At 64.7% G+C, this 56593-nt stretch carries 57 protein-coding genes and 1 pseudogene (2 of these 58 cut by a window edge); 35 read left to right on the plus strand and 23 right to left on the minus strand.

All coding sequences use genetic code 11. The annotated features are described in order from the left end of the window. The 4 genes from E6C76_RS08635 to E6C76_RS08645 form a co-directional block, all read right to left on the minus strand. Positions 1–3072, minus strand: the 5' portion of a protein-coding gene (locus tag E6C76_RS08635; RefSeq protein WP_136347833.1) for a reverse transcriptase domain-containing protein. The gene continues 900 nt to the left of window position 1, outside the view; only the first 3072 of its 3972 coding nucleotides appear in the window; the start codon lies at positions 3070–3072; its stop codon lies beyond the left edge, outside the window. A 260-nt stretch (positions 3073–3332) separates the two neighbouring features. Further along, entirely contained in the window at positions 3333–3554 is a 222-nt protein-coding gene (locus E6C76_RS08640; RefSeq protein WP_456320487.1) for a DUF2274 domain-containing protein, read from the minus strand. Further along, entirely contained in the window at positions 3551–3685 is a 135-nt protein-coding gene (locus E6C76_RS22740) for a hypothetical protein (RefSeq protein ID WP_456320488.1), read from the minus strand. Before E6C76_RS22740 ends, E6C76_RS08640 begins: the two co-directional genes overlap by 4 nt. Before the next feature lie 3 nt (positions 3686–3688). Next, positions 3689–4021 carry a TrbI/VirB10 family protein gene (locus E6C76_RS08645; RefSeq protein ID WP_456320489.1) on the minus strand — a complete coding sequence of 111 codons (333 nt, stop codon included), beginning with the start codon at positions 4019–4021 and terminating at the stop codon, positions 3689–3691. Between the two features lie 235 nt (positions 4022–4256). Here E6C76_RS08645 and E6C76_RS08650 point away from each other — a divergent pair, with 235 nt between their 5' ends. The 6 genes from E6C76_RS08650 to E6C76_RS08675 all read left to right on the plus strand — a co-directional run bounded on the left by E6C76_RS08650 (position 4257) and on the right by E6C76_RS08675 (position 8251). After that, entirely contained in the window at positions 4257–5099 is an 843-nt protein-coding gene (locus tag E6C76_RS08650) for a hypothetical protein (RefSeq protein WP_136347834.1), read from the plus strand. 14 nt (positions 5100–5113) lie between these two features. Then, entirely contained in the window at positions 5114–5800 is a 687-nt protein-coding gene (locus E6C76_RS08655) for a DUF4852 domain-containing protein (RefSeq protein ID WP_136347835.1), read from the plus strand. A 22-nt stretch (positions 5801–5822) separates the two neighbouring features. Beyond that, positions 5823–6263, plus strand: coding sequence for a TM2 domain-containing protein (locus E6C76_RS08660; protein WP_136347836.1), 441 nt, complete (start codon positions 5823–5825; stop codon positions 6261–6263). Between the two features lie 25 nt (positions 6264–6288). Then, on the plus strand, positions 6289–6720 hold the full coding sequence (locus E6C76_RS08665; RefSeq protein ID WP_136347837.1) for a hypothetical protein: 432 nt from the start codon (positions 6289–6291) through the stop codon (positions 6718–6720). A gap of 65 nt (positions 6721–6785) precedes the next feature. After that, a complete protein-coding gene (locus E6C76_RS08670) occupies positions 6786–7568 on the plus strand; it encodes a hypothetical protein (protein ID WP_136347838.1) in 783 nt (260 codons plus the stop codon). Positions 7569–7603: 35 nt separating this feature from the next. Then, positions 7604–8251 carry a hypothetical protein gene (locus tag E6C76_RS08675; RefSeq protein WP_136347839.1) on the plus strand — a complete coding sequence of 216 codons (648 nt, stop codon included), beginning with the start codon at positions 7604–7606 and terminating at the stop codon, positions 8249–8251. Positions 8252–8386: 135 nt separating this feature from the next. Here the strand turns inward: E6C76_RS08675 and E6C76_RS08680 are convergent, their stop codons facing one another. Continuing rightward, the gene (locus E6C76_RS08680; protein ID WP_230976205.1) at positions 8387–8608 is read right to left on the minus strand and encodes a helix-turn-helix domain-containing protein; all 222 of its coding nucleotides are present in this window, start codon (positions 8606–8608) and stop codon (positions 8387–8389) included. Positions 8609–8809: 201 nt separating this feature from the next. Between E6C76_RS08680 and E6C76_RS08685 the strand changes: the two genes are divergently transcribed. The 11 genes and pseudogenes from E6C76_RS08685 to E6C76_RS08740 all read left to right on the plus strand — a co-directional run bounded on the left by E6C76_RS08685 (position 8810) and on the right by E6C76_RS08740 (position 21755). Further along, positions 8810–9709 carry a GIY-YIG nuclease family protein gene (locus E6C76_RS08685; protein ID WP_168734292.1) on the plus strand — a complete coding sequence of 300 codons (900 nt, stop codon included), beginning with the start codon at positions 8810–8812 and terminating at the stop codon, positions 9707–9709. 71 nt (positions 9710–9780) lie between these two features. Continuing rightward, complete coding sequence (locus E6C76_RS08690; protein ID WP_168734293.1) at positions 9781–10830, plus strand: AAA family ATPase; 1050 nt, start codon at positions 9781–9783, stop codon at positions 10828–10830. A gap of 12 nt (positions 10831–10842) precedes the next feature. Next, positions 10843–11457 (plus strand): hypothetical protein, encoded by a 615-nt coding sequence (locus tag E6C76_RS08695; protein WP_136347843.1) that lies wholly within the window; start codon positions 10843–10845, stop codon positions 11455–11457. Between the two features lie 148 nt (positions 11458–11605). Further along, positions 11606–11851 carry an antitoxin gene (locus tag E6C76_RS08700; protein ID WP_136347844.1) on the plus strand — a complete coding sequence of 82 codons (246 nt, stop codon included), beginning with the start codon at positions 11606–11608 and terminating at the stop codon, positions 11849–11851. Further along, positions 11848–12249, plus strand: a complete 402-nt coding sequence (locus tag E6C76_RS08705) for a type II toxin-antitoxin system VapC family toxin (protein WP_136347845.1) — start codon at positions 11848–11850, stop codon at positions 12247–12249. Before E6C76_RS08700 ends, E6C76_RS08705 begins: the two co-directional genes overlap by 4 nt. 419 nt (positions 12250–12668) lie before the next feature. After that, positions 12669–12918, plus strand: a pseudogene (locus E6C76_RS22385) (transposase); the annotation flags it as partial. A 909-nt stretch (positions 12919–13827) separates the two neighbouring features. Then, the gene (gene atzF, locus E6C76_RS08715; protein WP_136347847.1) at positions 13828–15630 is read left to right on the plus strand and encodes an allophanate hydrolase; all 1803 of its coding nucleotides are present in this window, start codon (positions 13828–13830) and stop codon (positions 15628–15630) included. A 70-nt stretch (positions 15631–15700) separates the two neighbouring features. Beyond that, positions 15701–19318 carry an urea carboxylase gene (uca, locus tag E6C76_RS08720; RefSeq protein ID WP_136347848.1) on the plus strand — a complete coding sequence of 1206 codons (3618 nt, stop codon included), beginning with the start codon at positions 15701–15703 and terminating at the stop codon, positions 19316–19318. Between the two features lie 105 nt (positions 19319–19423). Beyond that, positions 19424–19858, plus strand: coding sequence for a nickel-responsive transcriptional regulator NikR (gene nikR, locus E6C76_RS08725; RefSeq protein WP_136347849.1), 435 nt, complete (start codon positions 19424–19426; stop codon positions 19856–19858). Positions 19859–20938: 1080 nt separating this feature from the next. Next, positions 20939–21232 (plus strand): type II toxin-antitoxin system Phd/YefM family antitoxin, encoded by a 294-nt coding sequence (locus E6C76_RS08730; protein ID WP_136347850.1) that lies wholly within the window; start codon positions 20939–20941, stop codon positions 21230–21232. A gap of 139 nt (positions 21233–21371) precedes the next feature. Beyond that, positions 21372–21755: a tyrosine-type recombinase/integrase gene (locus E6C76_RS08740; protein WP_269140163.1), complete on the plus strand. Its 384-nt coding sequence runs from the start codon at positions 21372–21374 to the stop codon at positions 21753–21755. A gap of 209 nt (positions 21756–21964) precedes the next feature. Here E6C76_RS08740 and E6C76_RS08745 read toward each other — a convergent pair whose 3' ends face one another. The 4 genes from E6C76_RS08745 to E6C76_RS22045 form a co-directional block, all read right to left on the minus strand. Further along, on the minus strand, positions 21965–22273 hold the full coding sequence (locus E6C76_RS08745) for a type II toxin-antitoxin system RelE/ParE family toxin (protein WP_136347851.1): 309 nt from the start codon (positions 22271–22273) through the stop codon (positions 21965–21967). 2 nt (positions 22274–22275) lie between these two features. Next, complete coding sequence (locus E6C76_RS08750; protein WP_136347852.1) at positions 22276–22560, minus strand: DUF6290 family protein; 285 nt, start codon at positions 22558–22560, stop codon at positions 22276–22278. Between the two features lie 458 nt (positions 22561–23018). Continuing rightward, the gene (locus E6C76_RS22560) at positions 23019–23144 is read right to left on the minus strand and encodes a hypothetical protein (RefSeq protein ID WP_269140158.1); all 126 of its coding nucleotides are present in this window, start codon (positions 23142–23144) and stop codon (positions 23019–23021) included. Between the two features lie 55 nt (positions 23145–23199). Then, complete coding sequence (locus tag E6C76_RS22045; protein WP_168734294.1) at positions 23200–23361, minus strand: hypothetical protein; 162 nt, start codon at positions 23359–23361, stop codon at positions 23200–23202. Between the two features lie 377 nt (positions 23362–23738). Here E6C76_RS22045 and E6C76_RS08765 point away from each other — a divergent pair, with 377 nt between their 5' ends. Together E6C76_RS08765 and E6C76_RS08770 are read left to right on the plus strand one after the other, a co-directional pair. Next, the gene (locus E6C76_RS08765; RefSeq protein ID WP_136347853.1) at positions 23739–24008 is read left to right on the plus strand and encodes a hypothetical protein; all 270 of its coding nucleotides are present in this window, start codon (positions 23739–23741) and stop codon (positions 24006–24008) included. A gap of 146 nt (positions 24009–24154) precedes the next feature. Further along, positions 24155–25519, plus strand: a complete 1365-nt coding sequence (locus E6C76_RS08770; RefSeq protein WP_230976207.1) for a phospholipase D family protein — start codon at positions 24155–24157, stop codon at positions 25517–25519. Positions 25520–25568: 49 nt separating this feature from the next. Here the strand turns inward: E6C76_RS08770 and E6C76_RS08775 are convergent, their stop codons facing one another. The 4 genes from E6C76_RS08775 to E6C76_RS08790 all read right to left on the minus strand — a co-directional run bounded on the left by E6C76_RS08775 (position 25569) and on the right by E6C76_RS08790 (position 27798). Beyond that, positions 25569–25790, minus strand: coding sequence for a type 2 periplasmic-binding domain-containing protein (locus tag E6C76_RS08775; RefSeq protein ID WP_136347854.1), 222 nt, complete (start codon positions 25788–25790; stop codon positions 25569–25571). A 276-nt stretch (positions 25791–26066) separates the two neighbouring features. Further along, complete coding sequence (locus E6C76_RS08780) at positions 26067–26711, minus strand: O-methyltransferase (protein WP_136347855.1); 645 nt, start codon at positions 26709–26711, stop codon at positions 26067–26069. A gap of 136 nt (positions 26712–26847) precedes the next feature. Next, positions 26848–27117 carry a hypothetical protein gene (locus tag E6C76_RS08785; RefSeq protein ID WP_136347856.1) on the minus strand — a complete coding sequence of 90 codons (270 nt, stop codon included), beginning with the start codon at positions 27115–27117 and terminating at the stop codon, positions 26848–26850. Between the two features lie 36 nt (positions 27118–27153). Continuing rightward, on the minus strand, positions 27154–27798 hold the full coding sequence (locus E6C76_RS08790) for a LysE family translocator (RefSeq protein WP_136347857.1): 645 nt from the start codon (positions 27796–27798) through the stop codon (positions 27154–27156). A gap of 199 nt (positions 27799–27997) precedes the next feature. On the opposite strand from E6C76_RS08790, the gene E6C76_RS08795 reads away from it, so the two are divergent. Then, positions 27998–29914, plus strand: coding sequence for a methyl-accepting chemotaxis protein (locus E6C76_RS08795; protein WP_230976208.1), 1917 nt, complete (start codon positions 27998–28000; stop codon positions 29912–29914). Between the two features lie 204 nt (positions 29915–30118). Here E6C76_RS08795 and E6C76_RS08800 read toward each other — a convergent pair whose 3' ends face one another. The 4 genes from E6C76_RS08800 to E6C76_RS08815 form a co-directional block, all read right to left on the minus strand. Further along, positions 30119–31519 (minus strand): MmgE/PrpD family protein, encoded by a 1401-nt coding sequence (locus tag E6C76_RS08800; protein WP_136347858.1) that lies wholly within the window; start codon positions 31517–31519, stop codon positions 30119–30121. Between the two features lie 80 nt (positions 31520–31599). After that, the gene (locus E6C76_RS08805) at positions 31600–32277 is read right to left on the minus strand and encodes an amino acid ABC transporter permease (protein WP_136347859.1); all 678 of its coding nucleotides are present in this window, start codon (positions 32275–32277) and stop codon (positions 31600–31602) included. Beyond that, positions 32270–33034 carry an amino acid ABC transporter ATP-binding protein gene (locus E6C76_RS08810; protein ID WP_230976229.1) on the minus strand — a complete coding sequence of 255 codons (765 nt, stop codon included), beginning with the start codon at positions 33032–33034 and terminating at the stop codon, positions 32270–32272. Before E6C76_RS08810 ends, E6C76_RS08805 begins: the two co-directional genes overlap by 8 nt. Positions 33035–33066: 32 nt before the next feature. Then, positions 33067–33858: a substrate-binding periplasmic protein gene (locus E6C76_RS08815; RefSeq protein ID WP_136347861.1), complete on the minus strand. Its 792-nt coding sequence runs from the start codon at positions 33856–33858 to the stop codon at positions 33067–33069. A 93-nt stretch (positions 33859–33951) separates the two neighbouring features. On the opposite strand from E6C76_RS08815, the gene E6C76_RS08820 reads away from it, so the two are divergent. Then, positions 33952–34902, plus strand: coding sequence for a LysR family transcriptional regulator (locus E6C76_RS08820; RefSeq protein ID WP_136347862.1), 951 nt, complete (start codon positions 33952–33954; stop codon positions 34900–34902). A 120-nt stretch (positions 34903–35022) separates the two neighbouring features. Beyond that, positions 35023–36294: an MFS transporter gene (locus E6C76_RS08825; RefSeq protein ID WP_230976230.1), complete on the plus strand. Its 1272-nt coding sequence runs from the start codon at positions 35023–35025 to the stop codon at positions 36292–36294. 24 nt (positions 36295–36318) lie between these two features. Here the strand turns inward: E6C76_RS08825 and E6C76_RS08830 are convergent, their stop codons facing one another. Together E6C76_RS08830 and E6C76_RS08835 are read right to left on the minus strand one after the other, a co-directional pair. After that, on the minus strand, positions 36319–36531 hold the full coding sequence (locus E6C76_RS08830; RefSeq protein WP_136347864.1) for a hypothetical protein: 213 nt from the start codon (positions 36529–36531) through the stop codon (positions 36319–36321). Positions 36532–36547: 16 nt separating this feature from the next. Further along, a complete protein-coding gene (locus tag E6C76_RS08835; RefSeq protein ID WP_136347865.1) occupies positions 36548–38164 on the minus strand; it encodes a hemerythrin domain-containing protein in 1617 nt (538 codons plus the stop codon). 371 nt (positions 38165–38535) lie between these two features. Between E6C76_RS08835 and E6C76_RS08840 the strand changes: the two genes are divergently transcribed. Then, complete coding sequence (locus E6C76_RS08840) at positions 38536–38982, plus strand: DoxX family protein (protein WP_136347866.1); 447 nt, start codon at positions 38536–38538, stop codon at positions 38980–38982. 64 nt (positions 38983–39046) lie between these two features. Here the strand turns inward: E6C76_RS08840 and E6C76_RS08845 are convergent, their stop codons facing one another. Next, positions 39047–39358 carry a DnaJ family domain-containing protein gene (locus E6C76_RS08845; RefSeq protein ID WP_136347867.1) on the minus strand — a complete coding sequence of 104 codons (312 nt, stop codon included), beginning with the start codon at positions 39356–39358 and terminating at the stop codon, positions 39047–39049. An 89-nt stretch (positions 39359–39447) separates the two neighbouring features. Between E6C76_RS08845 and E6C76_RS08850 the strand changes: the two genes are divergently transcribed. Then, a complete protein-coding gene (locus E6C76_RS08850) occupies positions 39448–40431 on the plus strand; it encodes a hypothetical protein (RefSeq protein WP_136347868.1) in 984 nt (327 codons plus the stop codon). A 15-nt stretch (positions 40432–40446) separates the two neighbouring features. Here E6C76_RS08850 and E6C76_RS08855 read toward each other — a convergent pair whose 3' ends face one another. After that, positions 40447–40917 (minus strand): winged helix-turn-helix transcriptional regulator, encoded by a 471-nt coding sequence (locus E6C76_RS08855; protein WP_136347869.1) that lies wholly within the window; start codon positions 40915–40917, stop codon positions 40447–40449. A gap of 135 nt (positions 40918–41052) precedes the next feature. Here E6C76_RS08855 and E6C76_RS08860 point away from each other — a divergent pair, with 135 nt between their 5' ends. The 3 genes from E6C76_RS08860 to E6C76_RS08870 all read left to right on the plus strand — a co-directional run bounded on the left by E6C76_RS08860 (position 41053) and on the right by E6C76_RS08870 (position 46787). Further along, entirely contained in the window at positions 41053–42354 is a 1302-nt protein-coding gene (locus E6C76_RS08860) for a D-amino acid dehydrogenase (protein WP_136347870.1), read from the plus strand. A gap of 105 nt (positions 42355–42459) precedes the next feature. After that, complete coding sequence (locus E6C76_RS08865; RefSeq protein ID WP_136347871.1) at positions 42460–43716, plus strand: urea ABC transporter substrate-binding protein; 1257 nt, start codon at positions 42460–42462, stop codon at positions 43714–43716. Beyond that, positions 43713–46787, plus strand: coding sequence for a bifunctional diguanylate cyclase/phosphodiesterase (locus E6C76_RS08870; RefSeq protein WP_211090168.1), 3075 nt, complete (start codon positions 43713–43715; stop codon positions 46785–46787). Before E6C76_RS08865 ends, E6C76_RS08870 begins: the two co-directional genes overlap by 4 nt. Positions 46788–46801: 14 nt before the next feature. On the opposite strand, the gene E6C76_RS08875 is transcribed toward E6C76_RS08870, so the two are convergent. Both E6C76_RS08875 and E6C76_RS08880 read right to left on the minus strand, forming a co-directional pair. Next, positions 46802–47026 carry a hypothetical protein gene (locus E6C76_RS08875; protein ID WP_211090186.1) on the minus strand — a complete coding sequence of 75 codons (225 nt, stop codon included), beginning with the start codon at positions 47024–47026 and terminating at the stop codon, positions 46802–46804. Between the two features lie 5 nt (positions 47027–47031). Then, complete coding sequence (locus E6C76_RS08880; protein ID WP_136347872.1) at positions 47032–47475, minus strand: ProQ/FINO family protein; 444 nt, start codon at positions 47473–47475, stop codon at positions 47032–47034. A gap of 145 nt (positions 47476–47620) precedes the next feature. Here E6C76_RS08880 and E6C76_RS08885 point away from each other — a divergent pair, with 145 nt between their 5' ends. The 8 genes from E6C76_RS08885 to E6C76_RS08920 form a co-directional block, all read left to right on the plus strand. After that, positions 47621–48865, plus strand: coding sequence for an MFS transporter (locus E6C76_RS08885; protein ID WP_230976209.1), 1245 nt, complete (start codon positions 47621–47623; stop codon positions 48863–48865). 397 nt (positions 48866–49262) lie between these two features. Beyond that, the gene (gene infA / locus E6C76_RS08890) at positions 49263–49505 is read left to right on the plus strand and encodes a translation initiation factor IF-1 (protein WP_136347873.1); all 243 of its coding nucleotides are present in this window, start codon (positions 49263–49265) and stop codon (positions 49503–49505) included. Positions 49506–49573: 68 nt separating this feature from the next. Further along, positions 49574–51214 carry an ATP-binding domain-containing protein gene (locus E6C76_RS08895; RefSeq protein ID WP_136347874.1) on the plus strand — a complete coding sequence of 547 codons (1641 nt, stop codon included), beginning with the start codon at positions 49574–49576 and terminating at the stop codon, positions 51212–51214. 32 nt (positions 51215–51246) lie between these two features. Next, a complete protein-coding gene (locus E6C76_RS08900) occupies positions 51247–51717 on the plus strand; it encodes a hypothetical protein (RefSeq protein ID WP_136347875.1) in 471 nt (156 codons plus the stop codon). Positions 51718–51880: 163 nt separating this feature from the next. Next, positions 51881–53479 (plus strand): methyl-accepting chemotaxis protein, encoded by a 1599-nt coding sequence (locus E6C76_RS08905; RefSeq protein ID WP_136347876.1) that lies wholly within the window; start codon positions 51881–51883, stop codon positions 53477–53479. Positions 53480–53619: 140 nt separating this feature from the next. Continuing rightward, positions 53620–54354, plus strand: coding sequence for a sensor histidine kinase (locus E6C76_RS08910; protein WP_136347877.1), 735 nt, complete (start codon positions 53620–53622; stop codon positions 54352–54354). Continuing rightward, positions 54351–54998, plus strand: coding sequence for a response regulator (locus E6C76_RS08915; protein ID WP_136347878.1), 648 nt, complete (start codon positions 54351–54353; stop codon positions 54996–54998). The genes E6C76_RS08910 and E6C76_RS08915 overlap by 4 nt, the downstream gene beginning before the upstream one ends. 137 nt (positions 54999–55135) lie before the next feature. Next, positions 55136–56593, plus strand: partial view of a GGDEF domain-containing protein gene (locus E6C76_RS08920; RefSeq protein WP_136347879.1) — the 5' portion only. 21 nt of this gene lie beyond the right edge of the window; only the first 1458 of its 1479 coding nucleotides appear in the window; its start codon is at positions 55136–55138; the stop codon falls past the right edge of the window.

The following is a 56593-nucleotide window of genomic DNA, read 5'->3' on the forward strand; positions in this document are numbered from 1 at the left end:
ATCATCGACAGGCACCACGTACATCGGTGTCTTGCTTCGGTGGCCAAACAGTCTGCGCTGCGCCACGATGCGCTCTTGAACAAGCGCGAGCAGTTCGGCTGCGGTCCGAACATCGCCCGCTGCCGACGCTGCGTTTGCGCGAAACTCAACTCCTGGCCATTGCAGGAGCGTCGAAAGCAGGCTGGAGAGCCACGGCGACACTGGCCCAGGCTCGTCCAGCAACCCACGTCCGGAGTTCAAAAGGCCGAAACGACGTTTGAACCAGGTGCTGCGCAGGCCACTGTATCGGCCCACCTCCTCAGTGACAAGGTAGCGACGGCTCGTGAAGTCAAACTCTCCGGTAAGGGCCGAGCGCAGGATGCGCCCCAGTCCGTAGAGCCAAGCCTTTTCGGGTGCCACCCAAGGAGGACTGTCATACAGCGGGTTTGTCGCATCGCCTCCTTCAATTGACTCCACATGCAGGAAGCCCGGCTGCTCAGGCATCTCCGATAGTTTTTGCCAATCCTCGCATCGAAGCATGATGTCAACGGCGCTCTTCCCAGCGGATAACTGCTCTTCTACGCCCTGGTAACGAAGTAACGCATCAATCAGCATGAGCAGAGCATTTTCCTGGTCGAAAAGGTTGCTAGGCTCGCTGATGATTTGCAGGAGGGACTGGGCACCCTTCAACTTAGCCTGGGGCCTCCGAGAGTTGCTTGTCCGCTTGCTGGCTTGGACCAACGCGGCTGGCACAAATTGGCGCCAGTTCGCGGCCCGTCGCCCACTCAGCGCTGCCATCAACAAGTCCGGACGACTCAGCGCCACGGATTGCACAACAGCCTCCCGAATCCCTTCGTCATCTGTGCGCCGCAACCCTTCCGACAACCACACACCGAAGCGCCGTACATTCGGCTGCAGCTGCTGCGCCACGATCGCTAAGGGTATGACATCTCTCAGCGCTTCACCCCGCACGGACTCAAACAGGGCCGCGCGTTGCAATGCGGCGTACGTCTGTACCTCGGGAGCAACTTCGACCACCATAGCGAGTGACGCATCACCGATAGAAGCCAGATAGAGGTGGGCCTGCTGGCGGAGATACCAAGGCGATGAAGTCCGTTCGGTCAAGATGCGACGCGCGATTCCGCCGAGGTCCTCGCGGTAACCTTGAATATCAACGCCCTCCGGGTAATCCTCCGGCTCACGGAAGCCAGTCTCCACCGCACCCGCTCGCAAAAGGTCCGCCAGGACATACTCTGCTACGCGCACTTGCCTGCGCTTTGCTGCGTCCAGATCCGCCGCCACGTCGAAAAGCTTGATGCTGAGTGCCTCGGTCACGGGACTCAACAGGCGGGGGTGAGGGAACAGGTCCAAGCCACACCGCAGCAGCAAGACCAGCGCAGGATTCTCGGCCCAGCATTTGATGAGCTTGCGTGCCGTGGATTCGAACTCATGAGACAGCACCACTCCCTGTGTCACGTGGTCACTAATAGTCTCGGACGAGCCAGCCGGACTTTCGAGGTGCGTCATCGCCAACCGATGCCGCATCAACTGGACAATTCGCGTCGCGACGAACCGTTTCACGGTGTCGTCTCTCACGTCAGTGTTGGGCACGGCAACCGTAGCCAATCCCAATCGAGATGGCGCGGGATCGGCGACGCTTTCAATCTGCTCAGATACCCACAACAGCCCATCAAGGCCGCCCGCCGCCTGTGCCAGAGACTCTAGGTCAAAGGTCCCACTCAACTCTGCGTTAAGCATCTCCATCAAAGCCGACACGTGACTCTGCGCCGAGATCGCTCGGTATGAGGTGGTCACGCACTTATCTAACGACAGTTCGAGTGATCTCCGCGCACCGATGCGCTCGCAATGTGCCTTCAGAACTGAGGTCACATAACTTTTGACATGTCCCAACAACGCAGCCTGACCAAGCCCGCCAGCCCCACTCTTGGCCTCGACAACGAGACGCATGTCATCGACATATCTGCAGTAGTCCAGCAGCTTGACGTCGCCGCCGACCATGGCGCCATCGGCTGCAGACTTCTGCATGTCGCGGTCGAAACGAATCAAATAGGCGTTTGCCAGAAAGCCCGAGGCGACGAGTCCTTGGGGCAACCCGAGCTCAAGCTCTTGATGCTCTTCGCCGCGAATCAATGCGGCCTCTTGCTGATCATCAGCGCGCCACTGCCAAGAGAAGATTCGCGCAACTCGCTCCCAGAATTGTGCGTCTGCCGCCACCCAGTCAGGCAACCCGTGTTCCGACTGATGCTCCTCCTCAAAGACTTTCAACTCTGCGAGCAAGGCGTCGCGATCGACATGATCAAAGAACGACTTGATATCCAGAGACACCACGAACAGCTCTCGCCGTGGCCGCAGTTGATGCGCCAAATCCGCACATACACGACGAGGGCGTGCGAGGAAAGCCCGGTAATCTTGGAAGTACTGGCGATATGTTCTGCTGTTTCCCCAGGAAAATTTGGCCCGGGGCCGGACGCCAGCATTAGCTTCCCATGTGCAGTGCAGCCGATTGCCATAGCTCACCACCCCACTGGCGCGCATTGCCCCTATATCTGCGCCCGTCGTATCGCCCTGCGCGGACTCAACAGCTTCCGCCAAGCACATCATTACCGCCGTCGCCAAGGTTTGGTCACGAATAGACAAGTGGGCCAGTGGTCGCAGCTTCAGGCGTGGCTGTTCTTGTTCTGTCTGCACACCAGGATTTTCTCCCAGACTTGGCTCGCTGGGCGTCCAATCGTCAAACGTCGGCTCACTGCCTAGGTCATCGACGTTAAGCTCCAACAACTGTGCGGAAGTAATCGTGGGTGTCGGGCGAAACCACCAATGAGCGTTCTTGGGCGCGGGAACGAGCTGCAAATCCTTCGGTCGGAAATCGGCTTGGCAAACTTCCACTGTCCATTGCTTTAGTTGGTTTTCTAGGTCGATGGTCGAAGCGTCCAACTCCAAGACATCCGCATACCAGTTGTGGCGGCGGATGTAGGTGTGCGACTTCTTCCATGCCTGTGCGAGGACAACCACGTCGCAGAGCTTATCGCCTCTCGGCGGAAGATCTCGATACTCTTCTTTGATGATAGACACTCAACTCCCCCGTTGTTCTTGGTGCGCTCGCGTCCCCCGAACACCTGTCCGCATAGGAAGTCAGGCTAAATCCCAACAGGTTAGGATGAAGCTGCAGCTTGGATTGCAGTGCCTGCGCTGCGCATTAGCCAAATTCAACGCAAAATGTTGCGCGCCACGGCGCTTCTAGGGCGCAACAGATACCGTCATGACGATGCGCTGAACTGGCCGACTCCAGACATTATAAAATTCAGTTTAGGTTTTGTTACTTCCTATCTAGTTTATCTTTTCCTGAACCCTCGATCCCCCGCCATGAAGGCTTCGAGCATGTGTGGGATCAGCGTCGGCGCCTCAACCGCTTCGCCGTAGGTCTGCGCGTGCAGCGCGGCGTAGCGGCCGAGGTCGGTTTTCAGGCTGGCCGGGCAGGCAGGCAGGCAAAGGTCAGCTTCGTGGATTCCATCTTCGGCAGCGGCCCCAGCCGCAGCTTTTTTGGTCGTCGTCATCGTGAAGTCCCCTTGTTGAAGAAAAGCGGCTGGTACGGCCGCAACACCAGATCGCGGTTGACGATGATGCGTACCGGGAAGCTGGGGCGCTGTGTCAAGGTGGGCTGGATGTTGAGATTGCGCCAGGTCACTTCCTAACCGACCTTGGTCACCGTGTCTTGCAGGCTGTCGCGGCCGGCGATGATGACGCGGTCACCGTCCTGCCGGTTCTCCGGTGCGGCCAGCTCGGCACCGATGCCCAGCAGCGTCGTCAGCGCCGCACCGGCAAAGATGCGATCCCAATGCCAATCCACGTCATCCTCCAGGCCGGCATAGCCGGCCGGGTCGGTGCCTGCCAGGTTGTCGAGCGTGAGCGAAGACGTGTCGAGCAGGATGATCCGGTTCCACACCACCTGCACGCGGCTCTGCCCGTAGCTGACCTGGCTGTTGTAGCGCCCGAGGATGCGCGAACCCTGCGGGATCAGCAGGAACTTGCCGGTACCCGCTCCTCACGCAGCCGTGCGGCTGGAACACCGCCCTTGATTGGCACCCTGCGGGTGGGCATCTCGGTATGACCGGCCCCAGTACCCGCAATTTACGGATCACCCCAGGCAATATTGCCCACCATCTACCCCTATGCACCGGTAATCCGACGAATGGGCGCGCCGCCGCCCGCTCCCTACCATCCGTCATGTCCTCCACAGCCTCCGAAAAGGGTTCGACATGCGCGGAAAGATCGTCCATTACAGTGCCGACGCCGGAACCGGCGTGGTCTTCGCCGACGGCCGGCAGTTCGACTTCAGCATCCGTCACTGGCGCCACGAGAGTGCCCCGCAGCTCAATCGCACCGTCGAGCTGACGTTTGACGGCGAGACCCTGACGGCGCTCGCGCCGGTGGGCGAAGACGTGCTGCTGAAGGAGAAGGCCGCCGCGCTGAAGGAGAGGCTGGGCGGCGCCGGCCAACTGATGGGCAGCGCCGGCCAGTTGATCGGCAGCAACGGCGGCGAACTCGGCCGGCGTACGCTGGCGGCCGTGGGCCTGCCGGTGCTCATCGGCTACGCCGTATTCCTCGTCGGCAGTTTATGGTTCCAGCGCCAGATGAGCGCCGTCACGCTGCTGGGCTGGGGTTCCGTGCTGCTCCTGCTGCTCGCCTATGTTTCGCTGCTGGCGCCGGTCTTCCTGCCCGACCGGCGTGCGCCGCTGGCCTGGCTGGCACCGCTGGCCGTGAGCGTGCTGCTGGCGCTCAGCGTGTGGGTGGCCTTCCCGTCGCAAGGCGAGCGGGACCGCTTCGACGCCATGAACACCGGGCTCATCGTCAGCGAGATGAAGGGCCTCGCCGCCGAGTTCTCCCAGGCGGGCCAGGGCGCCAGGAATCTGTTCGGCGACCTGCTGCCCGGCGGCAACCTCTCGCGGTCCACCAACAACATGATCATGCGCGCCTACCCGCAGGAATACGAAGAGGCCGTCACGCGCTTCCTCATCAAGAGCGCGATCGCCGCGCTGCTCACCTTGGGAGCCGCCATCGGCCTGGGGGTCGCCGGCCTGCGCCGCGCACGGCGCGCCTGAACCCGCCGGGCGCCATGCGCTTCCCGCATCCGCGCGTGTGGCTGTGTGCCGCGGCGGCGGCCCTGCTCGCCGCCTGCGGCCCGGCCGATGCCCCGGATGCGCAACGCGCCGCGCCGCCCGCGCGCAGCCAGCCCGACCCGCACACCCCGGCCGGGCAATACCTCGAAATCAGCAACGGACTGCACCTGATGCTGCACTACCACGCCCTGTCACGCGACAACGTCCCGTGGGACAAGCTCGCCGCCGCGGCCGATCCGGCCTTTCTGGCCACGGAGAACCGCTTCGAGCGCCAGGAGTTGCTGCGCAGCCTGCGCCCGCAGCTGGAGGCGCAACTCGCCCAGCACGGCGAGAACCGCTACATCGTCATCCCCATGCAGGTCCAACTGGCGGCCTACGACTTCCACCGCCGGGGCTTCCCCGTACATGGCTTCGCCGCCGACAGCTACCTGCGCTTCGGCCCGCAGGACTACGCGCTGAGCTTTACCAACGGCGCGGAGTTCTCGCTCGTGCCCATCGCCGACGAACAACTGGCGCGCGAAATCGAGAACCTGCGCGCGGCCCGGCCCAGCGAACGCTACCGGGCGCGCGTGCATGCCTACGCCCAGCACACCACCGAGCAGGCCGGGCAGTACACCGTGCGCGCCCAGTTGCTGAAGGTCAGCATTGAGCGGCCGGATGGTTCGGTCTGGTTCACCTACTGATTCCCCCGTCTGGAGTACCCACATGAAAGGCAAGATCCTCGCTTACGACGCTTCCACGCAAACCGGCCTGATCGCGGGCGCAGACGGCCAGCGCTACCCTTTTCCGGCGGGCGAATGGCAGTCCCCCGGCACCCCGCGCACCGGCGGCAGCGTCGATTTCACGCCCCACGACGGCGAGGCCCGCGGCCTCTACGCGGACACGGCTGGCTGCGGTTCGTCGAAGAAGATTCCCGCCGCGCTGCTGGCGCTACTGCTCGGGGTGTTCGGCGTGCACAAGTTCTACCTGGGCTACACCAAGCAGGGGCTGATCATGCTGCTGGTGTTCCTGTTCGGCATCGTGCTGCTGGGCATCCCGTCGATGGTCATCGGGATCATCGCCTTCGTCGAATTCATCCTCTACCTGATCAAGCCGGACGAGGAATTCGAGCAGACCTACGTGATCGGCCGCCGGCCCTGGTTCTGACACCGTGCCTCCGCTCCGGACCTTCATGAAACGCGGCCTGCTGCTGTTCGCCAGCCTGCTGGCACTGGCGTGCTCGCCGCCGCCCGGCACCCCGCCGATCGACGACCCCGCGCTCGCCCGCCAGATCGCCGAACGCTGGATGGCGGACAACATCGACGAGCTGGCCAGCTACATGGCGGCGGAACTGTCCACGGATTTCTCCGCGCTGCTCAGGCCCGTGCTCGCCGCCGCGGTGAAGCACGGCATGCATTACAGCTACCACCCCAGCCGGCTGGATGAAAGAACCTGGCAGGTTCGCGTGGAAGCCTTCAACTCGTTCGACCTGTCCCCGTTCGGCGTATCGAAGGACGTCTCCGCGAAGGCGCGCTTCGACCTCGCCATCGATGCCCAAAGCCATGCCGTGCGCAGCTACAGCTTCAAGCCTTCGGACATGGGCTTCACCTTTACCGCCCGGTAAGCGCCATGCCGGCCCTTTCCCTTGCCTTTCTTCGGAACAGAACCCACCGCCACAAGGAGCATCCGATGTCTGCCACCCGCCTGCTTGCCACCTTCGCCGCCGCCACGCTGCTTGCCGCCTGCTCGGACGGCGGGCGCCCCGACGCGCAACTGACGGTGCCCGACAACCCGACCACCCGCGCCATCGCGGAGAACATCCGCCAGAACGACGAGGCGGCGCAGCAGCGCCAGGAGGCTGCGGAACTGGAACGCAAGCGCCAGGCGGCGCTGCCCGATGCCGATTTATCCACCCCGCTGGAAAGCTACACCCCGCTGCGCTCGGGCGCCCAGTTGATGCAGCTGTACTACGCCGTCTCCGGCCTGCCGGTACCGTGGGAACGGCTGGCCGGAGAAGTCAGCAACGACTATCGCGCGACCAGCGACAGTTTCCAGAAGCAGGACATCCTCCAGGCCCTGCGCCCGCGCCTGGAGAAGGAGATCGCCGACTTCGCCGCCAACCGCTACATCGCCTTTCCGGTGCGTTTCGACGTGCAGCCCTATGACCACGAGCGCGGCGGCTTCCCGATCCACAGCATTGCCGCCGATACCTCCTACGGCTTCGGCGGTTCGAGCAGCCGCTACGCGCTGTCCTTCCTCAATGCGGAAACGTTCCGCTTCGCCCGCATCGAGGATCAGGAACAGGCACGCACCATCGAGGCCGAACGCGCGCAGCGGTACGGCCGCTTCAACGCCACGATCCACGCTTTCGTGCGCGATGCCGTCGACGAGTCCGGCCGCTACATGATCAAGGGCCAGATTGCCAGGATCGTCGTCGAAAGCCAGGACGGCCGCATCCGCTTCGAATATTGAGCCGATTGGCGCACCTACCCATCCAGGCCAGCACGATGAGCGACTTTATCCACGACGGGAAACGCCTGCGTTTCTGGCCGGTGACCGGCGAGGTCATCGGCAGCAGCAAGCACAGCCAGACGCAGGTTTACGGCGGAGGCGGCGGAGGCTACCTCCACCAGGGCACCGGCTACCTCAGCGGCGGCCAGATTTCCAGCAGTTCGGTGACCTGCCATGAGTTCTGGCTGCGCCTGGACGACGGCACCGAAATGCCGGTTTCGCTGCGGGGCGTGGACATCCCCCTGCGCGCCGGCCAGCGCATCACACTGATCGCGGGCGGGCCGGCGAACGTGGATGAGGGCCAGTACTGCATCCTCGTCAATCACTCGGCGAATCGCTACTGGTTCATCTACGGCGCGAAGGGTCTGAACGAGCGTTACGGCATCGAAGTGGCCAAAGGGCGAACCATCGGCCTCATGCTTCTCTATGCTTTCAGTCTGATTGTCCTCGACGGCATGCTCGGCTTGAACGATTGGTTCAGTCAGTCCTTCAACAATGATCAGCAGACGCTGATCGTGTTGGGAGGGCTGCTTGCCTACCCGATCTACCGCCACATTCGGCGCAAAGTTCGCACCGGCCGGCTGGTGCGGCGGCTCGAAGCACACTTGCGCAACTTGGCGCTGCAGGCGTTCGGACAAGCCTGAACGCGCGGCAGGGCAAAGGCCCTTTCGCCGTCACCCCTCAGATGGCATCTCCACCACGCCCGGCTGGCCGCCGGGCTTTCTGCGCTCGCCCCTGCGGCCGGATGTATGCAGGGCGACCAGCATCGCTGATGCTTCCTACGACGGCATTTGTTCGTCGGGGATGTATTCGACCAACTGTTCGATGCGGCAGTTGAAGTACGCGCAGAGTCGGTCCAGTACATCCGACGTCACGTTGTAGCCCTTCTTGTTGGCCAACTTGGAAAGCGTAATCCGATGCACACCGGCGCTTTCCGCTATCTCCAGCAGCGTGATCACCCGTCCCTCTTTGAACTCGCGGTCGGCGATCAACTCCTTCAAGCGAAATCTGAGCATCGCATCACTCAATAAACATCTGTAGCGCAATCCTAGCAGATGTTGTTGACAAGCTTCTCTTGGTGTGCAAAGCTGCATTCCAATGTATATCAAACGCTACGTTTGAATTCCGAAAAATCATTCCAAAGAACCGGCGTAGTTCATCCCAATTCAACCGAATCATTCTTCCATCCAGTGGAGACAAACATGCAACCCACCACTCAACCCCCATCCCCTCTGCCCACCGTCTTCGGCTCGGGCCTCTTCCTCTACTTCCTGGACGACCAGGAATCCGGCCTGGTCAAGATCGGGCACACCGAACACCCCTGGCGGCGCATCGCCACGGTGGCCGGCCGCCATCTCAGCATCGACCTGGCCGAGAGCATGCTGATCGAGGTCGATACGCGCCAGCTCGAATTCATCGTGCACTCGGTGTTCAGCGACGCCCGCCGGCCGCGGCGCGAGGGTGGCGAAGGCAGCACGGAATGGTTCGAGCGCTCGATCCTGCCGGAGGCGATCGAACTGTGCCATTACGTGGGGCAACTGCGCGGGCGCCAGTATGTGGTTCAGCGTGACCTGCGCGGCTTGGTCAGTACCGCGAGCAGGATACGGGCCCGGGAGCTGGAACGGCGCAGCCGCCCGCTGAGCCGGGCGGTGCGCCAGCAGTGCTCCCCCGAACGGGCCGCACAGCAGTTTCTGGCGATCCTCGCCGAGCGCACGATCGACCTCGTGGTCACGAATGGCGAATCCACGGTCCTGTGCCGCCGCGTCGATGACGACGAGCCGCATCGCCGGGGCCGGCGGCTGGACGACCCGACGCGCTGGGCGGTCCGCCTGTATGCCGCTGCGGAAGTGGTGAGGCCCGGCAGCAAGCACAACTTCCAGGCGATCACCTCATTGCCCGTCCAGCGCCAGGGGGACCATTACATCGAATACATCAGCCTGGTGGATCGGTGGCAGAACATCGTGGCACGCCAGGACGATTCCCCGGAATGCCGGTTCCTGACCCCGGTGGCCGAGGCCCTGGCGAAGTTTCCGACCCGGCGCTTGCCGAAAGGGCGGGACGTTTTCGATGCCTATCCCGAACGCGTGCGCGGGCGGATGTGATGGAAGGGACGCGGGTACACCGCAGCATCACGCGGCGCACCGCTGTGCCGGCATCTGCGCCAAGCGAGGTGGTGAGCCCGGCCCTGGCCGCGTTGCGCGAGGGCGTGAGGGCGTTCCGCCTGCGCATGCGCGTGGCGCGCGAGGCCGAAGCGGAAGCGTGTACCTACGGGCGGGAGCGCATGGTGCGCGTGTTCGATCCGACCCGGCAGCCCGGGAAGACACTATCGGGGGAGCGGGACATCCGCCGGCGCCAGGAGGAAATTCTGGCGTTGCTGAAGCAGCGCGGCCCGCTGCGCCTGATCGGGGCGGAAAGCGGCCTCGCCTTGGCGGAACGGCTGTCCGTACTGTACGACTCGCATCCGAACTTCAGCGCGGCGACGGACTACGTGCTGCAGGAAGAGATCCTGGCTCGGCACCGTGGTGAAGGGTTGTGCGGGCTTCGTCTGCTGATTCACGGCGGGGCGGGGCTGGGCAAGACGGACTACTGCTTGCGCCTGGCGGAACTGCTCGGCTTGCCGGTACGGGTGATGGGCATGTCGAGCGCGCAGGCAAGTGCGGGGCTAGGCGGGTCTGAGACCTATTGGGGGAATACTCAACCCGGGCATGTTTGGAGCGACCTGATTCAGGGCGACTATGCGAACCCGGTGTTCGTGCTCGACGAGATCGAAAAATCCGACAAGCGGGCAGGCGACCCGCTGGGGGCCCTGTATCAGCTGCTCGAAGAGCGCACAGCACGCGCATTCGAGGACAAATCGGTACCGTGGTTGCCTGTCGATACCCGCTACGTAATCTGGCTGGCGACCGCGAACGATGTTTCAGGGCTGCATCCGGCCATGCTGTCACGCTTCACGCTGATCGAGGCTCGGGAGGCGACCCGTGGACAGCGTGAACAACTGGCCCAGACCCTGTACCAGGCGGTGCTCGATGAACATGGACTACGCGGAAAACTGCCGGAGGCACTGGACCGCAGGGCGCTGGAGCGACTTTTGAATGGCAGCGTACGGGACATGAAACGGGTTCTGCGCAGTGCGGTGGCCTGTGCGCTGCGCAGTGGGGACGGGCGTATCCAGGTGCCGCTGGCGCAGGACACGGGGCCCCGGTGCATCGGCTTCATTCAGTGAAGGGAGGACAGTATGGAAACGACCATCGACTGGAGCCAGATCATGGCGTGGGGCACGGACCGTGCTGACTTGCCCAATGCGCTCGGGCAGCAGGTGCAGTTGCTGTCGAAGGTACAGCATCCGCAGCGCAGTGACTTCGCGGGAAAGCCCGGCGATGAAGCCGTGGAGATTCCGGAGCGGATGGGAGAGCGGCTGGACCTGCTCGCAAAACGCAATGAAACCTTCGATCCGGCCGTTTCCATGCTCGCCCTGCAGGTCACACAGAGGGTGCTGCTTACCGCGGTGAAGGACATGGGGGCACGGCGGGTCGTCGAAACCATCCTGGGCGAGAAGACGGAGCTGTGCCTGGCCAAGGACTGGGCGGAGTGGTTCGAGGAAGGTGCGTACTGGCCGGACCTTCTGGTGCAGCACTGGCGTACGGTCCTCAAACAGGCGGTCGAACAGTTGGCCGAATGGGCCCGGGAGCAAGGCAGTGAGGAGGTCGATGGGGCGCAGGAGGCGGTTCAGGAGCTGGCCTCCACGGTCATGCGGCTGACGCCGCGCGAGGTGATCCCGCAGGCGGTGTTCGAGAAATTCTTCGAAAAGACGGACGGCCCCGAGGGGGAACAGCAAGCTTCAGAGTGGTGAAATACTCTACCCTTGGGCAGAACTGCTTCCTTACCAAAGCTGCTCGCTCTTCTCTTTCTGGCCTTCTCGGCAAGACCCACCCTATTGCACTTGCGCTCAAACACCCGCGGAGATATATTTTTGATATATCTCATTAGGAACGCTAAACATGGATACCGCCAAGATCTTCTGGTCCGGCCGCTCGCAGGCGGTACGGCTACCCAAGGAATACCGCTTCGAAAGCGACGAAGTGCGCATCCGGCGACATGGTGCCGCCATCATCCTCGAACCGGTCAGCAGCGACTGGGCCTGGCTGGATGCCTGCGCAGGCGAGGTGGACGCCGACTTTGCACAGGCCACAGAGGAACACCCTGCTGAGCAAGCACGCCCGGAACTGGACCACCTGTTCAAATGACCCCCCGTTACCTGCTGGATACCAACGCGGTCACCGCCCTGCTCAGCGGGATCGACAATCCTGTGAGCCAACGGCTGCGCCAGCACACTCCGGCAGAGGTGGCCATTTCCTCGATCGTCAGCCACGAATTGTTCTACGGCGCTTTCAAAAGCCAGCGCACTGAGCATAACGTCGCGCGCGTCGATGGCTTGCGTTTCGAAGTCCTTCCCTTCGACCACGAAGACGCCCGCTGCGCAGGCCAGATTCGCGCCCAACTGGCCAAAGCCGGCACGCCCACCGGCCCCTACGATACCCTCATCGCTGGACAGGCACTGGCCCGCGGCATGACCCTCGTCACCCACAATCTGGCGGAATTTCGCCGCATCGGCGGATTGCTGGTCGAAGACTGGCAGCGCTGAGCCGGGCGTCAGAATTGCCTCTGGCAAACCCCAGCAGAAAACTCCCAGTCCTGTTACAGCTGCGCAGCCTGAGAGCTCAGGCGCATGAATTCTTGCAGGCAATCTTCCTTGCCAGCACCGCGGCAATAGCTTCCATTATTGTTTTCAAATCAATGCCGGCACATAGGTGCCGGCATCCGTTACTGCAATGGCCTGTCAAGGATATATCCTTGCATTGCCCAAGCGTTACCGAAAGAAATGCAAGGATGACATAATTGCAGTAACGGGGGCAGGTCTCCAAGTCCTGTTTTAGATACGTTACCTGCCCCACCTTGAAAACAAGAAATCATATTCATTTTTGCCTGCAAGCCGCGATCTGTTCCGGGCTTGTTGGACCAGTTGAAACTTGAGAGGGTGGCTTCCAAGAAGAAGAGGAAGTCATGCGCAAGAGCCGTTTTGCAAAAGAACGGGTGGCCAAGATCCTGCGGGAGGCTGGCCGCTCGCCGGTCGTGCAAATATCGAAGAAGCACGGGGGTGAGCGAGCAGACGATCTACATGTGGCGCAAGCGCTTCGGCGCCATGAGATCGGACAAGGTCACGCAACTGCAACGACTAGAGACGGAGAACGCGCGCCTCAAGAAGATGCTGGCCGGGCGGGATCTGGAAATCTACGCTACGACAGAGATTGCACAAGAAGTGGGAATCTGCACTCGGCAAGAATTGGCGTTTTTTGTCTAGAGCAACTATCCGCCGAACCCGCCAAACAGCCCCGTCACGACTGTGGATATCAAATTCGAGCGACTGAATTCACCATCCACAACGGACAAATCCATCCTTAGCACCCAGACCATCGTGGCACATCCAATGTCCCTGAAAACAAAAACTTGAAATCAAGTAAAAACAGCACAATAAAGAAAGTCACTGGGAAGATTTATCCGCAAAACCAAGGCAGATTTATCCACTTCGACAGGACAAATCCATCCCGTCAAACGGGACATATCTTGCACTATCAGCGCAAATTGAATTGGGAGGAACTGCGTGCGATCGGCTTCTGGCTCTCATCTCGACGAGAACATGTTCGGCCGGCCACTCGGGCACACCCTGCAACTCGCAGCGGATGGAGCATTATTCATCGCCAATGCAATATGCCCAGATGCAGCCGACAGCAGCCGATGCTTCGGCGGGCACGCGGTGAATGGCGCGGCGCGAACTAGGCAGGCCGAACCCGGTGCCGAAGGGCCTGGTGGTGAAGGAACGGAACGGTTGCCCCAGCACCTGTTCGTCCTGTTCCGGCCGTTGTCCGATACCACGATCTCGGCATGCAGCCCGCCGGCCGCGCGTCGCCCCGGATGCGTCCGCTGCGCCAGCCGGCCATGACGCTGGGGAGATTTGTTCGGTAGCGGTAGGAGGCGAGTTTTCGGCCATTGCTACCGTTCGGCATGCAGCTTATGAGTGGCAGCTCTTTACGGTTTTTTCGCAGCCTCGGGACAAGGGGGTAGCTACTTTCGTTAGCAACTACGCAAATCTGCGTATGTATGATTTTTTCTTAGAAATTCATACTCACGGACATCTCAATGCCCTTGCGACACGCAAACGATCATGTCCACTTTTCCCATGCCAGCCTTCTGGACTATTGCTGACTGGCGCACAGCGTACCTTGGGGGCCGAAATCCCGACGGTGTACTTTCCGGACTTCTTGCCTCGATGCCGGACCACGATGTGGCCTGGATCACCCGCGTCAGCCTGGCAGACCTGCAACAGCGCCTGAGCCGCCTTGCCGCGCAACTGCAAGCAGCGGGCGGAGATATTGGCAAGTTGCCGCTTTACGGTGTGCCCTTCGCTGTGAAGGACAATATCGATGTGGCCGGTCTGCCGACCACCTGTGCCTGCCCGGAATTCGCTTATATCCCTGAGCGCAGCGCGACCGTGGTCGAGCATCTCGAGGCCGCTGGCGCGGTGGTCATTGGCAAAACCAATCTGGATCAGTTCGCCACTGGGCTGGTCGGAACCCGCTCGCCTTATGGCCCGGTGCCCAACACTTTCAAACCGGAGTACATCAGCGGCGGCTCCAGTTCCGGCTCGGCTTCGGTGGTGGCACGTGGCTTGGTGCCGTTTGCCTTGGGTACAGATACGGCCGGCTCTGGCCGGGTGCCGGCCGGGCATAACAATCTGGTCGGTCTGAAGCCCACGCGCGGGCGGGTCAGTACCACCGGACTGGTGCCAGCATGCCGTACGCTCGATTGCATCACGGTGTTCGCGCTGAGTGTGGAGGATGCCGAGGCCACCTTGCGCGTGATGGGCGGGTTCGACGAAAGCGATCCGTATTCACGCCACGCGCCCGCCCGCCCCGCCGCCTGGCCGGAGAAACCGAGGCTAGGTATCCCCGCTCGGATGGACTGGTTTGGCGACGCAGCGGCTGAAGGTGCGCACGACGAGGCTCTGTGCCGATTGGATGCCATGGGAGTCGAACTGATGCCGGTCGACTTCACGCTCCTCTTCGAGACGGCAGCCTTGCTGTATGAAGGACCTTGGGTGGGTGAGCGCTATGCCGCACTTGAACCATTGATGAAAGAGCGCCCCGAGGTCGTGCATCCGGTCGTGCGCGGCATCGTCAGCAAGGCCGTGAACTTCAGTGCGGTCGACACCTACAAGGCCGAGTACCGACGCATGGAGTTGGCGCGCAAGGCCGAAGCCCTAATTCGTGGGCTCGATGGCTTGCTGGTGCCGACCTCGCCGAGCATTTACACCATCGAAGCCGTGCTGGCCGATCCGGTCACGCTCAATTCGCGTATGGGCGTCTACACCAACTTTGTGAATCTGCTCGACTGGAGCGCCATCGCCCTGCCTGCTGGCATGCGCGGCGACGGCTTGCCAGCAGGCATCACCCTGATCGCGCCGGGCTGGCACGAAGCGCGGCTCATCGAATTCGGACGCCAGTGGCAACAAGCTGCGCCCTGGCGGCGCGGAGCATCCGATCAGGCCTTGCCGCCGCCGGCCCCCGTTGCACCCACCATGGACGGGCAGGTGGTGGTAGCCGTGGTCGGCGCGCATCTTTCCGGCATGCCGCTCAACTGGCAACTCACAGAGCGTGGCGCGGTGTTGCTGGAAACCACGCAGACTTCGGCTGCTTATCGCTTCTATGCCTTGCCCGGCACTGTTCCGCCCAAGCCGGGGCTGGTGCGCACGGGTGATGGCGCGCCGATCACGGTGGAGCTGTGGGCCATGCCGGCGGAGCGCTTCGGCTCCTTTGTGGCACTGATTCCTTCGCCACTGGGGATCGGTTCATTGGAACTGATCGATGGTCGCCGTGTACAGGGCTTCGTTTGCGAGAACTGGGCGACAGAGGGCGCGGAGGACATCACCGCGCTGGGCGGGTGGCGTGCCTACATGACCCCCCGCTGATTCCGATACCCCCTTCGTTTTGCGGTGGCCTGTACTGGGGCCAGGCCACCGGCTTGCCTGGAGAACGCCCATGTTCAAAACTGTTCTGATTGCCAATCGCGGCGAAATTGCTGTCCGCATCGCCAGCACCCTGAAGAAAATGGGCGTCCGCTCGGTGGCAGTGTATTCCGACGCGGACCGTGACAGTCTGCATGTGGCCGCTGCTGATCAGGCCGTGGCACTGGGCGGCAACTCACCCGCAGAAAGCTACTTGCGCGGCGAACGCATTCTGGAAATCGCCAAAGAGACCGGCGCCGAGGCCATCATTCCCGGCTATGGGTTTCTTTCCGAGAACACCGAGTTCGCCGAGCAATGCGCAGCAGCCGGCATCGTATTTGTCGGCCCGACGCCCGATCAAGTGCGCCGCTTCGGCCTCAAGCACACCTCGCGCGAAATCGCCGAAGCCGCAGGCGTGCCGCTCACCCCCGGCACCGGCCTGCTGAGTGATCTGGATGAAGCCAGGCAGGCGGCGCTGGAGATCGGCTACCCGGTGATGCTCAAGAGCACTGCAGGGGGTGGCGGCATCGGTCTGTCGCGCTGCGAGGATGAAGCCGAACTGGTTGCCGCCTTCGAATCGGTGCAGCGCCTCGGACAGAATTTCTTCAAGGACAGCGGCGTATTCATCGAGCGATTCGTCGCCAACGCGCGCCATGTGGAAGTGCAGATCTTTGGTGACGGTCACGGCTGCGTCGTGGCCCTGGGCGAGCGCGATTGCTCGGTGCAGCGGCGCAATCAGAAAGTGATCGAGGAAACCCCAGCACCGCATCTGCCACCCGCCACGCGCGCCGCGCTGCTGGCGGCTGCAGTGAAACTCGGCGAAGAGGTGGGTTATGTGTCTGCCGGCACAGTGGAATTCATTTATGACGCTGCACGCGATACCTTCTATTTCCTCGAAGTAAACACGCGCCTTCAGGTCGAGCACCCGATCACCGAAGCGGTAACCGGGCTGGACCTCGTCGAGTGGATGATCCGTATCGCAGCAGGAGAGCCGCCTTCCTTCGACGCCCTGCCAGAACCACAAGGCGCTGCCATCGAGGTGCGCGTGTATGCCGAAAATCCGGTACGCAATTTCCAACCCGCGCCCGGTGTGCTGACCGCAGTGAAATTCCCCGAAGGCGTGCGTGTGGATAGCTGGGTGCAGACCGGCAGCGAGGTCAGCGCCCATTACGACCCGATGATCGCCAAGATCATCGCTTACGGCAGTGACCGCGAAGATGCTCGCCGCAGGCTGCTTGTGGCGCTGGAGGCGACGCGTCTGGATGGCAGCGCCACCAATCTCGATTACCTACGCAGCATCCTGCTAAGCGACACCTTTGTGGACGGCAAGGTCTGGACCCGCTTCCTGGATCAGTACGCCTATGTTTCGCCCCAACTCGAAGTCCTGGAATCGGGCTCCTACACCACGGTGCAGGATTGCCCGGGACGCACTGGCTACTGGGACATCGGCGTGCCGCCATCCGGCCCGATGGATGACTACGCCTTCCGCTTGGCCAACCGCATCGTCGGCAACCACGAAGCCGCTGCTGGCCTGGAATGCACGCTGCAGGGGCCAACGCTGCGTTTCCATGCCGATGCGCTGATCGCGCTGACCGGTGCGCCAGCCACCGCCACGCTCGATGGCGGCGAGCCGCTGCCCTGGTGGCAGCCGATTGCGGTGCGCGCGGGGCAAGTGCTGCGCCTGGGCAAGGTCGAGAGCGGCTGCCGCAACTACATTGCCATCCGTAACGGGATAGATGTACCCGATTATCTGGGCAGCAAATCCACTTTCGTGCTGGGCCAGTTTGGCGGCCATGCCGGACGCACGCTGCGCGTGGGTGACCTGCTGCCGATCAGCCGACCGGACATGGCGGCCTGCAACACGCCCGCTCCGGCCTTCGCACCCGAAGCCGTACCGCAAGCCCTGATCCCGGCCTACGGCAAGCATTGGAAAATCCGCGTGTTGCATGGCCCGCACGGCGCCCCGGACTTCTTTACCGAAGCGAGCATCGCCAGCTTCTTCGCCACCGACTATCAGGTGCATCACAACTCCAACCGCCTCGGCGTGCGCTTGGTCGGCCCGAAACCGGAATGGACGCGCAGCGACGGCGGCGAGGCCGGGCTACATCCCTCCAATGTACATGACTGCGTGTATGCCATCGGTGCGGTCAATTTTACCGGCGACACCCCGGTGATCCTGACTTGCGACGGTCCCAGCCTCGGAGGCTTCGTCTGTCCGGTCACCATCGCCAAGGCTGAATTGTGGAAGGTCGGCCAGGTCAAACCGGGCGACACCATCCGCTTCGAACGGATCGGCTTTGATGAAGCGCTGGCGCTGGAACTGGCACAGGACGCGGCGATTCATAGCCTGCAGCCGCTGGCGAAGTTGTCGGCACAAAGCCTGTTGCCCCGGCCCGCCACTGTGGCGGAATGCGTGCTGGCCGAGTTGCCGGAAACAGGCACGCACCCGGCAGTCGCCTACCGTCAGGCTGGCGACAAATACATCCTGCTCGAATACGGCCCGAACGTGCTCGACCTGCGTCTGCGTCTGCGCATTCACCTCTTGATGGAAGGGCTCAAGGCGTTGGCGCTCGATGGCGTGCAGGAGCTCTCGCCCGGCGTGCGCTCGGTGCAGATCCACTACGACAGCCGCATCATCGCGCAGTCCGCACTGATCGAACAGTTGATCGCGCTGGAAGCGCATCTACCCGATGTGGAGGGGGTACAGGTAGCCAGCCGCATCGTGCATCTACCCATGGCCTTTGAAGACTCCACCACATTGGCCGCAGTACAACGCTACCGCGAAACCGTGAAGGCTGAAGCTCCCTGGTTACCCAATAACGTGGATTTCATCCAGCGCATCAACGGACTGCCCAGCCGCGAAGACGTGCGCCAGACCGTGTTCGACGCGAGTTACATGGTGATGGGCCTCGGTGATGTGTACCTGGGTGCGCCCTGCGCGGTGCCACTTGATCCGCGCCATCGCCTGCTCACCTCCAAATACAACCCCGCGCGCACCTTCACCGCAGAAGGCACGGTCGGCATCGGCGGCGTGTACATGTGTATCTATGGCATGGACTCGCCCGGTGGTTATCAACTTGTGGGCCGCACCGTACCGATCTGGAACAGGTTCCTCCAGAACCGCCAGTTCGGCCGCGCGCCCTGGTTGCTGCGCTTCTTTGACCGCGTGCACTTTTACCCGGTCAGCGAAACCGAACTCGACCAGTTTCGCGCAGATTTCCGCGCCGGCTGCGCCCAGGTTCGCGTCGAACAAGCCATGTTCAACATAGCCGAGCACGAAGCCTTGTTGGCCGAGAATGCAGCCGAGATTGAAGCCTTTCGCCTGCGGCAGCAGCAGGCCTTTACTGAAGAGGTGGCTCACTGGCAGAAATCAGGGTTTGGCAATGCAGAGGAAGCCAACGAACCGCAGCAAATTGCGGCGGCTGGGGACGGTACTCAGGTGCAGGCCGAAATGTCCGGCAGTGTGTGGTCCTTGCTGGTCGAACACGGCGAGCGGGTGCTGGCAGGTCAGGTCCTGGCAGTACTTGAAGCCATGAAAATGGAGTTCACGGTACTCGCGCCACATGATGGGCTGGTCTCGGCCATTCACTGCCGGAAAGGCAGAGTCGTGGTCGCCGGGGATCTGTTGATGGAATTGCAACCCGTTTCATGAGTCGTGAGCATTGGTCTATTCGGACTCGCTCGAAAGCACGGCAATGGGGCAGCGCACAGAATGGGGCACAATATGCATCCGCTGACCGCTTGGTAAGACCAACACATGCAAAGACTTACCATTTCGCTGGACGACGATTTGGCCGAGGCCTTCGAAGAGCTGATGCGCCGCAAGGGCTACGTCAACCGTTCGGAGGCGATCCGCGACCTGTTGCGGCGCGAACTGGGCGAGACCTCGCTAGCCGAGGGGGCTGCACGGCAGTGCGTGGCGGTGCTGAGTTATGTGTTTGACCATCACGAGCGCCAGCTCGCCAGCCGCTTGACCGACATCCAGCATGATCATCACAACCTGACCGTATCGACCATGCATGCCCATCTCGATCACGCCAATTGCATCGAAGCGGTATTCCTGCGGGGCGGCACGCACAAGGTGATGGATTTCGCAGAATCGGTGAAGGCACAGACTGGCGTGCATCATGGGCATGTGCATGTGGTGCCGGTGGAAGGTGCGACTTCTGGCGGCTACTTCAAGCGACGCTGAAGGTCGGGTGTTCACACCTCGTCAGCCACCGGCAAGCCTCACCGCATCAGCAGGTCAGGCCCAGCAGCAAGTGCCTGCAGACACGGCCAGCCAAGGCAACCAGCTGCAATTTTCAGAACGGCTGAATCAAGTCACATCATGAAATCGACTCAAGTCTCTTGGGTACTGAGATGTCCGCTTTGCCTTGCAAACCAGCCACGTTGATTGGAAGGGCAGAACGGCAACAATGGCCGACTAGCTGCCTCACAAAACCCAACACTTCGACGCATACTGTATCCCGAGTCGGCTTTCTCCAAGAAAGCCAGCGTTGACACACTACGCTATTGATTCAAATATTCTTCCAATGCGTTACTCCCGTTGTCACATAGTCTTCCTCCTGCGCCAATTAATTTCAGTTTGGCCAAGAAGAAATTCAGCGCACGCGCCTCCAATCGCCAGTTATCTGGATATGAGCCCTTTCCTGTTCAATTCAAAATCTGTTTTTTACGCGGCCGTCCACAGCGCCTTTTCACAGGCTTCGGACACGACGCGGGGGACGTGTCGGCCGGTTGATTGGCAGCTAGTTTCGGCTGTTCTCCCGAATGGATAGCATTGAGCACAGCAAGTTTGCTGTAGCGAATCTGCCGTCCAACCGTCAAGCACGGCACAATTGGCTCGCCTTTCTGGCGGGCTCTCTGAAGAGTTTTTACGTGAACTCGCAGTAGTGCAGCACATTCAGATTCGGTCAATATTTGGTCTTCAAGCACATTTTCCATTTATTTTCAAAATTGGATTCAGGGTCGTGCTCTGATTCTAAATACGCTCGCCTGTATTGAAAAGCTTTGCGTTGCCGCCTGAAATGGGGCGGATGACTACGCGGGGCATACCCGATGCTGGTCTTCAAAGCGGGGAAACTGACCTCGGGCGATTTAGGAGTGAGCTTTACGCTCTGGCGCAGGCACACAGTATCGTAGGGCAGATGCCAAATGGACATTAGCCGACGCGATTGCCGCTCGCGTACCCCTCTTACGCACGGCGGAGTCATCGTCGCGGAGGATATTCTAGGATTCAAGCCAGAATTCTGTACATTGAGGTATCCGTATGCCGATCACAGCACAGGACATCGTCTCGCTGACCACGGCCCGAGCCCAACTGTCCGAGTTGGCCGATCAGGTCAAGGCCGGGGCGGAGAAAATCATCACCAAGAATGGCGAGGGTTATGTCGCACTCGTCGATACGCGCCGACTCGACTACTATCACCGGCTGAAACAGGCCCGCATCCACCTGTTGATGCTTGATGAAGCCCAGCACGACCTTGAGGACGTCGCGGCGGATCGAACACACGACGCGCGGGAAGTGCTGGCCGAACGCAAGCAGGCACGCTCGCGGGCATGAGCGTCCGGGCAACGGTGCGGATCACTCGCAACTTCGAACGCGACCTGGATGACATCGAGGGCTTTCTGGCGTAGGCCGATGTACCCGGCGCATTCGACAGGCTGCTGGAGGAGTTGGAAACCAGGTGCTCTCACGCGCCATGGTCGTGCAGCGGAAGACGCAGCGGCCTGTGCAGTTCGAACTGACCGAGCCTACGCGCACGGCCGTGGCAGTGTGGATCGCGCAGGCGGGCCTCAAGTCGGAAGACTTCCTCTTTCCGGGCTGGCTGCACGAGTCCCCGCATGTCTCCACCCGGCAGTACGCGAGGATCGTCGAGCACTGGGTGGTGGCGGCCGGCCTCGATCCGTCCGCCTACGGTACGCACTCTATGCGGCGCACGAAGGCGACATTGATCTACAAGCGTACGAAGAACCTGAGGGCTGTTCAGCTCCTGCTGGGCCACGCCAAGCTCGAGTCGACGGTGAGCTACTTGGGCATCGAGGTCGATGATGCCTTGGATATCTCTGAGCAGATCGAGATCTGACGCTGGAGGAGTCGCCCGCCAAGCACCCTTGAGGCGGCGGGCGGCAGCTTACGATGGTGATGCCGAGACGGTACTATCGGCCAGATGCAGACATAGCTGTATGGAATAATCTGGTGGTACGAATGACAGGTAACTGATCCGGCACCTGCCGCTCGGGAGCGTCCAGGCCAACCGCGAAAGTCAGTCTCGGCGATACGGTGGCAAGAGTTTTACCCGGCAGGATCTCGCGCGGAGTAGCCGGCCTCACGCTGGCTGCGTATCGCCAGCACGAACACCGTATCAATCTCGGGCACATAGCGATACAAGGCTACATACCCATGTAAACGACGGCCAATTACCAGTTCGCGCTTGGCATTTGCCACCAGACGACCTATCAACGGGTTCTGCACCAGAATTTCCAGGGCAGCAATGATTTCGCCAATGCGCTGCCCAGGATTTTCTACCTCATAGCTAGCCAGATGATCGAGGATGCGATCAAAATCTTCTGCAACCTCCGGTGCCAACTCGATGCAGGACACCTTCAGCGTGCCAGCTTGCGCGCAACGGGGCGCTTCGCTGCCTTGCCAGCCATGCGCGCTTCCAGATAGCCGCGCATTTCCTGCCACGGGATGGTCTTACCGGTGGCCACAATGCGGGCATAGCGAGCTTCCGCTACCGCATCGAAATCAGCACCACGTTCCGCTTGCTCGGTCTTCTCGGCGATCGCTTCGAGAATGAAGCCATGAGCCGTCGTTCCGGCGTGCTTCGCCGCAGCTGCGATTCGGGCTTTCAGCTCATCCGGCAGGCGAATGGTGGTCGTGGACATGTCAGACTCCGAACAAAGTACAGGACGCCACCGTAGCACATTTGTGCTACGGCACGCAAAGCGTAAGTCCGTATAGGTCGGAGCCGGCGAGACGGCGCATCCAAACAATCGTGGCCGCCATACGGGCCCGTCACTACTTGATCTTGTATGCGCGACTTCCGGAGACCGTCCACTTGCTCTCGATCCGCCACCAGCAGCAGTTGGCCTTCCACCTCGGCAGCCCTGATCAGACACCCTGAACGGGGAGCGGAAGGGCCGCTCGGATACACGGCACCTGGACGCAAGATTGACCAAAAACAGGGGCTGGATATTGCGTCGGAATGGCGTAAAATGGCGAAACGCTGACGGACGAAGAGGGTTTTGGTGGGTTTTTATGTCCTCTCGTGTCCATGCGTAAGATTTTGATTTAATTGAATTGCGGATAAATTCAGCAGGTTATGAGAATGACAAACGGGAACTCATAACCCGAAGGTCGCAGGTTCAAATCCTGCCCCCGCAACCATTCCCAGAGACAGGCCGACAGCGATTGCTGATCGGCCTGTTTCGTTTTCGATCCACACCTGCCCGCCGTCCTCGATCATCACTCCCCCTCCTCGACCAGCGGGCGGACCAATTCGCGGGCACGGCCGATGCCGGTCTTCAAGGCGTGGCCAGTTCGGCCGTGAAGGTCTTCGATGCACTGGCTGCATCCTGTTCCATCTTCTGCGCGACGGTACGCGCCTTGGCATGAATGGCGGACAGGCGGCGGTCGGGCGAGAGCAGCTCCGAGCGGATATCGCCCATCAGCTTGCTATCGACCAAGACACGTTTGGCGGTGGCGCCTGTGCATACTGTCGCCTCGGGCCGCTTGCCCTTCCCCGCCCCGCCTCTGGTATGCGCCGGCCGCGCGCCGCGATCACGCACGGCGTTCCACAGCGCCTGTTCGACGATCCGCAGTGCCGGCCGCTCTTCGATCCCCCATTATCGAACCGGGTGGGGGTGCCTGCTTTGGCCCGTTGGGCACGAGTGCAGGCGTAATGAGCGGGCTCTCCAAGCAGGCCAGAAAGAGAACGGAAACAGCTACTCGCCCCAAGCATGATCCGCGTCAGCAAGTCATACTGCGCATGCCTCTGCCCGAGTCCCACCGGGCTCCCGAATTAGCAAACCTGTTGGGTTGATGTCGCGAAGCTGCCGATCCGATGCTCGATGCCCAGCTCAAGGTACCGCATGCCGCGGTCGCACTCGGCCAGCCGGTCCATGGCACGCTATTGCAGGACTTCTCATTTGCGTATGCACTGATGATTTACTGTGCCCTGGCAAACAGCCTGCCTGCCAAGGGACAAACGGCATCGGGTAAGAATTTGGACAGATACTGCGAACTTCACCGCCAAATGATGCTGGCCCTTTTGCGCGTGCCGGCAACGACAGAGGGTATTCCGTGTTCAAACATTGGATTGCGATCATCTTGATGTCAGGAATGTTGTCGGCCTGCAGTACGCTTCCCCCACTTGACGGGCGAAACCCTTCCAGAGCATTGCTGTCCCAGGATGGCGCTGATACGCGCTTGGGGCGTGGTCTGGCTCCTGCGGTTGAACAGCATCCCGGACTTTCCGGCGTGGCGCCGCTGGTGGACCCGCTGGATGCGTTTGCCGCACGCATGCTTCTGATCGCCGCCGCGCAGCGTACGATCGACATCCAGTATTACATCTGGCGCGACGACATCACCGGCAATCTGCTGCTGAATGCGCTGCACGAGGCTGCCAGGCGCCAGGTCCGTGTCAGACTCCTGGTTGATGACAACGGCACTTCAGTGCTCGATGAGAAACTCGCGCTGCTCAATGCGGAGCAGAGCGCAGAGGTCAGGCTGTTCAATCCATTCCCATATCGCCGCCTCAAGCCACTGGGGTTTCTGACGGACTTCAGCCGCTTGAACCGCCGCATGCACAACAAGTCGCTCACCGTGGATGGCCAGGCCACCGTGGTGGGCGGACGAAACATCGGCGATGAATATTTCGGCGCGACCCAGGGCATTGCGTTTGCGGATCTGGATGTGCTGGCTGCCGGGGCCGTCGTCGATGAGGTATCGAGGGATTTCGACCGCTACTGGAACAGTGAATCGGCCTATCCCCTGGAAACGCTGGTGAGCGTGCCGGACGGACATCGGTCGAAACGCTTGCGGGCAGATGAGTCTGCCAGCGCCATCGGTCCCCGGGCACATGCGTATGTGAACGCGATCACGCAATCGCGCTTCATCGAGGATCTGACCGCCGGCAAGCTGGAACTCCAATGGGTACCGGTACGCATGGTCAGCGATGATCCCGGCAAGGTACTGGACAAAGCGCCACAGGAAACGCTGCTGCTGCCCCGCCTCGCCCAGATGCTGGGCAGGCCAACGGAATCGGTGGATCTGATTTCTCCTTATTTCGTTCCCACGAAGCAAGGCGTCGAGGCGTTCGGCGCGCTGGCCGAACAAGGTGTGAGACTGCGGGTACTGACCAATGCCATGGAAGCCACGGATGTCGCCGCCGTCCATGCGGGCTACGCAAAGTACCGTGTGCCCTTGCTCGAAAAGGGGGTTGCACTGTTCGAAATGCGGCGCCAGGGAAATCAGGACATCCCGAAGGAAAAAGCGGGGCCGTTCGGCAGTTCGGGTTCCAGCCTGCACGCCAAGACCTTTGCGGTGGATGGCAAGCGGGTATTCGTGGGTTCATTCAACTTCGATCCCCGCTCGGCAAGGCTGAACACGGAACTAGGCTTCGTGATCGAGAGTGAACCGATGGCACAGGCGGTTGCCAGGGCCTTCGAGGTCGATGTGCCTGATCATGCCTATCAACTGGAACTGGGCACGGATGGTCGGATCATCTGGTTGGAGAACGGGCGGGAGGGAGTGCAGCGGCTCACCGTGGAGCCGTCGTCTTCTTTCTGGCGGCGTCTATATGTGAATTTCTTGTCGCTGCTTCCTATCGAACCTTTGCTGTAACGGATGACGCTCAATGCACACACGGAAACGCCGGCCTATCGCATTCGCGTCAGGCTAGTCCGGGGCCGACCATCTTCAACGCGAGCTTGATGGAGACCCGGGTGGCGGGCGAGCTTTGGTGTTCATCGGCCACGGCCAACCCGACGCGGCGTGCCGCATTGGGCAGCAAGGGGCGGCTGACGTACTGGGCACCGTTGTTCGGCGGCAAGGCCGATTCGGCCAGAATGGTGACGCCATCGCCGCGCGAGACGGTAGCCAGCGTCGTGAGCAACTGGGAGGTCCGGTACCCATGCTGCTGGGTGGTGCATTGATCATCGGCGGAATCATCGTGTGCAACCGGATGCCGGCTCCCGCCCGGCCTGCTCATCCGGAAACCGAAGCCAAATCCTGAACGCGGCGGGTTTCCACCCCTGACGCAGTGCATTCTGGCCGGCCTCCACCGGCACCAGCCGTTCGGCCCCGCACCGTGCCTTGCAGATGGCGCGCGGCTGGCGCCGGAACAGGAATCCGGCACCGGTCCACACGCCCGCAATAACACGCCCTGGCGCTATGGCTGCCGCTTGCAGGTGATCGACAGCCCTGCCCGGCTGCGCGTGTCGATCGTCGTGACGGCATCCGGCACGCTGCGGACGTGGTCGAGAAACTCGCGGATGCCGAGCTGATTCATCGACACGTTGTGCGCGGTGAAACAACCGCCGGGCACGATCTTCGGCCACAGTGCATCGAAGTAGTTGGTGTACCAGTCCTTGTCCGCGTCGGAGAACACGAAATCGATCGGCCCCTCCAGTTGCGGCACGAGGTCGTGCGCATTGGCCAGCCGCGCATCGATGACGTGGTCCAACCCTGCCGTCGCGAAATTCTCGACCGCGATGCCGTGGCGCCGCGGGTCGATCTCGATGGTGGTCAGACGGCCGCCGGTCCGACCCAGCGCCCAGCCGATCCAGATCGCGGAGTGGCCGGTCGAGGTACCGATCTCTACGGCGTTGCGAAAGCCGTTGGCAACGATCAGTTCGTACAGCGTGCGTCCGTCCACCTCCGGCACGTTCAGATCCCGCCAGGTACCTTGGCGTTCAGCGAGGAAAGCCTGCACGCGCCGGTCGAGTTCGGTATCGACAGCGGGCTGCGCCGTTGCAGCGGTCGGCACGATCAAGGCGGTGAACAGGACGATGACGATGCGGGCGAGGCGGATCATGGGCGACTCCCAGCGTTGGTGGTGGTGCGGGATTGGAACGTCGGGCCGCCCTGGTGTTCCCTCCCCTCTCCGACGCCTCGGCCGCTCGCTACCGCAGCATGCCTCATGACGAGGATCGGTGCATCCCGCGTGCAGGCTATTCCTCAAACTCCTGCTGGCTGCGCGGCGCCTGTGGGCATTGCGTATCCAGCGACGCGCGGTACTTCACGCAGCCGCGCATGAACTGCGGCCAGTCGGGCACGGTCGGGACGGACTCCCGCTTTTCGGGGAGCAAGGCCCACAGCTGCGGGTGATACCAGCACAGGTCATGACCTGACGTGTCACGGTGGGTGCGAATACCCGCACGCAGCTTCTTCACTTCCGCGATCAGCTGTTCACGGTCCATCGTATCGAGATCGCTGTCCATGGAATGAGCCTGTTTCATTGTTGTGGCATGCATGGGTCACGCGGCGCCGGCCGCCTTCTTCGACAGCAGCAGACCGCCGCCGGCAAAGCCGAGCAGAGAGGCACATGCCCGGTTGAAGAGGCGCTCGCGTGCCGGCACGGCGAACCACTTGCCCAGATGCGATCCCATGTAGGCATATGCGGCGATGGCGACCCATTCCAGCACCAGAAAGAACGAACCGAGGATGACGAACTGGGGGGCGGCGGCTTCTGCCGGGTTGACGAACTGGGGCAGGAAGGCCGTGAAGATCAGAATGGCCTTGGGATTCCCGGCAGCCACCATGAACTCCTGTCTGGTCAGGCGCCACAGGCTGGCGAGCCGCATGCTGCCCGCGGTGGTGCTGACCTGCAAACCGGCAACGGGCGCACGCCAGAGCTGTATCGCCAGGTAGAACAGGTATAGCGCACCGATCACTTTGACGACGGTGAAGGCCAGGGCTGAGGCTTGCAGGATGACCGCCAGTCCCGAGGCCGCAATGGCAATCATGCCGACGAACGCGGCCAGGCGGCCGATGCCCGCCATGCAGGCCGCCGCAAAGCCGAAACGGCTGGCATTGGATACGGAAAGCAGGTTGTTTGGACCGGGCGCCATGTTCAATGCAAAACAGGCGGGAACAAACACCAGGAGCATTTCTGGCGACATGGGGCAATTCCTATTGCACTTGGGCACTGCACTCGGTTGGCAGTTGCCCGCAATTTTACGGTGTAGTGCCGATTGCGTTGTGCGTACTACTCGGTCCGCCACCGTATCAGGGTCTGTTCGACAGCGCGCACAGCAGCGGCCGGACTCTTGACCCAGACCGCCCACATCCCCCTTCGCAGTGGCTAAAGTCTCCCACAGAATGACCGATACACTGTCATATCAACCAGCTCTGCCAGGCTTCACCATGAAATCCATCAAGACCACTGTCATCGCGTTGCTGCTCGCCGTACTCGCACTGACCTCGATCATCCTGCTCACCATCTCCACCCTGCAGTTGCGCGCCCAGTTGCTGGATTCCGTGGCGTCTTCGACCCGCCTCGCCGCCACGAGCTACGGTGACGCCATCGCGCAATGGGCGGCCACCCGCCGGCGTGTAGTGGAAGCGCTGGAGCCAATCCTCTTCGACGACGACCCGCTCCCCTTCTTCAAACAGGCCGAGGCGGGGACTGGCCTGGATCTGGTATTTGCCGGGTACGCGGACAGGCACTATCTGTTCTCCAAGCCGCGCAGCAATACGGCGGACTACGATCCCACCGCGCGCTCCTGGTACAAGACCGCCGTGGCCAAGGGTGAATCGACCATCACCGCCCCCTACATCGATTCAGCCAAAAATCTGGTCATCAGCTTCGTCACCCCGGTCATGCGCGGCGGCAGCGTTGCGGCGGTCATCGGGGCGGACGTATCGATCAAGGAAGTCGTCGACACCGTCAGTTCGCTGAAGCTGGACGGCGGCTATGCGATGCTGGTGTCGAGGGACGGCAAGATCATCGCCCACCCCGATGTGACGCTCACCCTCAAGGAACTATCGAGCGTTTCAGCCGAATTGGCAGGCAACACTAGCCAACTGGGCCACGCACCGGACGGGCTGGTCGAACTGCCGGTAAGCGGCAAACCAAGTTACGTGACCTGGCAACCGGTTTCCGGAACAGACTGGACGCTGGTCCTGATCGTCGACCAGACGGTGGTCAGCGACCCACTGACCGCCCTGCTGCTGAAGACCGGTGTCGTCGTCGCCCTCGTCGCCCTGCTCCTCGGCGGCGGCGCGGTCGTGCTGCTGCAGAACATCCTTGGCGGGCTCACCAAGATCCGCGATGCGATGCGCGCGATTGCCGGCGGCGGCGGCGACCTGACCCGCCGGATCGACGTCGATGGACAGAACGAAGTCGGTGGAACGGCCGCCGCGTTCAACGATTTCATCGGCGGCCTGCGCAACACCTTCGGCACCCTGCACGCCGAGGTGGCAAACCTGGTCGATGGCGTCAAGCAACTCGATCAGCGTATCGACAGCATCGCGGGTGACTCCCTGGCGCTGTCGGACATTTCCAGCAGCAACGCGGCCAGCATCGAGGAAATCACCGTCAGCATCGCCCACATCGCCGACAACACCGCCGATGCCGAGACGCTCGCCGGCGAAACGGGACAGCTCACGCAGCAGACCGCCAGCCAAGTATCGTCCATCGTCGAAGAGATCGCTGCTTCCGCCGCGCAGGTGAAAAACATGGCCGAATCGCTGAAAGGGCTGGCCGAGCGCTCGACAGAAATCGAGAGTATCGTCGGCGTGATCCGGGAGATCGCCGACCAGACGAACCTGCTCGCGCTCAATGCGGCCATCGAAGCCGCCCGTGCCGGTGAGCAGGGACGCGGCTTCGCCGTGGTGGCCGATGAGGTGCGCAAGCTGGCCGAACGCACCGGCACGGCTACCCTGGAGATTTCCGGCAAATTGGGGGCAATCCGCAAGGAAACCGATGCCGCGGTCGACAAGATGCATACGACTGTCGAGACGGTCGAGCACAACGTGCAGCGCAGCGAACAAGCCTCCCGGCTGGTCGAAGAGATTCATGCGAAGATCGAACACGTCTCGCAGCGCATGTCCGAAATCGCCTTGTCCGTGGCGGAACAGCGCAGTGCCACGACCGCCATGGCGCAGAGCACCGAAGGGATCAGCTCCCGGGTACATGAAACCGATGCGGCAATCCAGGGCACCCGTGAAACCCTGCACGCCCTTGCGGAAACTGCAGGGCGCGCCGGCACGCTGCTGAACCGGTTCCGCACCTGACCCAGTTCCACCGTGCCAGCACATTCATGCGGATGCCGGCGGCGCACGCCACCAGATAGTAGGCGTACTCGATACGGCGGTAGTGCCCGGTTCCTGGTCCGTACCCATACCGTCGGACTTGAGCAGCCAGCGCTCGAAGCCGTCGCGCACATCCAGTTGGCCGGGACGCATCTCCCCGTCTGCGGATGCAAGGCGATGACAGCCTTACCCCACCAGTTCAACCGAACTGCGCAGATGCCCATGCCAGCGTGCATCACCCAGCATCGACTCGGCCCATTCGCGCGGCCTCGCGACCTTAGCGCTCATGTTGCCACACGCCTTGGCGACGATCTCGGCTTCGTTCATGGGCCTGGCCGAGCTTCCCAACGGGACACTCAGTTCCTGGGTCACAGCCTGGCCATCCCGGTGGCGTACCGTCACCCGGGCCCCAGGCTGCCGTCCAGGGCCGCCCATGCGTTGCTCGAAAAACGGATCGACGACCGCCCTGACCTTGGACATCACATCCCGCACGCGGGCATCCCGCATGATCTCTTCGGCGTACCAGTCCGCGCCGGGGAACAGGCGCAGGGCGACGGTGGCCAGGGTGTAGGGCAGGCTGAACTGCGCATCCGCGGGACTACCCGGCGCCATGTCCATGAAGTCCTCGGCCAACCGGGCGAACGTCCGGACTTCGATCTCATCGATCTCTTCCGCCTGCCACCCGGTATTCCGCACGATGGTTTCCATGCACTCCAGGGCGCAGGCTAGCCACCGGCAGGCCGGGTATCGCTTGAAGCTGCCGTGGCCGATGTACCACTGCTCCCCCAGGCCGCGCATGAGCACCTCGGGATCGAAACGGTCTGAGCCGATCATGCGCCAATAGCCTTGGGGACCGTCGAACACATCCCGGCTGCCGACGAAGCCGAGTTGCGCCAGCAAGGCTGCCTGCACGCCGGCCTGGGCGGCCGAGGCCACACCGTCCTTGAGCGTGACCAGCGGGCGGGCGTGCCAGTTGTATTTGTGCAGACTGGGAAGACAGGTGAAGGCCGCGGCCAGCCCCACCGCCTGACCGAGCAGGTCGTCGCTCAACCCAAGAATCCGTCCGCCCACCACCGCTGCACCGATGGCCTGGTGCTGCGCCACGCCATAGACCTGGGCAAAGCGCTCCGCGCTCGGCTGCAGCGCATGGATCAGGCGGTTATTGACCTCGAAGCCCGCCGCCAGGGCGGAGAGCAAGACCTGCCCCTCCACCACGCACGGAGATTGATCCAGCGCCGCCATGGCCGCCGACACCAGGGTGGCGCCCGGATGGCCCAGCCCCTTGCCGTCGATTTCCACTCCATCGTCATGATCCAGGCCATTGATGAGCATCGCGTTGGCGAACGCGGCGGCGGGCGCCGAATACTGCCGCCGTACGCCGAAAACATGGCAGTTGCCGTGCCCGCCGAGCAGCCCGGCAGCATCGCGGGCCAGGCTTGCGGCCGCGGTTCCGCTTGCGGCCCAGCCACAGCCGAGCGCATCGAGCAGGTGGAGCTTGAGCTTGTGCAGGATGGGCTCCGGCACGCGGTCGATGGTCAGTTCGTGGGCAAACCGGACGAGCTGACAGGTCACACTGTCGAATGTCATGGCGTCGGGGAGTTGAAAGACAAGGAGATTGCTCCAGTGCCGGGCATGCTCCGCCGGTTCGGCTGACCGGTGCTGGAAATTCAGCGCCGGAAATAGCGCCCGTGAATGCGCCGCTCGATGCTGCCGGCCAGCAGCGAGAGCGGCAGAATGGTCACCACGAAGAACAAGGCCACCAGGGTCAGCACCTCCAGCGGCCGGAATGTGGCCGTGCTCAGGCGCTGCCCCTCGTACAACAGCTCGCCGACCGCGATGTAGCTGCCCAGTACCGAGTTCTTGACCGCCATGACGGATTGCCCGACGAAGGCGGGCAGGATGCGCAGAAAGGCGATCGGTGCGGCCACACGCATCAGCGCCTTGAACGGCGTCATCCCCACCGCCAGCGCAGCCTCGACCAGCCCGTGATCGACGGACTGCAGGCCGGACCGGAAGATCTCCGCGAAGAACACGCTGCCGTACAGGCCCAGCGCCAGCACACAGGTCCAGTATGCCGACAGCTTCATGCCGGTGAGAATGGGCAGGCAGTAATAGGCCCACACCACCAGCACCAAGGGCGGCACGGCACGCACCACTTCGATGAGCGCCTGAACCGGCCAGCGGACCCAGCGCGAGTGTGCGGCGCGCAACGGCGCCAGGACCAGTCCGAGCGCCACCCCGATGGTGACGGAGAATGCCAGCACCCGCAGCGTCGTCAGCATGCCCTCGACCAGCACCCCCCGATACTGGAAGATCGCGTCGAAGTCCCATTGATACTCAGGCATGACCGATGTCCTCCAGCATCCGGACGGCGGCGCCCAGGAAACCGCGAACCGGCGAACCCGCCGGACGCGCCAGCAGCGCCGCGGGTGTTCCTCCGTCCGCCACCCGCCCCTGGTCGAGATACAGGATGCGATGGCAAACCTCGAAAGCGAAACGCATCTCGTGCGTCACCACCAGCATGGTCGTACCACTGCGTGCCAAGTCGGTCATCACGGCCAGCACCTCGGCCACCAGTTCCGGGTCCAGGGCCGAGGTGGGCTCGTCGAACAAGATGAGCCGCGGCTGCATGGCGACCGCGCGTGCGATCGAGACACGCTGCTGCTGCCCGCCGGACAGCGTCACCGGGTAGGAACCGGCCTTGGCCGCCAGGCCGATGCGCTCCAGAATCACCATCGCGCGGGAGGCGGCTTCCGCGTGCGGCACGCCCAGCACCGCGACCGGCCCTTCCATCACGTTCTGCAAGACGGTGCGGTGCGGCCACAGGTTGAAGTGCTGGAACACCATGCCCATGGCGGCACGCTGGCGTGCCAGTACGCGCGCCGGCACCGCTCTGCGTTGCCCCCCCTGGAAGCCGATCTCCTCGCCGTCGAGGCGGATGCGGCCGACATCCGGGCGCTCCAGCATGTTGAGGCAGCGCAGCAGCGTGGACTTTCCGGAACCGCTGCGCCCGATCAGGCCGATCACCTCGCCGGCCCGGACATCGAAAGAGATGTCGTCGAGCACCCGGCGACCGTGGAACGACTTGCCCAGGCGCTCCACGCTCAACAGAGGTCGCGGCCCTCCGCCATCCGTCACTTGGCCGCGGGCACGTACTTGGCCCAGATGCGGTCCAGCGTGCCTTCCTTGTCCAACGCCTCCAGCCGTTCGTCGAGCCAGTTGCGCAAGGCTTCACGATCCTTGGCGAGGCCGATGTTGGTGGCCTGCGCCTGGATCGGCGCCGGAAACACCGCGTGGCCGCGGCCGCGCCGTTCGATGTACAAGGCCATCTGGATGTCGTTGGTGAGCAGCGCATTGGCACGGCCGCTTTCCACTTCCAGTTGCATGGCTTCGCTGTTGGGCACGATAACCCACTGGGTGCGGGTCAGCTTCGGCTGCAGCAGGGTGACCGCGGCCGAGCCGTCGATGGCCGCAAGCCGGATCGCGGGGTCGTTGATGCCATCCCACGTCCGGTACCGCGACAGGTCATCCTCCAGGGTCAGCACCCCCATCTTGTGCGCACCGATTGGCCGGGTGAAGTCGACGGCCCTGGCCCGCTCCGGCGTCTTGTTGAAGCCCCCCAGCAGATCGAAGCGGCCGGCCTGCAGACCCGCCGCGGCCGTTCCCCATTGAGTATCGACGTACTCGATGGCGATGCCGCTCGGCTTGAAGATGGCCTGCGCCAGATCGGGAACGAGGCCGGTCCACTCATTGGTGCGCAGATCCTTCTGGTACCACGGCGGCGCGGACACCGCGCCGATACGCACGACGTCCCTGCCCAGAATACCCCGCAGGCTGTCCGCCGCCAGGGCCTGCGTTCCGCCCAGCGTGGCCCCGACCAGGGTGAAGGCGGCAAGGGAGGTCTTGATGAACGACAGCGCTTTCATGACATACTCCAGAGTACATACATGGCGCCAGTTTATGAAGCGCAACACATTCATCAAAATACATAATTTTGAATTATATATTCCCCATAAAGCATGAGCCCAAAACAGCTTGAAGTCTTCGTCCAGGTCGTCCAGCTCGGGTCGGTCACCGCCGCCGCCCAGGCACTGGGCATGTCCCAGCCCTCGGTCAGCAAAAGCCTCGCGCTGACCGAACAGCAACTGGGCTTTGCCCTGTTCGAACGGGCGAAAGGACGGATGCAGCCGACCCCCGAAGCACGCCAGGTCTTCGAGGAAGCGCGCCGCATGCAGCACAGCATGGCGCGCTTCGACCGCTTCCTTGAACAGGTGCGGCGCTACAGCGTCGGCCAGTTGCGCGTCTGCGCCACGCCTGCCCTGGCGATCAACCTGCTGCCCCAAGCCGCGCGGCAGTTTCGCGAGTCTTTTCCCGAGTACGGCCTGGCGGTCGACATGTATCTCAACAACGAAATCGAAGATGCTGTCGCCCACCGTCAGTACGATCTCGGCTTCCTCCTGCAACCCATGGACGAGAGCCTGCCGGCGCAAAGCGTGGTGCGTACCGGCCAGATGGTCTGCGTCATGCCGGCCTCCCATCCCCTGGCTTCCCGTCAAACGGTGCGCTGGGACGACTTCGACGCACGGGAACTGATCTACATCACCACCGACCCCCGCATCATCGCCACCATGGCCGCAGCCATCGAGGGCTTTCGCGAGCGCCCCGTCTCTGCGCTGGAAACCAATCGCTACAGCATGGCGATCAACCTGGTGCGACAGGGGATGGGGATCACCCTGGTGGACGAATTCGCCTTGGCCGGCACCGACCTCGGCAGTCTGGCCATACGTCCTTTCATGCCGCGAATCCCGGTCATGGTCAGAGCGGTCACCGGCGAACGCCAGGTGATCCTCAAGCCTGCGCAGGTCTTCATCGACGCGATGTCCCGGCTCATGCCGCCACTCGATCTGACTTGTTCCCCCGGCACGTCTCCATCAGTCCAACAAACGGCAGGACAGGCCCGGGATTCGTGAGGCGCCGCCGGTTGATCTTGCCCGGATTCACGCAGGATTCGGCCACGAATCGTGCAGTGCAGCACGCGATCCGGCACAATCGCCAATTCGAATCGACTACCGGAGCAGAACCAATTGAGCGTGCGGGAGCGGCTGGAAGTACTCCGGGAGCGGGATTTCGTCTTCTTCCTGAGCGCGAAGCTCCTCGTCACCCTGGCCGCCGAGATGGTCAATGTGGCGGTGGGCATGCAGGTCTATGAACTCACCGGCGACCTGCTTGCCCTCGGGCTGGTCGGGCTGGCCCAGTTCGCCCCCTTCGTGCTGCTCATCCTGCCCGCCGGGCAGGTCGCCGACCGCAAGGAACGCAGCCGCATCATCGCCTTCTGCTACGTCCTGCAGGCTACCGCCTCGGCCGCGCTGCTCGCCATCACCCTGTCCGGCATGCACGAGGTACTGCTGGTCTACGCGGTTTTGGTACTGCTCGGCTGCGCCCGCGCCTTCATGATGCCGGCCAGCCAGGCGGTGCTGATCAACCTGGTATCCGCGCCGCGCTTCGCCCAGGCCGTGGCGTTGCATTCCTCTTCCTTCCACGTCGCGGTGATCGTCGGCCCGATGCTGGGCGGCCTGGTCTATCTGGGCGGCCCGGAAGCCGTCTACATCACCTCCACCACCCTGTTCGCCAGCGCCGTGGTGCTGATGAGCCGCGTGCGCAGCGGTGTTCCCCAGGCCTCCGGCGACGCTGGATCGGGCGACGCCGGCGCCGTGTTCGAGGGGCTGCGCTTCGTGTTCTCGCGCCCCATCATCCTCGGCGCCGTGTCGCTCGATCTGTTCGCCGTGCTGTTCGGCGGCATGATCGGCCTGCTGCCCGCCATGGCCACCGACGTGCTGCACACCGACGCCACCGGGCTGGGCATCCTGCGCTCGGCCATGGCCGTCGGCTCCGCACTGGCCGCCGCCGCCCTGGTCTGGCACCCCATCCGCCGCCACGTCGGCTACTGGATGTTCGGCGGCGTCGGCCTGTTCGGCGCCGCAACGGTGCTGTTCGGCCTGTCCACTAGCCTGTGGCTGTCGGTCTTCGCTCTCGCCCTGGCCGGCGCGGGCGACATGGTCAGCGTCTATGTGCGCCACATCCTCGTGCAGCACGAAACCCCGGACGCCATCCGGGGTCGGGTCAGCGCGGTCAACTCCGTGTTCATCGGCGCCTCCAACCAGCTCGGCGATTTCGAATCCGGCGTCGCCGCCCGCCTGCTCGGTCTGGTCCCCGCCGTGGTATTCGGCGGCGCCGCCACGCTGGCGGTGACCGGCGCATGGATCAGATTCTTTCCGGTGCTGGCCCACATGGACCTGTTCCCGCACCTGCGCACCGCCACATCAGCGGCCGGGGAGGCAGAGCAAAGCACGCATGGAAGCTGAAAGCCGCCGTCCTTCCGTACGAAGCTAAAACGGCAAGCGCCTCCGCGGCGGCCTTTCTGCCGGCTGGCTTGCCTGCTTCGGCGTCGCGCGTACCGGTTTGCGCGGCTGGTTCATCTCATCCCGGGCAAAGCGCACCTTGCCTTCCAGGGTACAGCCGCGCATGCCGGGTTCGCAGACGGCGCCGCGCACGCGCTGGCAGACACCGTCGAGATCGTGGGGGCAGCTCCAGGCGCTCATGGTCGGATTGGCAGAGTCAGGCGTTGGGGTCCTGCGAGCGGAAACGCAGCAGGCGGCCGGGGTCGGGGATGGTGACGTAGCGCCGGTTGATGGTGATCAGGCCGTTGTCGGTGAGTTGCTGGAAGGCGCGCGACAGCGTGGGGGGGCTGATGTTGAGGTAGGAGGCGATGACCTGCTTCTGCGCCGGCAGGGTGGCTTCCATGACGCCGTGGGCATTGATGCTGGCGTGCTCCAGCAGGTGATCGATGATGCGCTCCATGGCAGTGTGCAGGGTCAGCGCTTCCAGTTCGCCGACGACGTGCTGCAATCGAGCGCCCAGGTGCTGCACGGCAGCCGCCGCGAACGGCAGACTGGTGGCCTGCAGGCGCTGCAGCGCTGCCGCGGGGATGAGCAGCAGCACGGTGGCGGTAAGGCTGTAGGCGGATACACGGTAGCGCTGGCGAGTGAGCGCCTCGACCTCGCCGAACACCTGCTGGCGATCGACGATGTCCAGCACCTTTTCCGCGCCGCGCGAATTGGACACCACCAGGCTGATCTGTCCGCTGACCACCAGGTAGGCGCCGTCCGGTTCATCGCCGCGGCGGAACAGGGTCTGCCCCTTGTTCAGACGGATCAGGCGCGCGGCGCGCTCCAGCCCGGCCAGTTCGCCGCGGTGCAGGTCATGGAACAGCGCGTGACGCGACAGCACGGTGCCGCCGATTCCCGGCGCTTCGGCATCGGCCGTATCGCTGGCCTGCGGAACGGGCGCACCACCGGCCGCCGGTTCCAGCACCAGCAGCATCACCATCTGCCCATGCAGCGCGAGGTAACTGACGCGCGCCGGATAGGTGGCCGCTCCGCCCGGCGCGCCGGCGCATTCCAGCGTACCCTCGAAGCTGCCGCTGACCAGCACCTCGCTCATCAGTACCGGAAAGCTTTCCGCCTGGCGGGGGCCGAACAGTTCGGCCGCGCCCATGCCGCGCAGGGCGCTGGGCGACAGGCCGAACAGGCGCGCGGCGGCATCGTTGGCGCGCAGCACCTCGCCGGGCAGCAGCGCGGTGTCCAGCGCGATGACCAGGGCGGCGTGATCGTCGCCGGCGATCAGTTCGAGGACCTCTTCCTCGGTGGCGTACAGCGCGGCACTGCCGCGCGCCAGCATGTCGGTGAAACGGGTGGGCGCGGGCTCGCCCGGCTGGGTGTCGTCCTCGCTGCGTGTGGCGTTCAGCGTGGAGGCGGCGGCCAGATGGGCGGCGCGCAGCCGGCGGGCGAGTTCCTGATCCTCGCCCTTGATGTGGCGCAGCAGCCAGTCGCCCAGGAAGGCGAGCAACTGGCGGCCGTCGGGCACGGCGTTTTCGCTCAGATCGTCGAGCATGTCGCCGACGTGGGCGAGGAAACGCTCGTGGTTCTCGTGGTGGCGGCAGGCATGCTCCGAGTTCAGCCCACACAGCGCCATCAGCGCTTCCTCGGTGCCGAAGTGCACCTCGGCGTAGTCCTTCAGATAACCGAGCAGCAGGCGCACCTCTTCCACGCCCAGCGAGGCATCGCCCGCCAGCCGGCCAGCGGCGGCGTTCACCATATCGACCAGCCCACGGTGCTGGCGGTCGATCACGTCGATATCGGTCTTGAGCGCGTCGCTCCAGGCCAGAAGCTGCATCCTGCAATCCCCGGTCAATCGTCTGTCGGCACCGTTCCTACAACGGCGCCCGCAGGATTCTCACGAAGCACGCTGCCCAACATCTTGACGGAGGTCAAGCCCACCCGTACAGGCAGTGCAATTCCGTCGTCCAACAGAACACTGCTGGACACGGCAGGCACGGCCACATGGCCCCCGCAAGCACCACCGGATAAACATCCGTACCGGCAAAAACAGACGAACTGTTCCGAATAATGGAACTATTGATATCGTGCAAGCTACTTTATCGTCATCTATCCTCACAATAAAGTAGCGGCAAGTCCGGTGCATGACCGGCCCAAAAACCTGCCCGCACCCGACGAAGCACGTGGGCGCAATCCTGGAGAGTCACCATGAGCAACCCTCTGATCAAACGCCTGTTCGCTTCCGACGCCGGCTGGGCCCCGCTGGCCCTGCGCATTCCGGTAGGCATCATCTTCATCGCGCACGGTGCGCAGAAACTGTTCGGCTGGTTCGGCGGGCACGGCCTGGCCGGCACCGGCGGCTGGATGGATTCGATCGGTCTGTCGCCCGGCTACCTGATGGCCCTGATGGCCGGCAGCGCGGAGTTCTTCGGTGGCCTGGCCCTGCTGGTCGGCCTGCTGGTGCGCCCGGCGGGGGCAGCGCTGGCCTTCGCCATGCTGATTGCCATCTTCGCCGTGCATATCGATCATGGCCTGTTCGTCAGCAACAACGGCTACGAGTTCGCCCTGGCCCTGCTTGCCGCCGCGGTTTCGCTGGCGCTCAGCGGTGCCGGCCGTGCCTCGCTGGACCGCTGGATCACCGGGCGCCTCCAGTAATCCCTCTGGCAAAGCAACTCCGGGCCGAAACGGCCCGGAATGTCTTGGTGGAAACGGGGCACGCTCAGGCGCGCCCCGCTTCCGACAGGCGCAGCAGCCGTTCGGCCAGCCGGCGCTGCAGCACCACGCGCCGCGCGCCCTCCGGCATGCCGGCCAGTTCGCCTCGCAGGGCGGCGATCTCGCGCCGCAGGCCGACCTGCGCCGGCGCCCAGCCGGCATTCTTCAGCACGCGGTTCAGCATGCGGATCTCCGCCGGCACGAGGGGATCCTCCCCGTCGGGCGGCAGCGGCCGGCCGGCGCCCGGGAGGCCATCCAGCTCTCCGCGCCCGATGGCATCGACGATGCGGCGCTCGGCCAGCAGATCAAAAATGTGCATGCAGGCATTGTAAAGCCGGGCCGCGCGCCCTAAAGTCAGTCCTTGCGCCTTTGGCGCTCGTTTCCCGTTTACGCCCTGTTCCACCATCGATGAAATTGCTCTCGAAGTTCGTCAGCCTGTTCTCCACGCCTCCGCCGCCGCCTCCCGAGGTCGGCGAGGGCTTGAACCGCATCGGCGAGCTGTTCGGACCGTCGGTGGCCAACGAGCGCAATTTCGAGCGCCGGCTCGCCGAACCGGTGGCCAACGCGTTGAGCTACTGCGACAGGCTGGTCGCCGCCCTGCCGCCGAGCATCGACATCCATCGCGCGGCCTTCGCCGAGAATCCGCTGGTGCACGCACTGTTCGCCAGCGCCGACGACATTCCGCTGACCCTGGCGCGCAGTGCCGCCCTGCGCGAGTACATGGAACAGCCGCAGGCCTGGCTGGACGATCACTTCCACGCCCTGCTGGCCGCGCGCCGCCATGAGAAGAAGGTGCTTGGCGCGGCCAACCGGGGGCAGATGATCGCCACCGACGTTCCCCAGCGCCTGCTGTACTTCTCCGACCAGGCGATGACCCTGCCCGCCGCCGACGAGGCAGGCGCGCGCGCGCGCCTGCGTCAGGCCGCCTTCGACAGCCTGCTGCAATCCTTTGTCAGCCATCTCGACACCCTGCGCCACGGCCGCGAGGATCTGCTGGTGGAACGCGAGCTGGAACGCGTACGCCTGCGCACCTCGCGCGATGCCGAGATGCAGGAGCGCTACGCCCGCCGGCTGGATGAACTGGATGCGCGCCTGCGCGCCGACAGCGACGCCCTGCAGCCGGAGCATCAGATCGGCGCGCTGGCCGAACTGCTGATGGCACCGGAGCAGGCGCTGAGCATGGCACCGCTGTCCTTCCGCGTGGATCGCGCCGGCAAACTGGTGGAGGGCGAAGCGCCGGCCGGCGAACCGTTGCACACCCTGTCGTTCATCGAACTGACCTCGCGTGACCGCCGCCGCCACGTGGTGCTGCCGGTGCGCATCCCGCGCGAGGACCTCACCCGCGCACTGGAGCAGGCACGCGTGGAGCGCGACCGCATCGTGCTGATCTGAGAGTCTGTCTACGGTTCAGGCCGGCGAGGTCGGCAGGTACAGGCTTTCCTTGATCTCTTCCATCACCACGTAACTGCGCGACTCGGCCGCCGCCGGCAGCTTCAGCAGGATGTTGCCGAGCAGGCGGCGGTATTCGCCCATCTCGGCGATGCGCGCCTTCACCAGGTAGTCGAAATCCCCCGACACCAGGTGGCACTCCATGACCTCCGGCACGTAGCGGATCTCGTTCTTCACCCGCTCGAACACCTCGCCGGATTTCGCCGACAGCTTGATCTCCACGAACACCAGCAGGCCGCGTCCGAGCGCGTGCGGGTCGACGTGCGCGTGGTAGCCGGTGATCACGCCCTCACGCTCCAGACGGCGTACCCGTTCGGTGCACGGCGTGGCGGAAAGCCCGACTTTTTCGGCCAGTTCCGTCATCGGAATACGGGCATTCTTCTGCAGCAGATCGAGGATCTTGCGGTCCACACGGTCCAGTTCGCGCATTTCACTTCCAGGTCCGGCCGGCAGGCCTAAAATTGGTGATTTCCACTATCTATATCATATAGATTAGTGAAATTCACCAATGATTGACCTCTAGACTTCGCATATTCAATGAAAGCGTAGCCCATGGAGGCTCACATGCACGTCCTCGTCCTCGGCAGCGGCGTCATCGGCACCACCACCGCGTATTACCTGGCGCGCGCCGGTGCACGCGTCACCGTGGTGGACCGCCAGCCCGGCCCGGCCATGGAAACCAGCCACGCCAACGCCGGCCAGGTTTCTCCCGGCTACTCCACCCCGTGGGCCGCGCCCGGCATTCCGCTCAAGGCGGTCAAATGGCTGTTCCAGCGCCACGCCCCGCTGGCCATCCGCGCCGACGGCAGCCTGTTCCAGCTGCGCTGGATGCTTTCCATGCTGCGCAACTGCACGGCCGGCGCCTACACGGTGAACAAGGAACGCATGATGCGGCTGTCCGAATACAGCCGCGACTGCCTGCGTGAGCTGCGCGCCGAAACCGGCATCCACTACGAAGAACGCACCCGTGGCACCGTGCAACTGTTCCGCACCCAATCCCAGGTGGATGCCGCCGCGCGCGACATCGCCGTGCTGGAAGAATGTGGCGTGCCCTTCGAACTGCTCGACCGCGACGGCCTGGCCGGCGCCGAACCAGCGCTCGCCCGCGTGCGCGGCAAACTGGCCGGCGGCCTGCGCCTGCCCAACGACGAGACCGGCGACTGCGCGCTGTTCACCCGGCGACTGGCGGCGATGGCCACCGAACTGGGCGTGGAATTCCGCTACGGCGTGCCGCTGGACGGCTTCGAGATGGCCGGCGGGCGCATCCAGGCCCTGCGCGCGGGCGGCGAACGGCTGAGCGCGGAGCGCTACGTCCTGGCCCTGGGCAGCTATTCGCGCCCCTTCCTGCGGCCACTGGGGCTGGACCTGCCGGTGTATCCGCTGAAGGGCTACTCGCTCACCGCCACCCTGCTCGACGAACAAGCCGCGCCGGTATCCACGGTGCTCGACGAAACCTACAAGATCGCCATCACCCGCTTCGACCAGCGCATCCGCATCGGCGGCATGGCGGAGCTGGCGGGTTTCGACCTGTCGCTCAACCCCCGCCGCCGCGCCACGCTGGAAATGGTGACGCGCGATCTGTTCCCCGGCGGCTGCGATCTGCCGCAGGCCGAGTTCTGGACCGGCCTGCGCCCGATGACCCCGGACGGCACGCCCATCGTCGGCGCCACCCGCGTCCCCGGGCTGTACCTCAACACCGGCCACGGCACCCTGGGCTGGACCATGGCTTGCGGTTCGGGCCGTCTGGTGGCCGATCTGGTCACCGGCCGCAACCCGGCCATCCGGGCCGACGATCTAAGCCTTTCGCGATATGGCAGGCAGGCGGCCCCGCCGGCCGCGGCGGGCACGCTGCACGCCAGCGCCTGATCCCCGGAGGCAAGCCCGTTCTGCCTCCGAACGGCCCTTGCAATATTCCGCTTCGTACCCTGGCCGAGACTCCCCGGCGCATCCGTCTACTGGCATAGTACGCGGATGCAGTCGCTGCTCCTGTATCCCTTCCGTTCGCCCTTGCGGTTATCGCTGTTTGCGCTGGCCGCCGCCGCGCTGGCGTTCACCGTGCTGCGGCCGGACCGCCCGCAGCCGTTGCGCGTGGGCGTGGTGCACGCGCTCAGCGGCGCGATGGCCGACAGCGAATACGTGCTGGTGGATGCCCTGCGGCTGGCCGCGGAGGAAATCAATACGGCCGGCGGGGTGCTCGGACGCCCGGTGGAACTGATCGTTGCCGACAGCCGCTCGGACTGGGAGCACGCGGCGGCCGAGGCCGACCGGCTGATCACCCGCGAACGCGTCAGCGCCCTGTTCGGCTGCTGGACCTCGGCCTGCCGCAAGGCACTGCTGCCGGTGGTCGAGCGCCACCGCCACCTGCTGTTCTACCCCTTGCAGTTCGAGGGCATGGAGCAGTCGCAGCACATCGTCTATCTGGGTGCGGCCCCCAACCAGCAGATCATTCCGGGCGCGCGCTGGGCCATCCAGCGCCACGGGCCGCGCATCTTCCTGCTGGGATCGGATTACGTGTTCCCGCGCATGGCCAACCGGCTCATCCGCGATCTGACCACCACCACCGGCAGCTCGGTGGTGGGTGAAGCCTATCTGCCCGCCGGCGCCGACGACGCGGCATTCGCCCTCGTCACGGAGGAACTGCGCCGCAATGCCCCCGACGTGGTGCTCAACACCCTGTACGGCGACGCCAACCGGCGCTTCTTCGCGGCATTGGCCGAGGCCGGCCTGGGGGAACAGCCGGTGGTTTCGTTCAGCATGGGCGAGCCGGAGCTGGCCACCTTCGGCCTGCCCCGCGCGCATCCGGCCCATCATGCGGTATGGGGTTACTTCCAGAGCCTGGAAGATCCCGCCAACCAGCGCTTCGTCGAACGCTTCCAGGCCCGTTACGGGCAGCACCGGGTGCTCAGCGACCCCATGGTGACCAGCTACAACGCGCTGCGCCTGTGGGCCGCCACCGCGGAAAAGGTCGGCACCGATGAACCCCAGCAGGTCGACCTGGCCATCCCGCGCATGAGCATCGACGGCCCCACCGGCATCGTCGCCCTGGATTCGACCACGCGCCATGCCTGGCGGCGCGTGTTCATCGGCCGCGCGCGCGCGGATGGGCAGTTCGACGTGGTCGAATTGTCCGAAGCGCCGGTACGCCCCACGCCCTTCCCGGCCTATCGCGGCCGCCGGGGCCTGCTGCGCGCGGCGCAGGATCCGAACGCTCCGGCGGCGGTACGGTGAGGCAGCCCAATCTGCAGACCCGCCTGACGATCGGTTTCCTGATCGTCGCCCTGGTACCGCTCGCCGGGCTGGCCTGGGTGTATCTGCAATCCTTCGAACGCGCGCTGACGGCCGCCGTGCTGCAGAACGTCTCATCGGTGGCCGACAAGAAGGCCGACCAGATCAACTCCTTCATCAACGAACGTCTTGCCGACGTACGCTCCAAGGCCCGTCAGCTCTGGCTGGGCGACGCCCTGCGCGCCCACGCGCGCGCGCATCGCCAGGACGAGAATCCCGCGACCGCCCCCGGCGCGGTGCGCTATCGCGCCGAACTGGCGGCCCTGGGCGATCGCAGCGAATACCACAACCTGATGCTCATCGACGTCGACGGCAACGTGGTGTTCTCCCTGCACGACGGCCCGGAACTGGGGGTCAACCTGTTCGACGCGCCCTACCGCAACAGCGGACTGGCGGTCGGCTTCCGGCAGGTGATGACCTTCCTGCACGTCGACCTCACCCGCTTCACCCCCCACGGCACCGTGCCGGGCGACATGGCCGCCTTCGCCATCGCGCCGATCCTGCGCAACGGCAGGGCCATCGGCGCGCTGGCCCTGCAGGTCAATCTGAGTACGCTGATGCACGTGGTGGCCGACCGCAGCGGCCTGGGCCAGAGCGGAGAGACCGTCCTGGGCTTCGAGGAAGGGGAAGAAATCCATTACATCGTTTCCCAGGCGCCGCACTACACCACGCCGGTCTTCATGCGCGCCTCGGAAGCCGGCGCCTCGGCCCCCATGCGCCGTGCGCTGGCTGGCAAACAGGGCGGCGGCGTCGCACTGGATCTCCGTGGCGTGGAAGTGGCCGCCAGCTGGCATTTCCTGCCGGCGCTGGGCTGGGGCATGGTGGTGAAGACCGACACCTGGGAAGCCTTTGCCCCCCTGCACAATCGCCAGCGCATCACCATGCTGGCCTTCCTCGGCTTTCTGCTGCTGTCGAGCGCCGCCGCCCTGATCGTGGGCCGTCGCTTCGTGCGCAGCGAAGCGATCATCGCCGACCAGGAAGCCCGCTACCGCGCCATGTTCGACAACATGAACGATGGGGTGGCGCTCTACCGTCCGACCGCCGACGGGCAGGAATTCCAGATACTCGACGTCAACCCGGCGGCCGAGCGCATCGTCGGCCAGGCGCGCGGCGAACTGCTCGGCAAGCGCTCGCGCGACGCCTTCCCCGGCCTGCAGGACGCGGGCATCTTCGACGCCTTCCTGCGGGTCAGCCGGAGCGGACGCAACGAATCGGTCAGCCTGGCCACCTACCACGATACCCATGCCCGCCTGTGGGTGGAAAACGACGTGATCCGCCTGCCGGGCGGCGAAATCCTCTCCGTATTCCAGGACATCACCGCGCGCAAGCAGGCCGAGGAGGCCCTGCTGCTCTACGCCCGCATCTTCGAGCACAGTGGCGAAGCGATCATGGTGACCGACCACGACAACCGCATCGTCGCCATCAACCCCGCCTTCACCCGCCAGACCGGCTACCGGCTCGAGGACATCGCCGGCCAGGATCCGCGCATCCTGGCCTCCGGCCGCACCCCGCGCGAAACCTACCACGCGCTGTGGCAGGCGCTGGGCGAGAGTGGCTACTGGCAGGGCGAAATGTGGGACCAGAACCGCGCAGGGCACATCTATCCCAAGTGGGCGGCCATCTCGGTGATCCGCGACCCGGACGGACAGATCAGCAACTACATCGCCAGCTTCACCGACATCAGCGAACGCAAGGCGGCCGAGCAGCGCATCGAGCACCTCGCCCACCACGACAGCCTCACCGGCCTGTTCAACCGCTACAACCTGGAGATCCGCCTGGCCCAGTCAGTGCTCGCCGCGCGCCGCGAGCATATCCGCCTGGCGGTGATGTTCATCGACCTGGACCGTTTCAAGATCATCAACGACACCCTGGGTCACCACACCGGTGACCTGCTCCTCGTCGAAGTGGCCGCCCGCCTGCGTCAGTGCGTGCGCGAGAGCGACATCGTCGCGCGCCTGGGCGGCGACGAGTTCGTCGTCGTGCTGACCCGCCTGCTCGACGCGGGCGACGCCTCGGCGGTGGCCGCGAAGATTCTCGAAACCCTGGGCACCCCCTACGAGATCAATGGCGACCGCCTGCATACCAGCCCGAGCATCGGCATCAGCGTGTATCCGGAGGATGGCGACGATGCCGGCACACTGATGCGCAACGCCGACGCGGCCATGTATCACGCCAAGGAACAGGGCCGCAACAACCTGCAGTACTTCACCAGCGCGCTCAACGCGGCGGCGGCCGAACGCCTGACGCTGGAACGCGAACTGCGCATCGCGGTGGAAGAACGGCAGTTCGAACTGCACTACCAGCCGCAGTACGCCGCCGGCGCCGACCCGCGGGAACGCCCCTGCGGCGTGGAGGCGCTGGTGCGCTGGCGGCATCCGCAGAAAGGCCTGGTGCCCCCGGTGCGCTTCATCCCCGTGGCCGAGGAAACCGGACTGATCGGGGTCATCGGCGATTGGGTGCTGGATTGCGCCTGCCGCGACTTCGCCGCCTGGAAAGCCGCCGGCATCGCCCCGCGGCGGGTGGCAGTCAACCTCTCCGCCCACCAGCTGCGCAACCCCGCGCTGGTCGACAACGTCGGCGCCGTGCTGGCCCGCCACGGGCTGCGCCAGGGCGAACTGGAACTGGAGATCACCGAATCGGTGGCGATGAGCGACCCGGCCGGCGCCATCGAGAAACTGCAGGCCCTGCGCGCGCTCGGCGTCGATCTGGCGATCGACGATTTCGGCACCGGCTATTCCTCGCTGGTCTACCTGAAGCGCCTGCCCATCCAGGTGCTCAAGCTCGATCGCGAATTCGTGCGCGACATCGAAAGCGACGCCAACGACGCGGCGATCAGCGTGGCCACGCTGACGCTGGCCCACAGCCTGGGCCTGCAGGTGGTTGCCGAAGGGGTGGAAACCGAGGCGCAGCGCGACTTCCTGGTATCGCACGGCTGCGACATGCTGCAGGGCTACCTGCTCGGCCGACCCGAACCGGCCGCAGTCCTCGAACAGCGCTGGCGTGCGCAGGACTGAACGGGCAGGCCCGCTCAGCCCTCCTCTTTCGGCTCGCGCATCAGGCGCAGCATCAGCACGATGCCGAACAGCGCATTGCCCAGCGCGAACACCGCGACCAGCGCAGTCGCCACCCCGTTCAGCGGCCGGTTGTGCAGCAGCCAGATCAGCACCGACGACAGCAGATTGAACACCACCATCAGCCAGAACAGCGGATTGCGCGGCTGGTACAGACGGGACAGCTTGGCAAGCCAGGGCACGACGATCAGCGCGAGAACTTGTTGACCAGCTGGTTGAGCTTGTCCTGCCGGCGGCGCTCGTTTTCCTCCGCCTCGCGGCGTTCGCGCTGCTCGCGCGCGGCCTTGGCAAAGCGCTCCTTCAGCGTGGCGGCGGCGTGGCTGCGCTGCTCGTCGGTGATCTCGCCGGCCGGCTGGCCGTCCAGATCGAAACGCTGGGTGCCTTTCTCCACCGCCTTCAGATAGCGTGTGGAAGCGGTATGCAGGCGCAGCGCACTGCGCAGCGCCTTGCGGCTCACTTCGGGGAAGCGCTCGTGGATCGCCGCGTCGATGCGCAAGGCCAGCGGGCGACAGTCCTTGAAGGTGGGCGATACCGACTGCAACCATTTGAGCAGTTCGCGCGCCTCCGTGGCGGGTGACGGGCGGGAGGCAGGCTGGTCCGGAGCAGTATCCGGCGTGACTTCGGCATTCATGGCGGCACGGGAAAGCGGAAAGGAAGACTCTCCCGGCATGCCGGGAGAACCGGGCGCATTCTACCCCAGCGGGCACGGCGCGGCATGCCGCGCACCTTGATGCGAACGGTTGTTACGCGCGCCGTGCTGGTGCAAGCTGGACGCCATGTCCATCCCGGCGGCCCTGCCGCCCCGCCCATTCATGCCCCTGCTGCGCCTTGCCCTGATCCTCTATCTGCTGATGCTGCCGGTCACCGGCATGGTGCCGGTGCTGCACGGACTCACCGAAGGCCGCCACCCCGGCACCAGCGATCTGGCCCGCCACCTGTTCATGTCGATCAACATGATCGGCGCGCTGATCGCCGCGCCGCTCGCCGGACTGGCCTCCGACAGCCTGGGGCGGCGCGTGCCGTTGATCGCCGGGGCGCTGCTGGTCAACGCGGCGGCCCTGCTGCTGATCACCGGGCCATGGTCCTATGCGGTGATCCTCGCCCTGCGCTTCGTCGAAGGCTGCGCGCACATGACCGCCCTGTCGCTGCTGATGACCCTGGGCGCCGACCACGGCCGGCGCGCCGGCCTGGGCGCCTCGATGGGCGCGGTGGGCTCGGCGATCAGCTTCGGGGTGGCCAGCGGCGCGCCGCTGGGCGGCTGGATCGGCGCCGCGTCCGCCACCCAGGTGCCGTGGCTGGGCGGCTGGCTGATGCTGGCGCTGGCCGCCGCCGTGCCGCTGCTGCTGCGCGAGACGCCGCGCGAATCCGCACGCCCGTCGCCGACGGAACTGGTACGCCAGCTGGCCAGCAACCGGCTGCTCGCGGTGCCCTATCTGTTCGCCTTCGTAGACCGCCTCACGGTGGGCTTCATCGTGTCCACCTTTTCACTGTATCTGGGCGCCGTGCTGCTGCTCGACGCCCGCCAGATCGGCCTGGTGATGGCTGCCTTCCTGATTCCCTTCTCCCTGCTCGCCTATCCTGCCGGCCGTCTCTCCCAGCGCTGGGACCGCCTGGGCATGATGATCGCCGGCAGCATCCTGTACGGCCTTTTCCTGATCGCCCTGGGCTGGGCGCCGGCCGGCGCGCTGGCCGCGCTGATGGCCGCCGGTGGCGTGGTCGCGGCGATCATGTACGCGCCGTCGCTGGTGCTCACCGCCGAGCTCGCCGGCCCCAATCAACGTGCCAGCACCATGGCCGGCTTCAACGTGGCCGGCTCGCTGGGCTTCGCCCTCGGGCCGCTGCTCGGCGGCACGCTGGTGGGCACCTTCCGCGCCGCGGGCATGGACCCCTACCTGCCGGTGTTCATCCTGGTCGGCGCGCTGGAAATCCTCATCGCCCTGGCGGTACTGCCGCTGTGGCGCCGCGGCATCGGCTCTGCATTGCCCACGGGACGGGCCGGCGAAGCTTCCCGAACGGGCTGAATCCCCGGTCCGCGGCCGGCGCGGTTTACGCTGCATCGCAACAAACGTATCATGTCGGCCTGCCATCCGGTGGCCGCCAACCCTGCGCAGCAAGTTCCCCTCCCCGGCCACCCGGCCGCTGGTTTACCCCCAGCGGCGTATTCTTCGGCCCCGGCATCCGGGCCGACAGCTTGAGTTCACGCATCGCAGACCACGGACCGCGTCCTGCCGCCCGCCCCCGCGACGCACCTGCCCAGGGCCCGCAACGGCCCTGCCAATACGGCTCACGGATCATTCGCCCCGCCCGGCCACAACCCGCGCGGGTGCGTCGCCTTTGCGCCCGACTCGCGCAAACCGCGATCCGTCGCCGCCAATCCGCCCGACAGCCAGGCCGCCGGGCGCGCACAAGGAGTACTGCATGTCCAAGGAAGACCTGATCCAATTCGAAGGCGTGGTGGAAGAAGTGCTGCGCGACGCGCGTTTCCTGGTCAAACTGGAAAACGGCATGGACGTGGCGGCCTACGCCTCGGGCAAGATGCGCAAGTTCCGCATCCGCATCCTCGCCGGCGACCGCGTCACCCTGGAGATGTCGCCCTACGATCTGAGCAAGGCGCGCATCTGTTTCCGCCACAAGGACGAACGCCGCCCCCGTCCAAACTGAGCCGCTCTGCCACGCGCGCGGCCTTCGGGTAACATCGGGCGCATCCCTTTCGACAGGATGCCTCCACCGTGGCCCGCATCGTTCCCGACGGCTGGCGCGAACTGGCCGTCACCGGCGCCGCGCAGCGCGAAATCGACACCCTGAACCGGTTGGCCTCCGCCCTGCCGGCCGGCTACACCGTGTATCACGCGGTGCATTGGACCAACCTGGAGCGCGGCTACGCGGTGCATGGCGAGGTGGATTTCGTCGTGGTGAACGCCGCCGGCGACCTGCTGCTGATCGAACAGAAGAGCGGCTTTCTGGACGAAACGCCCGAGGGCATCGTCAAGCGCTACCCGGGCCGCGTGCACAGCATTCCCGCCCAGCTCGCGCGCAGTGCGGAGGCACTGCGCGGCAAGCTCGCCGCGCGCCCCGGCTGCGCGGGGGTGAACATCGACTTCCTGCTGTACTGCCCCGATTATCGCGTGCGCCAGCCGCAGACCGCCGGCCTGACACCGGAGCGCATCGTCGACAGCGCGCGACGCGACGCGCTGGGCAGCCTCATCCAGGAAATCCTGCCGCTCGGCGAACCCACCCCGGCCACACCGGAAGTACACCGCTTCCTGCGCGACGTGATCCAGCTCGAACCCGACGTCAGCGCCCTGGTCGGCCGTGCGCGCGACATGGTCACCCGAGTGGCCGGCGGGCTGGCACACTGGGCCCGCCAGCTGGATTTCGAGCCCTTCCGCCTGCGCGTCACCGGCACCGCCGGCTCGGGCAAGACCCAGCTCGCGCTGGCCGAATACCGCGCCACCGTGGAAGCTGGCAAGCGCCCGCTGTACGTGTGCTTCAACCGCCCGCTGGCGGACCATTTCTCCGCCATCGCGCCGGCTGGCGGGCTGGCCTGCTCCTTCCACCAGCTCTGCCATCAGCGCCTGCGCGCAGCCGGGCGCGGGCCGGACTTCTCTGCCGCCGGCGCCTTCGACCGCATGGTGCAGGAGGCGGAGAAACTGCCGGTGGGCGAGGATTTCCGCTTCGACAGCGTGATCGTCGACGAAGGGCAGGACTTTCCCGAAGCCTGGCGCGACCTGGTGCTCGCCCATGCCCGCCCGGGCGCCCGTCTGCTGTGGCTGGAAGACCCGCTGCAGAACCTCTACGCCCGCGATCCGGTGCCGCTGCCCGGCTGGGTGGGCCTGCGCGCCACCAGCAACTTCCGCAGCCCACGCCCGGTGGTGCGCATGCTGCAGGCCCTGCTGCCCGAAGGCACGCCCATCGAGGCCGCCTCGCCGCTGGATGCCGCCGAGGTCGAACTGATCGACTACGCCGACGCGGACGGCCTGCTCGCCGGCGTCAAGGAGGCCATCCGGCGCTGCTACGCCGCCGGTTTCCGCAAGGAAGACCTGGCCGTCGTCTCCTTCCGCGGGCGCGAGCATTCGCGCCTGTTCGGCCACCCCCAGATCGGCCCGCACAGCCTGCGCCAGTTCACCGGGCGCTACGACCTGCTCGGCCATCCGGTGTTCACCGAGGGCGAGGTCCTGCTCGAATCGGTGTACCGCTTCAAGGGCCAGGCCGCCGCCGCGGTGATCCTGGCGGAAGTGGATTTCGACCGTCTGGACGACGCCACGCTGCGCAAGCTGTTCGTCGGCGCCACGCGCGCCACCATGAAGCTGGTGGTGGTGGCTTCGTCACGCGCCGCCGCCGAACTGCGCGCGCGTTACGACATGCGATAATTCCGCCCACCGTCCGCGCCCCGCCCTCCACCATGGCCGTGCTCGCCGAAGCCATCTCCGTGATCGTCCGCAAGGATGCCGTCGCCCAGCGCCTGCCCGGCGGCACGGCGGCCTTCCTGCACGCCGTACCCAACCGCACGCTGTGCGAGGACGCGCACTTGTACCGCATCGGCTTCCTGTCGCCCGACGAAACCGCCGATTTCACCGACCTGCTTGTCACCCTGGGGCTGGTGTTCCTCGATGAAAACGGCGTGGCCACCGATCTGGCTGTCGCCGACCAGCAGCACGGCGCCACCACGGCCTGCCCGTGGCTGGGCTTCGGCCAGGTGGAACTGGCCGACGGCCCCCGGCGGGTCAGCGCCTGCTGGCTGCGCGATGCCGGCGGCCACCCGGAAAACACCGCCGCGGCCCTTGCGGCGGAGCCGTTGGCCACGCCTTCTGGCTGGCGGTATGAAATATCTCTCAGTCGACAATTCACATTTACCCCCAACGCGTCCGAATAAGCCATGATTGCCGTCGGTCATACGACTTATGGCGTAACTCGCTGAGTTTCTTGCTTGTGATTAAGGAAGTTCGCGACTTGCCGTAATAGTGTGCATCGATATTGCTTGCTTATTAGGCATCGTCGGCGCCGCGTGCGCGCCGACGTCCACGCGAGGACGCAGCATGAAGATCAACCAGCCCGTCACCGACCGCGAGGTGCCGTTTCCGCCCGGCACCTATCTGGTTTCGCGCACTGATCTGAAAGGCATCATCACCGAGGCCAACGACGCCTTCGTGGCGATTTCCGGCTACTCCCGCGAAGAGCTGCTGGGCACCAACCACAACATCGTGCGCCACCCGGACATGCCGCCGCAGGCTTTCGAGCAGATGTGGCAGACCATCAAGGACGGACGCCCGTGGCGCGGGCTGGTCAAGAACCGCGCGAAGAGCGGGGATTTCTACTGGGTGGATGCCACCATCGTGCCGGTGACCCAGAACGGGCGCATCACCAGCTACATGTCGGTGCGCATACCGCCCGACCGCAGCGCCCTGCCCGGCGCCGCCAAACTGTACGCCAGCCTGCTCGGCGGCAACGCCCGCCTGCCGGCCCCGCGCCGCGCGCCCCTGCCCAGCGCGCTCAAGCTGGTGCTCGGCCTGCTGCTGCCCGCGCTGGCCTGCGGCGGCGCGGCGTTGAGCGTCGGCACCACCACGCCCCTGGGCGCCGCACTGGGCGGCGCCGCGGCGGCCTTCGCGCTGGCCCTGTTGCCCGCCGGCCTGATCCTGGGCCGCCTGACCAGCGGCCTGACGCGCGCCAACCGCTACTTCGACCGCATGTCGGAAGGCATCATGACCGACGACATCCCGCTCGACGGACGCGACGAGGTCGGCGCCATGCTCTCCCGCCTGGCGGTCACCCAGACGCGCATCAAGGAAATGATGGACCGCATCAGCGCCGCCGCGCGTTCCATCGAGGCCAACACCACCCAGCTGCGCCAGGAGATGCAGCAGGTCAGCAAGCAGTCCGACGTGCAACTGGAAAGCCTGCAGGCGGTGGCGGCGGCGGCCGAGCAATTCAGCCAGTCGGTGGGCGAAGTCGCCGAGCATGCGGCCGATACCGCCCACTCCGCCTCCGGCGCGCGCGAGCAGGTGCATGCCAGCAACCAGGGCATCGAGCGCAGCATCCAGGCCACCTCGCGGGTCATCCATTCGGTGCAGCAGTCCAGTTCGACGATCCATGAACTGGATGCCGCGGTCGCGCGCATCGGCGACATCACCCAGAGCATCCGCGAGATCGCCGACCAGACCAACCTGCTCGCCCTCAACGCGGCCATCGAGGCCGCGCGCGCCGGCGAACAGGGACGCGGCTTCGCCGTGGTGGCCGACGAGGTGCGCAAGCTGGCCGAGCGCACCAGCACCAGCACCGGCGACATCACCGGCATGGTCGCGGAAATCCAGGCGATCACCCAGCGCGCCGTGCAGGTGATGGGCTCGGCGGTCGGCGAGGTGGAAGCCGGCGTTTCGATGATGCAGCAGAGCGTGAGCGGGCTGGACGGCATCTCCGCCGCCAGCGACGACGTGGCCGACCGCGCCGGGCAGATCGCCTCGGCCGCCACCCAGCAGGCCCAGGCCAGCAACGAAGTGGCCGCCAACGTGGAGCGCATCGCCGCGCTGAGCGAACAGAACACCCGCACCGCCCGCCAGGCCTACGGTCAGACCGAGACCTTGCAGACGATGACCGCACGGCTGAAGGCGCTGGCCAGCGAATTCGAACTGCTGCGCTGAGCGGCAGCGCCGGACACATGGCGGCGGCCGGGGGAAGACGACCCGGCCCGCCCCACACTGGGCCATATCGCGACGCGGCGGCCATCGCCCGGCCTGCTATCATTGCGGGCTGATTCCATGCCTCCGCCGCCAATGCCAGCATGATTCCACCCGGGCAGCCTCTCGACTCCAGCACCGATCGCCTCAATTCCAGACTGGCGGCGCTGTCCAACCATTTGGAAGTGGCCCGCGAGGAAGAGCGCGAGCGCATCGCGCGCGACATCCACGACGTGCTGGGCGGCCATCTGGTGGCCATCAAGATCGAAACCGCCCTGCTTGCCGCCCGCCTGGACGGCGATCCCGCGCAGCTGCGCAAGCGCGTGCGCGGCATCGAACGCCTGCTCGACGACGCCATCGCCACGGTCAGCCGGGTTACCCGCGAACTGCGCCCGGGCATCCTCAAGGACTTCGGCCTGGGCGCGGCCATCGAATGCCAGGCCGAGGATTTCACCCAGCGCACCGGCATCGCCTGCCGCATCGTCTGCGCCGACCACGACATCCAGCTCGCCCGTGACGCCGAAGTGGCCCTGTTCCGCACCTTCCAGGAAGCCCTCACCAACGTCTGCAAGCATGCCTGCGCGAGCAGGGTGGAAGTACGCCTGACCGAGGAAGGCGACGACGTCCTGCTGGAAGTGCGCGACGACGGCAAGGGGTTCGACCCGGCCGACATGGACAAACCGCGTTCCTTCGGCCTGCGCGGCATGCGCGAGCGCCTGGCCGCCTTCGGCGGACGGCTGGAGATCGACTCCATGCGCCCCGGCGGCACGCGCCTGCTGCTCGCCGTGCCGCTGTACGACGAACGCATCCGCCACGATTCAGGGGAGCAAGACCGATGATTTCCGCCAGCCGTCTGCGCGTGCTGATCGCCGACGACCACGCCATCGTGCGCCAGGGCCTGCGTCAGATCCTTTCCGAGACCGGCGACCTGGAGGTGGCCGGCGAGGCGGGCAACGGCGTGCAGGCCCTGCAGATGGTGCGCGAACAGCCCTGGGACGTGGTGCTGATGGACGTCTCCATGCCCGACCGCAACGGCATCGACGCGCTGAAGATGATCCGCAAGGAAGCGCCCCGCCTGCCGGTGCTCATCCTCAGCATCTACCCCGAAGACCAGTACGCCGTGCGCGCCCTGAAGGCCGGCGCGGCGGGCTATCTGTCCAAGCAGAGCGCCCCCGAGCAACTGGTCACCGCGATCCGCCAGGTTGCCGGCGGCAAGCGCTACGTCAGCCAGGCCGTGGCCGAGGCGCTCGCCAATGCCGTGCTGGAGGACGGCGACCGCCCCCTGCACGAAAAGCTTTCCGACCGCGAGTTCCAGACCCTGCGCCTGATCGCCAGCGGCCGCACCCCGGCACAGATCGCCGAGGCGCTGGGCATCAGCGTGAAGACGGTGAGCGTGTATCGCGCCCGCCTGCTCGAAAAGATGAACATGCGCAACAACGCGGAACTGACCCATTACGGCATCCGCCACGGGCTGGCGGAGTAGGCGCCGCCACGCTTTTTTTCGCAGGGGATGGAGATTCGCGGAGCGTTTCATTCTGTCAGGCGCCCCAAGCTTCACACTCAGCCGCCGGCGGCGATGGTAAAGTCCGTACAGACCCTGCTCGTCCCCTGCCGAGTACCATGCCGGACTTCTCCTCGCCCGCTGAAATCGCCCGTGAAGCCCTGCGGCGCTTGACCGCCAAACGCATCCCGCCGACCCCGGATCAATACCGCGCCCACTACCACGAAATTGCCGGCACGCCGGAAGACGAAGCCTTCCCCAGCGGCCAGTTGAAGGCCATTTCCCACGCGTTGCCACGTACCACACCGGCCACCCTGCGCGCTGCGCAGCAGTTCGAAGCGGCGGTGGACAGCGGTAACTGGCCCACACTGCGGCGCGCCATCCTGGCGCTTGCCGAAAGCGCCGGCAACGATTGCCTGCGGCAGCTCTCCCGCCTCCTGCATCCGGCGATTTCCGCGCTGCTCGCCGACCAGCCGGAGCTTGCCGCCGAGGCCCGCCTGCTCGCGCAGGAGTTCGATGGCGACGTGGCGGAACACCAGGAAGCCCTGCTGCACCGCCTTGAGCAGTTCATCCACAAGCTCGAATGGGCCGGCGCGGATCTGCACTCGATACGCGCCGGGCTGCTCGAACTGCTGCGCCTGATCCTGCGCAACATCAGCGAACTGGTGCTCGAAGACCGCTGGCTGCACGGCCAGCTCAGCGTGCTTTCGGAAGCCTTCGCCGGCCCGCTCGATGCCCGCATGCTCGACGAGGTGCAGCGCCGCCTGCTCGACGTGATCGACAAGCAGAGCCACCTCAAGCGCCAGCTCACCGACGCGCAGGAACGCCTGAAATCCATGCTCGCCGGCTTCGTCGACCGGCTGGCCAACTTCGGCGCGGTCACCGGCGACTACGCCAGCGTGCTGGCGCGCGGCACCGAGCGCATCGAAGCCGCGCAGGACATCGGCGAACTGTCCGAAGTGGTCGGCGAACTGCTCACCGAAACCCGTCTTGCGCACGATGTCGCGCAACGTTCCACCGAGGAGATCGCCGCGCTGCGCGGCGAGGTCGATGCCGCCAACCAGCACATCCTGCGCCTGCAGCGCGAACTGGACGAAGCCAGCGAACTGGTGCGCCACGACCCGCTCACCGGCACGCTCAACCGCAAGGGCCTGGACGAAGCGCTGGAGCGCGAGATCGCCCTGGCCCGGCGGCGTGGCACGCAACTGAGCATCGCCCTGCTCGACGTGGACAACTTCAAGACGCTCAACGACACCTACGGCCACAAGACCGGCGACGAAGCCCTGCGCCATCTGGCCACCGTGGTGCGCGAATCGCTGCGCCCGCAGGATTCCGTGTGCCGCTACGGCGGCGAGGAATTCCTCATCCTGCTGCCGGACACCGTGCAGGCCGACGCCGCCGCAGTGCTGGTGCGCCTGCAGCGCGAACTGACCCGGCGCATCTTCATGGCCGACCAGGGCCGCCTGCTGATCACCTTCAGCGCCGGCGTGAGCACGCTGGATCCGAACGAACCCGCGCACATCGCCATCGAGCGCGCCGACCGCGCCATGTACGCCGCCAAGCACGCCGGCAAGAAC

Origin of the sequence: Pseudothauera nasutitermitis (assembly GCF_004801295.1) — a bacterium.
Classification (GTDB): domain Bacteria; phylum Pseudomonadota; class Gammaproteobacteria; order Burkholderiales; family Rhodocyclaceae; genus Pseudothauera; species Pseudothauera nasutitermitis.

Bases quoted from the DNA above. Each gene is read 5' to 3' on its own strand.
- E6C76_RS08640 (WP_456320487.1), bottom strand. From the start codon at position 3,554: ATGACGACGACCAAAAAAGCTGCGGCTGGGGCCGCTGCCGAAGATGGA.
- E6C76_RS08650 (WP_136347834.1), top strand. From the start codon at position 4,257: ATGCGCGGAAAGATCGTCCATTACAGTGCCGACGCCGGAACCGGCGTG.
- E6C76_RS08655 (WP_136347835.1), top strand. From the start codon at position 5,114: ATGCGCTTCCCGCATCCGCGCGTGTGGCTGTGTGCCGCGGCGGCGGCC.
- E6C76_RS08660 (WP_136347836.1), top strand. From the start codon at position 5,823: ATGAAAGGCAAGATCCTCGCTTACGACGCTTCCACGCAAACCGGCCTG.
- E6C76_RS08665 (WP_136347837.1), top strand. From the start codon at position 6,289: ATGAAACGCGGCCTGCTGCTGTTCGCCAGCCTGCTGGCACTGGCGTGC.
- E6C76_RS08670 (WP_136347838.1), top strand. From the start codon at position 6,786: ATGTCTGCCACCCGCCTGCTTGCCACCTTCGCCGCCGCCACGCTGCTT.
- E6C76_RS08675 (WP_136347839.1), top strand. From the start codon at position 7,604: ATGAGCGACTTTATCCACGACGGGAAACGCCTGCGTTTCTGGCCGGTG.
- E6C76_RS08685 (WP_168734292.1), top strand. From the start codon at position 8,810: ATGCAACCCACCACTCAACCCCCATCCCCTCTGCCCACCGTCTTCGGC.
- E6C76_RS08695 (WP_136347843.1), top strand. From the start codon at position 10,843: ATGGAAACGACCATCGACTGGAGCCAGATCATGGCGTGGGGCACGGAC.
- E6C76_RS08700 (WP_136347844.1), top strand. From the start codon at position 11,606: ATGGATACCGCCAAGATCTTCTGGTCCGGCCGCTCGCAGGCGGTACGG.
- E6C76_RS08705 (WP_136347845.1), top strand. From the start codon at position 11,848: ATGACCCCCCGTTACCTGCTGGATACCAACGCGGTCACCGCCCTGCTC.
- atzF (WP_136347847.1), top strand. From the start codon at position 13,828: ATGTCCACTTTTCCCATGCCAGCCTTCTGGACTATTGCTGACTGGCGC.
- uca (WP_136347848.1), top strand. From the start codon at position 15,701: ATGTTCAAAACTGTTCTGATTGCCAATCGCGGCGAAATTGCTGTCCGC.
- nikR (WP_136347849.1), top strand. From the start codon at position 19,424: ATGCAAAGACTTACCATTTCGCTGGACGACGATTTGGCCGAGGCCTTC.
- E6C76_RS08730 (WP_136347850.1), top strand. From the start codon at position 20,939: ATGCCGATCACAGCACAGGACATCGTCTCGCTGACCACGGCCCGAGCC.
- E6C76_RS08740 (WP_269140163.1), top strand. From the start codon at position 21,372: ATGGTCGTGCAGCGGAAGACGCAGCGGCCTGTGCAGTTCGAACTGACC.
- E6C76_RS08750 (WP_136347852.1), bottom strand. From the start codon at position 22,560: ATGTCCACGACCACCATTCGCCTGCCGGATGAGCTGAAAGCCCGAATC.
- E6C76_RS08765 (WP_136347853.1), top strand. From the start codon at position 23,739: ATGCTCGATGCCCAGCTCAAGGTACCGCATGCCGCGGTCGCACTCGGC.
- E6C76_RS08780 (WP_136347855.1), bottom strand. From the start codon at position 26,711: ATGATCCGCCTCGCCCGCATCGTCATCGTCCTGTTCACCGCCTTGATC.
- E6C76_RS08785 (WP_136347856.1), bottom strand. From the start codon at position 27,117: ATGGACAGCGATCTCGATACGATGGACCGTGAACAGCTGATCGCGGAA.
- E6C76_RS08790 (WP_136347857.1), bottom strand. From the start codon at position 27,798: ATGTCGCCAGAAATGCTCCTGGTGTTTGTTCCCGCCTGTTTTGCATTG.
- E6C76_RS08795 (WP_230976208.1), top strand. From the start codon at position 27,998: ATGACCGATACACTGTCATATCAACCAGCTCTGCCAGGCTTCACCATG.
- E6C76_RS08800 (WP_136347858.1), bottom strand. From the start codon at position 31,519: ATGACATTCGACAGTGTGACCTGTCAGCTCGTCCGGTTTGCCCACGAA.
- E6C76_RS08805 (WP_136347859.1), bottom strand. From the start codon at position 32,277: ATGCCTGAGTATCAATGGGACTTCGACGCGATCTTCCAGTATCGGGGG.
- E6C76_RS08815 (WP_136347861.1), bottom strand. From the start codon at position 33,858: ATGAAAGCGCTGTCGTTCATCAAGACCTCCCTTGCCGCCTTCACCCTG.
- E6C76_RS08820 (WP_136347862.1), top strand. From the start codon at position 33,952: ATGAGCCCAAAACAGCTTGAAGTCTTCGTCCAGGTCGTCCAGCTCGGG.
- E6C76_RS08830 (WP_136347864.1), bottom strand. From the start codon at position 36,531: ATGAGCGCCTGGAGCTGCCCCCACGATCTCGACGGTGTCTGCCAGCGC.
- E6C76_RS08835 (WP_136347865.1), bottom strand. From the start codon at position 38,164: ATGCAGCTTCTGGCCTGGAGCGACGCGCTCAAGACCGATATCGACGTG.
- E6C76_RS08840 (WP_136347866.1), top strand. From the start codon at position 38,536: ATGAGCAACCCTCTGATCAAACGCCTGTTCGCTTCCGACGCCGGCTGG.
- E6C76_RS08845 (WP_136347867.1), bottom strand. From the start codon at position 39,358: ATGCACATTTTTGATCTGCTGGCCGAGCGCCGCATCGTCGATGCCATC.
- E6C76_RS08850 (WP_136347868.1), top strand. From the start codon at position 39,448: ATGAAATTGCTCTCGAAGTTCGTCAGCCTGTTCTCCACGCCTCCGCCG.
- E6C76_RS08855 (WP_136347869.1), bottom strand. From the start codon at position 40,917: ATGCGCGAACTGGACCGTGTGGACCGCAAGATCCTCGATCTGCTGCAG.
- E6C76_RS08860 (WP_136347870.1), top strand. From the start codon at position 41,053: ATGCACGTCCTCGTCCTCGGCAGCGGCGTCATCGGCACCACCACCGCG.
- E6C76_RS08865 (WP_136347871.1), top strand. From the start codon at position 42,460: ATGCAGTCGCTGCTCCTGTATCCCTTCCGTTCGCCCTTGCGGTTATCG.
- E6C76_RS08880 (WP_136347872.1), bottom strand. From the start codon at position 47,475: ATGAATGCCGAAGTCACGCCGGATACTGCTCCGGACCAGCCTGCCTCC.
- E6C76_RS08885 (WP_230976209.1), top strand. From the start codon at position 47,621: ATGTCCATCCCGGCGGCCCTGCCGCCCCGCCCATTCATGCCCCTGCTG.
- infA (WP_136347873.1), top strand. From the start codon at position 49,263: ATGTCCAAGGAAGACCTGATCCAATTCGAAGGCGTGGTGGAAGAAGTG.
- E6C76_RS08900 (WP_136347875.1), top strand. From the start codon at position 51,247: ATGGCCGTGCTCGCCGAAGCCATCTCCGTGATCGTCCGCAAGGATGCC.
- E6C76_RS08905 (WP_136347876.1), top strand. From the start codon at position 51,881: ATGAAGATCAACCAGCCCGTCACCGACCGCGAGGTGCCGTTTCCGCCC.
- E6C76_RS08910 (WP_136347877.1), top strand. From the start codon at position 53,620: ATGATTCCACCCGGGCAGCCTCTCGACTCCAGCACCGATCGCCTCAAT.
- E6C76_RS08915 (WP_136347878.1), top strand. From the start codon at position 54,351: ATGATTTCCGCCAGCCGTCTGCGCGTGCTGATCGCCGACGACCACGCC.